The organism is Streptomyces sp. LaBMicrA B280 (genome assembly GCF_049222185.1).
Taxonomy (GTDB): domain Bacteria; phylum Actinomycetota; class Actinomycetes; order Streptomycetales; family Streptomycetaceae; genus Streptomyces; species Streptomyces murinus.
On record NZ_JBMJCT010000019.1, the window covers coordinates 1 to 56,794 of the forward strand.

At 74.0% G+C, this 56,794-nt stretch carries 41 protein-coding genes and 5 pseudogenes (1 of these 46 cut by a window edge); 22 read left to right on the forward strand and 24 right to left on the reverse strand.

The genetic code is table 11. The features are described from left to right. Positions 1-409 precede the first annotated feature (409 nt). Positions 410-859: a PTS sugar transporter subunit IIA gene (locus tag ACLF5H_RS17970; RefSeq protein WP_421677023.1), complete on the forward strand. Its 450-nt coding sequence runs from the start codon at positions 410-412 to the stop codon at positions 857-859. An 80-nt stretch (positions 860-939) separates the two neighbouring features. Then, the gene (ptsP, locus tag ACLF5H_RS17975) at positions 940-2,610 is read left to right on the forward strand and encodes a phosphoenolpyruvate--protein phosphotransferase (RefSeq protein WP_421677024.1); all 1,671 of its coding nucleotides are present in this window, start codon (positions 940-942) and stop codon (positions 2,608-2,610) included. Between the two features lie 131 nt (positions 2,611-2,741). Here the strand turns inward: ptsP and ACLF5H_RS17980 are convergent, their stop codons facing one another. After that, positions 2,742-3,635 (reverse strand): hypothetical protein, encoded by an 894-nt coding sequence (locus ACLF5H_RS17980; protein ID WP_421677025.1) that lies wholly within the window; start codon positions 3,633-3,635, stop codon positions 2,742-2,744. Positions 3,636-3,802: 167 nt separating this feature from the next. Then, positions 3,803-5,770, reverse strand: a complete 1,968-nt coding sequence (locus tag ACLF5H_RS17985) for an acetoacetate--CoA ligase (protein WP_421677026.1) — start codon at positions 5,768-5,770, stop codon at positions 3,803-3,805. A gap of 240 nt (positions 5,771-6,010) precedes the next feature. On the opposite strand from ACLF5H_RS17985, the gene ACLF5H_RS17990 reads away from it, so the two are divergent. Next, complete coding sequence (locus tag ACLF5H_RS17990) at positions 6,011-8,365, forward strand: glycoside hydrolase family 31 protein (RefSeq protein ID WP_421677027.1); 2,355 nt, start codon at positions 6,011-6,013, stop codon at positions 8,363-8,365. 326 nt (positions 8,366-8,691) lie between these two features. On the opposite strand, the gene ACLF5H_RS17995 is transcribed toward ACLF5H_RS17990, so the two are convergent. Beyond that, on the reverse strand, positions 8,692-9,228 hold the full coding sequence (locus tag ACLF5H_RS17995; protein ID WP_421677028.1) for an NUDIX domain-containing protein: 537 nt from the start codon (positions 9,226-9,228) through the stop codon (positions 8,692-8,694). Positions 9,229-9,393: 165 nt separating this feature from the next. On the opposite strand from ACLF5H_RS17995, the gene ACLF5H_RS18000 reads away from it, so the two are divergent. From ACLF5H_RS18000 to ACLF5H_RS18010, 3 genes are all read left to right on the forward strand, one after another. Next, entirely contained in the window at positions 9,394-9,819 is a 426-nt protein-coding gene (locus ACLF5H_RS18000; protein ID WP_421677102.1) for a Zn-ribbon domain-containing OB-fold protein, read from the forward strand. Next, positions 9,816-11,006 carry a lipid-transfer protein gene (locus ACLF5H_RS18005; protein WP_421677029.1) on the forward strand — a complete coding sequence of 397 codons (1,191 nt, stop codon included), beginning with the start codon at positions 9,816-9,818 and terminating at the stop codon, positions 11,004-11,006. Before ACLF5H_RS18000 ends, ACLF5H_RS18005 begins: the two co-directional genes overlap by 4 nt. 106 nt (positions 11,007-11,112) lie before the next feature. Further along, on the forward strand, positions 11,113-12,759 hold the full coding sequence (locus ACLF5H_RS18010; RefSeq protein WP_421677030.1) for an EAL domain-containing protein: 1,647 nt from the start codon (positions 11,113-11,115) through the stop codon (positions 12,757-12,759). A gap of 38 nt (positions 12,760-12,797) precedes the next feature. Here the strand turns inward: ACLF5H_RS18010 and ACLF5H_RS18015 are convergent, their stop codons facing one another. From ACLF5H_RS18015 to ACLF5H_RS18035, 5 genes and pseudogenes are all read right to left on the reverse strand, one after another. Further along, positions 12,798-13,403, reverse strand: coding sequence for a GTP-binding protein (locus tag ACLF5H_RS18015; RefSeq protein WP_421677031.1), 606 nt, complete (start codon positions 13,401-13,403; stop codon positions 12,798-12,800). Further along, on the reverse strand, positions 13,384-17,076 hold the full coding sequence (locus ACLF5H_RS18020) for a hydantoinase B/oxoprolinase family protein (protein WP_421677032.1): 3,693 nt from the start codon (positions 17,074-17,076) through the stop codon (positions 13,384-13,386). The genes ACLF5H_RS18015 and ACLF5H_RS18020 overlap by 20 nt, the downstream gene beginning before the upstream one ends. Before the next feature lie 24 nt (positions 17,077-17,100). After that, positions 17,101-17,496 carry a DUF742 domain-containing protein gene (locus tag ACLF5H_RS18025; protein ID WP_085562622.1) on the reverse strand — a complete coding sequence of 132 codons (396 nt, stop codon included), beginning with the start codon at positions 17,494-17,496 and terminating at the stop codon, positions 17,101-17,103. Between the two features lie 9 nt (positions 17,497-17,505). Further along, a complete protein-coding gene (locus ACLF5H_RS18030; protein WP_421677103.1) occupies positions 17,506-17,940 on the reverse strand; it encodes a roadblock/LC7 domain-containing protein in 435 nt (144 codons plus the stop codon). Positions 17,941-18,949: 1,009 nt separating this feature from the next. Then, positions 18,950-20,857: pseudogene (locus ACLF5H_RS18035) on the reverse strand (nitrate- and nitrite sensing domain-containing protein); the annotation flags it as partial. A gap of 148 nt (positions 20,858-21,005) precedes the next feature. Between ACLF5H_RS18035 and ACLF5H_RS18040 the strand changes: the two are divergent. Together ACLF5H_RS18040 and ACLF5H_RS18045 are read left to right on the forward strand one after the other, a co-directional pair. Then, a complete protein-coding gene (locus tag ACLF5H_RS18040; protein ID WP_421677104.1) occupies positions 21,006-21,602 on the forward strand; it encodes a hypothetical protein in 597 nt (198 codons plus the stop codon). A gap of 166 nt (positions 21,603-21,768) precedes the next feature. Further along, positions 21,769-22,548, forward strand: a complete 780-nt coding sequence (locus ACLF5H_RS18045; protein WP_421677033.1) for an IclR family transcriptional regulator — start codon at positions 21,769-21,771, stop codon at positions 22,546-22,548. A gap of 34 nt (positions 22,549-22,582) precedes the next feature. On the opposite strand, the pseudogene ACLF5H_RS18050 reads toward ACLF5H_RS18045, so the two are convergent. The 4 genes and pseudogenes from ACLF5H_RS18050 to ACLF5H_RS18065 all read right to left on the reverse strand — a co-directional run bounded on the left by ACLF5H_RS18050 (position 22,583) and on the right by ACLF5H_RS18065 (position 30,513). Further along, a pseudogene (locus tag ACLF5H_RS18050) lies at positions 22,583-27,135 on the reverse strand (hypothetical protein). Between the two features lie 101 nt (positions 27,136-27,236). After that, complete coding sequence (locus ACLF5H_RS18055) at positions 27,237-28,115, reverse strand: hypothetical protein (RefSeq protein ID WP_421677034.1); 879 nt, start codon at positions 28,113-28,115, stop codon at positions 27,237-27,239. A gap of 106 nt (positions 28,116-28,221) precedes the next feature. Further along, positions 28,222-29,763, reverse strand: coding sequence for a hypothetical protein (locus ACLF5H_RS18060; RefSeq protein WP_421677035.1), 1,542 nt, complete (start codon positions 29,761-29,763; stop codon positions 28,222-28,224). Between the two features lie 48 nt (positions 29,764-29,811). After that, positions 29,812-30,513 (reverse strand): GntR family transcriptional regulator, encoded by a 702-nt coding sequence (locus ACLF5H_RS18065; RefSeq protein WP_421677036.1) that lies wholly within the window; start codon positions 30,511-30,513, stop codon positions 29,812-29,814. A 126-nt stretch (positions 30,514-30,639) separates the two neighbouring features. Between ACLF5H_RS18065 and ACLF5H_RS18070 the strand changes: the two genes are divergently transcribed. The 5 genes and pseudogenes from ACLF5H_RS18070 to ACLF5H_RS18090 all read left to right on the forward strand — a co-directional run bounded on the left by ACLF5H_RS18070 (position 30,640) and on the right by ACLF5H_RS18090 (position 35,132). Beyond that, on the forward strand, positions 30,640-31,944 hold the full coding sequence (locus ACLF5H_RS18070) for an MFS transporter (protein WP_421677037.1): 1,305 nt from the start codon (positions 30,640-30,642) through the stop codon (positions 31,942-31,944). Continuing rightward, the gene (locus ACLF5H_RS18075) at positions 31,941-32,780 is read left to right on the forward strand and encodes a putative hydro-lyase (RefSeq protein WP_421677038.1); all 840 of its coding nucleotides are present in this window, start codon (positions 31,941-31,943) and stop codon (positions 32,778-32,780) included. The genes ACLF5H_RS18070 and ACLF5H_RS18075 overlap by 4 nt, the downstream gene beginning before the upstream one ends. 55 nt (positions 32,781-32,835) lie before the next feature. Continuing rightward, entirely contained in the window at positions 32,836-33,594 is a 759-nt protein-coding gene (locus tag ACLF5H_RS18080) for a LamB/YcsF family protein (RefSeq protein ID WP_421677039.1), read from the forward strand. Next, complete coding sequence (locus tag ACLF5H_RS18085; RefSeq protein ID WP_421677040.1) at positions 33,591-34,208, forward strand: 5-oxoprolinase subunit B family protein; 618 nt, start codon at positions 33,591-33,593, stop codon at positions 34,206-34,208. The genes ACLF5H_RS18080 and ACLF5H_RS18085 overlap by 4 nt, the downstream gene beginning before the upstream one ends. Then, positions 34,205-35,132, forward strand: a pseudogene (locus ACLF5H_RS18090) (biotin-dependent carboxyltransferase family protein). The gene ACLF5H_RS18085 and the pseudogene ACLF5H_RS18090 overlap by 4 nt, the downstream one beginning before the upstream one ends. 40 nt (positions 35,133-35,172) lie before the next feature. Here ACLF5H_RS18090 and ACLF5H_RS18095 read toward each other — a convergent pair. After that, complete coding sequence (locus ACLF5H_RS18095) at positions 35,173-36,672, reverse strand: FAD-dependent monooxygenase (protein WP_421677105.1); 1,500 nt, start codon at positions 36,670-36,672, stop codon at positions 35,173-35,175. 92 nt (positions 36,673-36,764) lie between these two features. On the opposite strand from ACLF5H_RS18095, the gene ACLF5H_RS18100 reads away from it, so the two are divergent. Beyond that, positions 36,765-37,442 carry a TetR/AcrR family transcriptional regulator C-terminal domain-containing protein gene (locus ACLF5H_RS18100; protein WP_421677041.1) on the forward strand — a complete coding sequence of 226 codons (678 nt, stop codon included), beginning with the start codon at positions 36,765-36,767 and terminating at the stop codon, positions 37,440-37,442. Here ACLF5H_RS18100 and ACLF5H_RS18105 read toward each other — a convergent pair. From ACLF5H_RS18105 to ACLF5H_RS18125, 5 genes are all read right to left on the reverse strand, one after another. Next, the gene (locus tag ACLF5H_RS18105; RefSeq protein ID WP_421677042.1) at positions 37,435-38,400 is read right to left on the reverse strand and encodes an SGNH/GDSL hydrolase family protein; all 966 of its coding nucleotides are present in this window, start codon (positions 38,398-38,400) and stop codon (positions 37,435-37,437) included. The genes ACLF5H_RS18100 and ACLF5H_RS18105 overlap by 8 nt on opposite strands. Next, the gene (locus tag ACLF5H_RS18110; protein WP_421677043.1) at positions 38,397-39,632 is read right to left on the reverse strand and encodes a glycosyltransferase; all 1,236 of its coding nucleotides are present in this window, start codon (positions 39,630-39,632) and stop codon (positions 38,397-38,399) included. Before ACLF5H_RS18110 ends, ACLF5H_RS18105 begins: the two co-directional genes overlap by 4 nt. Next, positions 39,629-40,756 carry a glycosyltransferase family 4 protein gene (locus ACLF5H_RS18115; RefSeq protein WP_421677044.1) on the reverse strand — a complete coding sequence of 376 codons (1,128 nt, stop codon included), beginning with the start codon at positions 40,754-40,756 and terminating at the stop codon, positions 39,629-39,631. The genes ACLF5H_RS18110 and ACLF5H_RS18115 overlap by 4 nt, the downstream gene beginning before the upstream one ends. Before the next feature lie 412 nt (positions 40,757-41,168). Beyond that, the gene (locus tag ACLF5H_RS18120) at positions 41,169-42,587 is read right to left on the reverse strand and encodes a HEAT repeat domain-containing protein (RefSeq protein WP_421677045.1); all 1,419 of its coding nucleotides are present in this window, start codon (positions 42,585-42,587) and stop codon (positions 41,169-41,171) included. 300 nt (positions 42,588-42,887) lie between these two features. Then, on the reverse strand, positions 42,888-43,280 hold the full coding sequence (locus tag ACLF5H_RS18125; protein ID WP_421677046.1) for an ankyrin repeat domain-containing protein: 393 nt from the start codon (positions 43,278-43,280) through the stop codon (positions 42,888-42,890). A gap of 263 nt (positions 43,281-43,543) precedes the next feature. On the opposite strand from ACLF5H_RS18125, the gene ACLF5H_RS18130 reads away from it, so the two are divergent. Together ACLF5H_RS18130 and ACLF5H_RS18135 are read left to right on the forward strand one after the other, a co-directional pair. Beyond that, positions 43,544-43,738, forward strand: a complete 195-nt coding sequence (locus tag ACLF5H_RS18130) for a hypothetical protein (protein ID WP_037650905.1) — start codon at positions 43,544-43,546, stop codon at positions 43,736-43,738. A 49-nt stretch (positions 43,739-43,787) separates the two neighbouring features. Continuing rightward, the gene (locus tag ACLF5H_RS18135; RefSeq protein WP_421677047.1) at positions 43,788-45,407 is read left to right on the forward strand and encodes a hypothetical protein; all 1,620 of its coding nucleotides are present in this window, start codon (positions 43,788-43,790) and stop codon (positions 45,405-45,407) included. A gap of 144 nt (positions 45,408-45,551) precedes the next feature. On the opposite strand, the gene ACLF5H_RS18140 is transcribed toward ACLF5H_RS18135, so the two are convergent. Continuing rightward, the gene (locus tag ACLF5H_RS18140; RefSeq protein ID WP_421677048.1) at positions 45,552-47,063 is read right to left on the reverse strand and encodes a PLP-dependent aminotransferase family protein; all 1,512 of its coding nucleotides are present in this window, start codon (positions 47,061-47,063) and stop codon (positions 45,552-45,554) included. Between the two features lie 63 nt (positions 47,064-47,126). On the opposite strand from ACLF5H_RS18140, the pseudogene ACLF5H_RS18145 reads away from it, so the two are divergent. The 4 genes and pseudogenes from ACLF5H_RS18145 (at position 47,127) to ACLF5H_RS18160 (ending at position 50,655) form a co-directional block, all read left to right on the forward strand. Beyond that, positions 47,127-47,818, forward strand: a pseudogene (locus ACLF5H_RS18145) (YczE/YyaS/YitT family protein). Beyond that, positions 47,815-48,582, forward strand: a complete 768-nt coding sequence (locus tag ACLF5H_RS18150) for a glycerophosphodiester phosphodiesterase (protein WP_421677049.1) — start codon at positions 47,815-47,817, stop codon at positions 48,580-48,582. Before ACLF5H_RS18145 ends, ACLF5H_RS18150 begins: the two are co-directional and overlap by 4 nt. 55 nt (positions 48,583-48,637) lie before the next feature. After that, positions 48,638-50,002 carry an MFS transporter gene (locus ACLF5H_RS18155; RefSeq protein WP_421677050.1) on the forward strand — a complete coding sequence of 455 codons (1,365 nt, stop codon included), beginning with the start codon at positions 48,638-48,640 and terminating at the stop codon, positions 50,000-50,002. A gap of 278 nt (positions 50,003-50,280) precedes the next feature. Further along, entirely contained in the window at positions 50,281-50,655 is a 375-nt protein-coding gene (locus tag ACLF5H_RS18160) for an RNA polymerase-binding protein RbpA (RefSeq protein WP_003977404.1), read from the forward strand. An 89-nt stretch (positions 50,656-50,744) separates the two neighbouring features. On the opposite strand, the gene fxsA is transcribed toward ACLF5H_RS18160, so the two are convergent. From fxsA to ACLF5H_RS18180, 4 genes and pseudogenes are all read right to left on the reverse strand, one after another. Then, positions 50,745-51,305, reverse strand: a complete 561-nt coding sequence (gene fxsA / locus ACLF5H_RS18165; protein ID WP_421677051.1) for an FxsA family membrane protein — start codon at positions 51,303-51,305, stop codon at positions 50,745-50,747. A gap of 42 nt (positions 51,306-51,347) precedes the next feature. Continuing rightward, positions 51,348-52,145 carry a polyprenol monophosphomannose synthase gene (locus ACLF5H_RS18170; RefSeq protein ID WP_421677052.1) on the reverse strand — a complete coding sequence of 266 codons (798 nt, stop codon included), beginning with the start codon at positions 52,143-52,145 and terminating at the stop codon, positions 51,348-51,350. Positions 52,146-52,753: 608 nt separating this feature from the next. Continuing rightward, a pseudogene (locus tag ACLF5H_RS18175) lies at positions 52,754-54,366 on the reverse strand (amidohydrolase). A gap of 91 nt (positions 54,367-54,457) precedes the next feature. Continuing rightward, positions 54,458-54,898, reverse strand: coding sequence for an Lrp/AsnC family transcriptional regulator (locus ACLF5H_RS18180; RefSeq protein WP_085562598.1), 441 nt, complete (start codon positions 54,896-54,898; stop codon positions 54,458-54,460). A gap of 215 nt (positions 54,899-55,113) precedes the next feature. Between ACLF5H_RS18180 and ACLF5H_RS18185 the strand changes: the two genes are divergently transcribed. Together ACLF5H_RS18185 and ACLF5H_RS18190 are read left to right on the forward strand one after the other, a co-directional pair. Then, positions 55,114-55,548 carry a hypothetical protein gene (locus ACLF5H_RS18185; RefSeq protein WP_421677053.1) on the forward strand — a complete coding sequence of 145 codons (435 nt, stop codon included), beginning with the start codon at positions 55,114-55,116 and terminating at the stop codon, positions 55,546-55,548. Positions 55,549-55,651: 103 nt separating this feature from the next. Continuing rightward, positions 55,652-55,909, forward strand: coding sequence for a hypothetical protein (locus ACLF5H_RS18190; RefSeq protein ID WP_421677054.1), 258 nt, complete (start codon positions 55,652-55,654; stop codon positions 55,907-55,909). On the opposite strand, the gene ACLF5H_RS18195 is transcribed toward ACLF5H_RS18190, so the two are convergent. Continuing rightward, a protein-coding gene (locus tag ACLF5H_RS18195) for an acyl-CoA dehydrogenase family protein (protein WP_421677055.1) crosses the window boundary here: on the reverse strand, positions 55,872-56,794 show its 3' portion. 250 nt of this gene lie beyond the right edge of the window; only the last 923 of its 1,173 coding nucleotides appear in the window; its start codon lies off the right edge, out of view — the gene reads right to left on this strand; its stop codon occupies positions 55,872-55,874. The genes ACLF5H_RS18190 and ACLF5H_RS18195 overlap by 38 nt on opposite strands.

Sequence of the window (56,794 nt, forward strand, 5' to 3'; positions counted from 1 at the left end):
CCGGAGACGGGGTATCAACATATCTGGCGTTGACTTTTGGCACGCTGTTGAGTTCTCAAGGAACGGTCGCTTCCTTTGTACTCACCCTCTCGGGCTTTCCTCCGGGCTTCCCTTCGGTGTTTCAAACTCTATCAGGCTTTTTCTGTCTCTCTGACCACCGTTCTGCGAGCATGCAGAAGGAGATCCAGAGTCAGGATCTGACGAGTTTATTTTCTGTTCGAGCGAGGACACTTTCGCGTCGCTCCGTCCCGAGCAGGAGTACGACTGTACAGGGGGCCTGGAACGGCATGCAAATCCGCCGGGTTGGTGGTCTAGACCACTAGCTGCTAGCTTTCATCCGGAACCGCCACTTCACATGACATACCCTGCTGCTCAGGCCCGCGAGCAGCTCCACTTCTGGGAGGCTCCCATGACCACCGTGACGTCCCCTCTCGCCGGACGTGCCATCGGACTGGCCGCCGTGCCGGACCCCGTCTTCTCCGGGGCGATGGTCGGCCCCGGCACCGCGATCGATCCGGTGCGTGAGCCCTCCGAGGCCGTGTCGCCCGTGGACGGCGTGATCATCTCCCTGCACCCGCACGCCTTCGTCGTGGTCGACGACAGCGGGCACGGCGTGCTGACCCACCTCGGCATCGACACCGTGCAGCTCAACGGCGAGGGCTTCGAGGTGCTCGTCAATAAGGGCGACACTGTGACCCGCGGTCAGGCCGTCGTGCGCTGGGACCCCGCGGCGGTCGAGGCGGCCGGCAAGTCCCCGGTGTGCCCCGTCGTCGCGCTGGAGGCCACGGCCGACGCCCTCTCCGCCGTCCGCGAGAGCGGTGACGTGGCGACCGGCGCCGACCTCTTCTCCTGGAACTGACACACATGCCGTCATGAGGACGGTGTTAAGGACGACCACCGCGGCGGCGGGGCCCGCCGCACTATCCGGAGACGGGTGAGATGGAGACAACGCTGCGAGGCGTCGGCGTGAGCCATGGCGTGGCGATCGGCGAGGTCCGGCACATGGGCACGGCGGTGCTGGAGCCGCCGGCCAAGCAGATCCCGGCGCAGGAGGCGGGGCGCGAGCAGGGCCGGGCCCGCCAGGCGGTCGACGCCGTGGCCGCCGATCTGACCGCGCGCGGCAATCTGGCCGGCGGCGAGGCCCAGGCGGTGCTCGAGGCGCAGGCGATGATGGCGCAGGACCCCGAGCTGATGGCGGACGTGGACCGGCGGATCGCCGTCGGCAGCACCGCCGAGCGCGCGGTGTACGACGCGTTCGCGGCGTACCGGGAGCTGCTGGCCGCGGCCGGTGAGTACCTCGCCGGCCGGGTGGCCGACCTCGACGACGTGCGGAACCGTATCGTCGCCCGGCTGCTGGGCGTGCCCATGCCAGGTGTGCCGGACAGCGATCACCCCTATGTACTGGTGGCGCGCGACCTGGCGCCCGCCGACACGGCGCTGCTCGACCCCTCGCTGGTGCTCGGCTTCGTGACCGAGGAGGGTGGCCCCACCAGTCACAGCGCGATCCTGGCGCGGGCCCTCGGGGTGCCGGCCGTGGTGGCGCTGCCGGGCGCGGGCGAGCTGGGCGAGGGCACGGTGGTCGCGGTGGACGGCAGCACCGGCGAGGTGTTCGTGCACCCGAGCGAGGAGCGCAAGGCGGAGCTGGCGGCGGCGGCCGCCGAGCGCCGGGCCGCGCTGGCCGCCTCGACCGGTCCCGGGGCGACGGCGGACGGTCATACGGTGCCGCTGCTGGCCAATGTGGGCGGTCCCGCGGACGTGCCGGCGGCGGTCGCGGCCGGGGCCGAGGGCGTCGGTCTGTTCCGTACCGAGTTCCTGTTCCTGGACGACAGTGAGCGCGCTCCTTCCGAGGAGAAGCAGATCGCTGCCTACCGGCAGGTGCTGGCGGCGTTCCCCGAGGGCCGGGTGGTCGTACGGGTGCTGGACGCGGGCGCGGACAAGCCGCTGGCCTTCCTGACCCCGGCGGACGAGCCGAACCCGGCGCTGGGCGTGCGGGGGCTGCGGACGCTGCTGGACCATCCGGACGTCCTGCGCACCCAGCTGACCGCGCTGGCGAAGGCCGCCGAGGGGCTGCCCGTGCACCTTGAGGTGATGGCGCCCATGGTGGCGGACCGCGCGGACGCGAAGGCGTTCGCGGACGCCTGTCGTGCGGCGGGGCTGCGGGCGAAGTTCGGGGCCATGGTGGAGATCCCGTCGGCGGCGCTGCGGGCGCGGTCGATCCTCCGGGAGGTCGAGTTCCTGTCGCTGGGCACCAATGACCTCGCGCAGTACACGTTCGCGGCGGACCGGCAGGTCGGCGCGGTGTCGCGGTTGCAGGATCCGTGGCAGCCTGCGCTGCTCGACCTGGTCGCGCTGTCCGCGGAGGCGGCCCGTGCCGAGGGCAAGAGCTGCGGGGTGTGCGGTGAGGCGGCGTCCGATCCGCTGCTGGCCTGTGTGCTGACCGGTCTGGGTGTCACCTCCCTGTCCATGGGTGCGGCGTCGCTGCCCTATGTCCGGGCGACGCTGGCGAAGTTCACGCTGGCGCAGTGCGAGCGGGCCGCGGCGGCGGCGCGGGCGGCGGACAGCGCCGAGGAGGCGCGGAGCGCGGCTCAGGGCGTGCTGTCCGGCGAGTAGCCGACGGGCGGCCGGTGGCCGTGTCGTACAGGGGCGTCCCGCCTTCGGGTGGGGCGCCCCTGGCGCGTCCTGACGGGTCCTTCGGCGCGTCCTCGGCGGCGATCCGTGGGCGTGCTGTCCGGTGGGTGCGGTCAGTGGTGGTGGTCCGGTGCGGTGCTCCCCTCCCCCAGGTCCGGTGGTGCGCAGTAGTCGACGCCGGGTTCCGGGGCGATGAGGTCGCCGGACTCGGCGTCGGTGCAGTAGGCGTCGAACACCTCGGCGGCGGTGAGCGGTTCGAGGGTGCCGGCGCGCAGCCGCCAGCCGTGGACGCGGTCCGCGGTGCCGGGGGCGCTGGTGCGCAGGACGAGTCCGCCGGGGCTGCGGGTGGCGAGGCCCAGGGCGAGGACGCTGGTGAACTCCAGGGCCTCGGCCTCGTCCAGGCGGGTCGCGCCGTGGGCGTCCTCGTCCCCGTGCAGGACGGAGACGAGGGTCTCGGGTGCTCCCATGACGGTGCACACGAGATGCCGGTCGCCGGGCGGCGCGGTGTCGAGGATGCGGACCACGAGGTCGGAGGCGCGGGTGAAGGCGGCGCGGCCGATGTCCTCGCCGCAGGTGGGGCAGGGGCCGAGGCGGGTCAGCAGGGTGGTGGCGTACTCCCAGGTGGCGCGGCGGACGGCCGCGTCGACGAGGGTGGGCAGGAGCGCGGCGAGCGGGCCGCCGTCGTAGGGGACGGTGGGGCCGGTGGTGGCGAGTTCGGCGGTGAAGCGGGTGCGGGTGGCGGGCAGGTCGGGGTCCAGGCCGGTCTCGGCGCAGTAGGCGGCGTAGTCCTCGGGGTCGAAGAGAGCGAGGGTGGTGTGGCCGCCGTACGCGGCGCGGTTCCGCAGGACGTCCTCGACCTGCCGGAGGTAGGTCGGGTGGTCGTCGAAGGTGAAGCTGCGGTAGCGCCGCATGGCGCGGAAGTCGTGTTCGTCGGCGAGCAGGCCGATGGTGCCGGCGATCTCGCGGCGCAGGACGCTGCGCATGGTCCGGTGGTCGGTGTGCGCCATGTTTCCCCCATGTGTGCGCGGTCGATCAATGCTCACTCACCGTAGTCGTCGGCACTGACAATGCCGGGTGTGGGGGCTCTGACCTGTGGCTTTGTGAACATGGGTGGGCCCCGGGTGCCCGCCGTCGTACTCGGTGGGTCCGGGGCCGTCCGCGCGTGGGAGGGGCGTCAGCCGCGTTTGCGGGCCAGTTCCTCGTAGAAGGCGAGCAGGGTGAGGTCGTCGATGGAGCCGGGGTTGACCGCCTTCTCCAGCGGGGTGCCCTGGAGGAGGCGCTTGACCGGGACCTCGATGCGCTTGCCGGTGAGGGTGTGCGGGACGCCGGGTACCTCGATGATCTCGTCGGGGATGTGGCGCGGCGAGAGCTGTTCGCGGATGGCCCGCTTGACCTTGTCGAGGAGCGCGTCGTCCAGGTCGGCGCCCGGGGCGAGGTGCACGAACAGTGGCATCCAGTAGCCGCCGTCGGCCTGTTCGATGCCGATGACCAGGGATTCCTTGATCTCGGGCAGGCGCTCGACCACCTCGTAGATGTCGGCGGAGCCCATCCGGACGCCCTGCCGGTTGAGGGTGGAGTCGGAGCGGCCGTGGATGATCACGGTGCCGCGCCCGGTGCGAGTGATCCAGTCGCCGTGCCGCCAGACGCCGGGGTAGGTGTCGAAGTAGCTGTCGTGGTACCGGCTGCCGTCGGGGTCGTTCCAGAAGCGGATCGGCATGGACGGCATGGGCTGGGTGACGACGAGTTCGCCCACCTCGTCCACGAGGGGCTCGCCCGCGGGGTCCCAGGCCTGGAGGTCGGTGCCGAGGGCGGGGGCCTGGAGTTCGCCGGTGTACACGGGCAGGGTGGGCACGCCGCCCGCGAAGCAGGAGCAGACGTCGGTGCCGCCGCTGACGGAGGCGATCCACAGGTCCTCGCCGACCTCGTCGTGCAGCCAGCGGAAGCCGTCGGGCGGCAGCGGGGAGCCGGTGGTGGCGACGCACTTGACGGCGGAGATGTCGTAGTCGCGGGACGGGTGGACGCCGGCCTTGCGGCAGGCCATGACGTAGGCGGCGGAGGTGCCGTAGAGGGTGGCTCCGGTGCGTTCGGCGACCTTCCACTGGGCGCCGGTGTCGGGGTATCCGGGGCTGCCGTCGTACAGGACGATCGTCGTACCCGTGAGCAGGCCGGAGACGAGGAAGTTCCACATCATCCAGCCGGTCGAGGTGTACCAGAAGAAGCGGTCCTCGGGGCCGAGGTCGCAGTGCAGGCCCAGTTGCTTGAGGTGTTCGACCAGGATGCCGCCCTGGGACTGGACGATGGCCTTGGGCAGGCCGGTCGTACCGGAGGAGTAGAGCACCCACAGCGGGTGGTCGAAGGGCACCTGTTCGAAGACGGGCGCGGTGTCGCCGGAGGTCACGGCGGACCATTCGAGGGCGCCCTCGGGGGCCTCGGTGCCGAGGAGCGGGATGTGGACGACGGCCCGCAGGGTGGGCAGTTCGCGGCGCAGTTCGGCGACGGTCTCGCGGCGGTCGTGCTCCTTGCCGCCGTAGCGGTAGCCGTCGACGGTGAACAGGACGACGGGTTCGACCTGCTGGAAGCGGTCGAGGACGGAGCGGGCGCCGAAGTCGGGGGCGCAGGAGGTCCATACGGCGCCGACGGAGGCGGTGGCGAGGAGGGCGACGACGGCCTGCGGGATGTTGGGCAGATAGCCGCTGACGCGGTCGCCGGGGCGTACGCCGAGGGCGCGCAGTTCGGCGGCGAGCGAGCCGACCTGGCCGCGCAGTTCGGCCCAGGTGACGGGGCGCGGCTCGTGGGTCTCGTCCACGTACAGCAGCGCGGGCTCATCGGGGCGGTCCGCGGCCGCGCGCAGGGCGTGCTCGGCGTAGTTGAGGGTGGCGCCGGGGAACCACTGGGCGCCGGGCATCGAGCGGTCGGCGAGGACCTGGGTGTACGGGGTGGAGAAGCGGACGTCGAACCACTCGGTGACGGCCTTCCAGAAGGCGTCCAGGTGGTCGACGGACCAGCGGTGCAGTGCGGCGTAGCCGCCGTCGGCCGGGGCCCCGTGGTGGGCGGCGGTCCACGCCTGGAACGCGGTGATGCGTGCCCGGGCGATCCGCTCGGGATCGGGCTGCCAGAGCGGCTGGGGGTTCGCGGTCGACATGGGGCGGCTCCCGGACTGTACGCGTCGTGTGCGTCGGTCCGCGCACGGCTGGGTGTGCGCGTGACGCGGCTGACAGGGACGATGCCATGTGATCGACTTCCGCACCAGGGTGAGCTTCATATCATCCGCCTGATGAAACTCATCGAAACTCGTCCGTCCGGTGAAACGGCGGGTCGGGCAGAGGTGAACGGAAATTGAACGGCACGCGCGCGCGGGGCGCTCGGTGGCAGGGTGAGCAGTATGAACGGTCGTGACCTGGTGCGTTCGGTGCGTGTGATCGGTTCGGGACGGGCTGCGAGGGGGGTGCGGGCGGCGTGGCGCAGACGGCGGATCGACGCCGCCGGGCTGCCCCGGCGGGGGGCGGAGCGGGCGCGGGTGCCCGGGCAGGTGGAGAGCGCCGAGCCGGGGCCCGGCGGTGGGGTGATCCGGTTCAGCCGGTCGGAGCTGCGGATCATGGTCGCGGTGAACGGCGCGGTGTTCTGGGGCTGGGACGGGGCGGCGCCGGGGCCGTCGTACGCGCTGGCGGGCAGCGGCCCCGAGCCGGATCCGCGGGCGGTCCTGGAGCCGGACAAGGACGGCGGCTGGCGGGTGGTGGCCGAGCGGGTGACGGTCGTGGTCTCGCGGCACGGCGCGGTGGAGGTGTGCACGCCGGGCGGTGTGGTGCTGCGCCGGGAGCTGCCGCCGCGCTGGTGGGAGCCGGTCGAGGGGGGCGTCGGACGGTGGATGCAGCGTTCGGAGGTGGCGGCGGACGCCCGGTTCTTCGGGCTCGGCGGGCGCGCGTCCGGGCCGCGGCTGCGCGACGGGTCGTACCGGCTGTGGAACACCGATCCCGGCGGTTCGTTCGCACCGGGTGACGATCCGCTGTATCTGACCATGCCGGTGCAGCTGGTGGTGGCGGACGCGGGGACGCACCTGATCTTCTACGACACCACGTGGGACGGCACGGTGGTGCTGCGCGAGGGCGAGGAGGGCGCGGGGTCGGGGCACGACCGGGCGGGTCGCTGCGAGCTGCGGATGGACGGCGGGCCGCTGCGCTGCTGGGTGATGGTGGGCCCGCCCGCGCGGGTGCTGCTCACCTGGGCCTCGCTGACCGGCGCGCCCGCGCTGCCGCCGGCCTGGGCGCTCGGTCATCAGCACGCGCGGTGGGGGTTCGGGAGCGAGCAGGAGGTGCGCCGGATCGTCGCGGGCTATCAGGAGCGCGGGCTGCCGTTGGACGCCGTGCATCTGGACATCGACCACTACGACGACCACCGGGTCTTCACCGTGGACCGGGAGCGGTTCCCGAAGCTGCCGGTGCTCGCGGAGGAGCTGCGGCGGGACGGGATCCGGCTGGTCTCGATCGTGGATCCGGCGGTGCGGGCGGCGCCGGGTGAGGCGGTGTACGACGGCGGTACGGCGGTGGACGCGTTCGTGCGGGACGCCTCGGGGCGGCCGGTGCGGGGGGTGGTGTGGGCCGGTGAGTCGGTGTACCCGGACTTCACGCATCCGCGGGCGCGTCAGTGGTGGGGCGGGCTGTACGAGGAGCGTCTTGAGCAGGGGTTCGCCGGGTTCTGGCACGACATGAACGAGCCGGTGTCCTTCAACGCCTTCGGTGAGCCGACGCTGCCGCGCTCGGCCCGGCACGCGCTGGAGGGGCGCGGCGGGGACCATCGCGAGGCGCACAACGTGTACGGGCTGTGCATGGCGCGCGCGGGATACGAGGGGCTGCGCGAACTGGCGCCCCAGGAGCGGCCGTTCCTGCTTACGCGGTCGGGCTGGGCGGGGGTGCAGCGGTACGGCGGCACGTGGTCGGGCGATGTGGCGACGGGCTGGCCGGGGTTGCGGGCGTCGCTGTCGCTGGTGCTGGGGCTCGGGCTGTGCGGGGTGCCGTACTCGGGCCCGGATGTCGGCGGCTTCGACGGCAGCCCGTCACCGGAGTTGTATCTGCGGTGGTTCCAACTCGGCGCGTATCTCCCGCTGTTCCGCACGCATGCGAGTCTCCGGGCCGGGCGGCGTGAGCCGTGGGAGTTCGGGTCGGAGGTGCTGGAGCACGCGCGGGCGGCGCTGCTCGAACGCCGGCGGCTGCTGCCGTACTTCGTGACGCTCTCCCATCTGGCCCGGCGCACCGGGGCGCCCTATGTGCGGCCGGTGTGGTGGAGCGCACCGGAGGACCGGGCGCTGCGCGACTGCGAGGACGCGTTTCTGCTGGGGGACGGTCTGCTGGTGGCACCGGTGCTGGACCCGGGCGCGGACCGGCGTGTGGTGCGGCTGCCGCGGGGGCGCTGGTACGACACGGCGACGGAGCGGGCCTACGAGGGGCCCGGCCAGGTCGTGGTGGACGCGCCGCTGTCCCGGATACCGGTGTTCGCACGGGCGGGCGCGGTGCTGCCGGTGCGCGGCGACGACGGCCTCGAACTGGAGACCTGGGCCCCGGCACCCGGCCGGACCGGTGGCGGCCTGGTGGTACGGGACGCGGGCGACGGCTGGGACGTACCGGAGCTGGAACGCTATGTGGCCCGCAACCACGGCGGGAAGGTGACGGTCACCCGCGAGGACGGGACCGGAGCGAGCGAGCCGGAGTGGCCGGTGCGGGTGCGGGTGCGGGGGCTGAGCTGAACTGGGCTGGGCTGGGCTGGGCTGGGCTGGGACAGGGTGGGGCGTCAGGTTGAGGGGGCTCGGGTGAGGCGGCTCGGGTGAAGCGGGCTCGCCCGGGGGCCGAGTGAGCTGGGCACGCGCGGCAGGGGGCGGGTGTCCGGGTGAGCCGGACTCGGATCCCGGTGAGACGGCCGCCAGAGACAGCGGAATGAGCCGAGAGCCCCGGAGGTCCGGGCCCCTGTCCGAAGGCCGGGCGGGGCGGGCATCTACGGCACCCGGGACGGCGCGTGCGGGTCGCCGGGTGAGCCGGGCTGGTGGAGGTGCCCGGCTCGGGGGCGGCGCGGGGGTCAGATGTAGCGGCCCTCGAAGAAGGCGCGGACCGCGGCGCCGTGGAGGGGGAAGGCGAGGTCCTCGGGACGGCGCAGGAGGTGCCAGCCCTCGGTTTCAGGGGTGGGGGCGGGCGGGGGCAGGAGGTCGGCCGGGCGTTCGGGGAGGAGGCCGAAGAGGAGCAGATGCCCGTCGGGGGAGCTCATGGCGTCGACGAGGCGGACGTCGCGGGCGGCGGCGTCGATGCCGGTCTCCTCCTTGAGTTCGCGGACGACGGCCTGCTTCCAGTCCTCGCGGTCGTCCACGTAGCCGCCGGGCAGGGCGGTGCCGCCGCGGGCGGGGGCGATGGTTCGGGTGATGACGACCAGGGCGGTGCCCTCGGTGTCGTACACGGGCTGGAGCGCGATCGCCACGGGCAGCGGGTTGCGGTAGGCGACCGTGCCGCAGGACGGGCAGGTGCGCGGCCAGCCGGTGACGCCCGCTCCATAGGGCACCCCGCAGGCGGAACAGTGCGATCCCGGTGCGGAGTTGGCGATGGGTTGCTGATTCTCGGACACGCGCGGACTGTATCCGATCACGGGAACGGCGTCTTCCGTGCGTGGTGTTGTCCGGTACGGACACGGTCTGCCCAATTCCCGTCGGACGTGGGACACTCCTGACGCTCCGTCAGATCAGTCCGATCCGCTGTGCCGGGAGGGGCTTTGCCGCACACCAGGACACCCGTGATCACCGGCTGGTTCACCGGCGAGGGGGACGGCTTCCGCCTCCTCGGCACCCGCTGCTCGTCCTGCGCCTCGGTCTTCTTCCCGCGCGAGGACGTCCACTGCCGCAATCCGCACTGCGCGGGCGGCACCCTGGAGGAGACCCCGCTGTCCCGGACGGGGCGCGTCTGGTCGTACACCGACACCCGGTACCGCCCGCCGTCCCCCTATGTGAGCGATACGGAACTCCCCTGGGAGCCCTACGCGTTGGTCGCCGTCGAGCTGGCGGCCGAGCGGATCGTGGTGCTGGGCCAGGCGGCCCCCGGGATCACCGTCGCCGATCTCGCGGTGGGGATGGCGGTGGAGGTCGTACCCGGAGTGCTCCATGCGGACGCGGAGACGGCCTGGACGACGTGGAACTGGCGGCCGGTGGGGGCGAGGTCATGACGGGAGACGTCGCCGTGCTCGGCGCGGGCATGCACCCCTGGGGCAAGTGGGGGCGCGGCTTCGTGGAGTACGGCACCGCGGCGGCCCGCGCGGCGCTCGCGGACGCCGGTGTCGACTGGCGGGACGTGGGCTCCGTCGTCGGCGCGGACACGGTGCGCGGCGGCTACCCGGGGTATGTGGCGGGGGCGTCGTACGCCAGGGCGCTGGGCTGGCAGGGCGCCCGGGTCACCAGTGTGTACGCGGCCTGCGCGTCGGGGGCGCAGGCGATCGCCGCGGCGCGGGCGCAGATCCTCGCCCGCCTCGCCGATGTGGTGCTCGTGGTGGGCGCGGACGCGGCGCCCAAGGGTTTCTTCCGGCCCGCGGGCGGGGACCGGCCCGACGACCCCGACTGGCTCCGCTTCCGGCTGCTGGGCGCCACCAACCCGGCGTACTTCGGGCTGTACGCGCGCCGGCGGATGGCGGTGCACGGCGACACACCGGAGGACTTCGCGCTGGTCAAGGTGAAGAACGCCGCCATGGGGGCGCTGAATCCGTACGCCCGTTACCGCAAGCGGGTCACCGCCGAGGAGGTCGCCGCCTCCGCGGTGGTCGCCGATCCGCTGCGGCTGCTGGACATCTGCGCCACCTCCGACGGCGGCGCCGCCCTGGTGCTGTCCTCCATGGAGTTCGCGCGTCGGCACGGCGCCGCGCGGCCGGTGCGGATCCGCGCGGTCTCCACGGTGACGCCCCGCTTCCCGAACCCGGTGCTCGACCTGCCGGACATCGCCACCGACCCGGCGGTCGCGGTGCGGCCCCCGGAGGAGACCTTCCGCGCCTCCCTCGCCCGCGCCGCCTACGAGGAGGCGGGCCTCGGCCCCGGGGACCTGGATCTGGCGGAGGTGTACGACCTGTCCACCGCGCTGGAGTTGCAGTGGTACGAGGATCTGGGGCTGTGCGGCGCGGGCGAGGGGGCGAAGCTGCTGCGGGAGGGCGGGACGGCACCGGGCGGGCGGACGCCCGTCAACGCCAGCGGCGGGCTCGCCTCCTTCGGTGAGGCCGTCCCGGCGCAGGCCATCGCCCAGGTCTGCGAGCTGACCTGGCAGCTGCGGGGCGCGGCGGGCGAGCGGCAGATCGAGGGCGCGCGGGTGGGCATCACCGCCAACCAGGGGCTCTTCGGGCACGGTTCGTCCGTGGTGGTGGTGCGGTGAGGGAACGACCCACGGGGTTCCGCACGCTGTGTGAGCGGCCCGGAATCCTGTGTGAACGTCTCATGAACTGGCCCTGGGCGCCCGCTCCCGGCGCCATCATGCTGCCGTGCGCTCCTGGACGGACTCTCTCCGCTTCGCCTTCCAGCCGCTGGTGAACCTGAGGACGGGCGCGGTCGCCGCGCTGGAGGCATTCGCCCGCCCGGAGACCGGCGACATCCTGGCCGAGGCCCGCCGCGACCCCGAACGGGACGGCGCGCTGGCCGCGTTGGCGCTGCGCTCGGCCATGCGCGCGGAGCGGCTGCTGCCGCTGCACGTGAACGTGTTCGCGGCCACGCTCGCCGACCTCGGCGGCCTCACCCCGCTGCACGACGCGGTGCGGGCGGAAGGGCGGGGGCCCTGGGAGGTGACGCTGGACGTCGTACCGCCGTACACGCAGGTGCCGCACCGGGCGTTGCTCGAAGCGGTGGCCGCGCTGCGGGAGCAGGGGTTCCGGATCAGCGCGGACGGGGTCGGGGACGGCGATGTGCCGCTGCGGCTGCTCACCGACCTCTCCCCCGATCTGGTCAAGCTGGACGCCTCGTTGCTGGCCAGACCGGCCGCCGTACGGGCGATGCGGACCCTGTGCGAGGAACTGGACGCCCTGGTCGCCGTGGAGGGGGTGGAGACCGAGGGGCAGTACGCGGCGGCGGTGTCGGCGGGGGCGCAGCTGGCGCAGGGCGAGCTGTTCGCGCCGCCCGCCCGGATCCCCGCGGCGGACGTCCATGTGCCGTCCTTCTCCCCCGCCGCGCCGATCACGCCCAGGAGCGGGCCGTCGGTGCGGGAGTTCGTGCGCCCGGCCGCCGTGCTGCCGGTGACGGCGTCGGCGGGGCAGGTGCGGGCCCTGCTGACCGGCTCGCCTGACGTCTCCGGGGTGCTGCTGGTGGACCAGGCGGGCCGGCCCGTGCGGTCGGTGCACCGCTCGCGCTTCCTGCTGTCGATGTCCGGCCGCTACGGCCACGCCCTGTACGCCGACCGTCCCGCCGCGCGGCTCGGGGACGCCCCGCGCACGGTCGGGGTGGACGCCACCGCCTGGGAGGTGCTGGACGTGGTGGCGATCGGCGGCCGGGACCGGATCAGCGACGATGTGGCGGCGCTGGACGCGCACGGGCGGTGCGTGGGTGTCGTACGGCTCGCGGACCTGGTGCGGGCGCTGGCCGAGAGCCGGGTGGAGGAGGCGGCCGGGCTCAATCCGCTGACCCGGCTGCCCGGTTCGGACGCGATCACCGGTGAGGTGGACCGGCGGATCGCGGACGGGCGGCCGTTCGCGCTGAGCTGGCTGGACATCGACCACTTCAAGAAGGTGAACGACGGCGCCGGTTTCGCCGCGGGCGACGAGCTGATCCGCTCGGTGGGGCGGGCGCTGACGCAGGCGATCGCCGGGCAGGCGCGGGTCGGGCACATCGGCGGGGACGACTTCCTGGTGCTGGCCGACGAGGAGACGCTCGGCCCGCTGGCCGCGGCGGTGCTGGACGCCCCCTGGTCGGCGGGCGGGCGGCCGGTCACGCTGTCGCTGGCGACCGTGGTGTGCGGGCCGGGCAGCGTGCACGACCACCGCCAGGCCGCCGCCCAGCTGGCTCCGCTGAAGCAGGCGGCCAAGGCGCTCGGCGGGGCCGGCTGGGTGCTCGGCCGCGCGGGGCTGACCGGACACGAGGTACGGCGGGCGGGCGGGGCGGTGGCTCCGGCGCGGGCGGCGGCCGCCGAGCCTCAGTGGTGAACGTCCCCTGGGCGTGGATGACTTGAGATCTGTTCTGGTCAGCTGCCGACCGGCTGGCGGTGGTCCGCCGTGTAGCGCATGGCGTGTTCGATGAGGTCGATGAGGACGTCCTTGGCCGACTCCCGGTCGCGGGCGTCGCACAGCACCACGGGCACCCCGGCGTCCAGGTCGAGCGCCCGGCGGACCGAGTCGGAGGGGTAACGGTCGGCGCCGTCGAAGCAGTTGACGGCGACCAGGAAGGGGATGGAGCGCCGCTCGAAGTAGTCGACGGCGGCGAAGCAGTCCTCCAGACGGCGGGTGTCGGCGAGCACGACGGCGCCGAGCGCGCCCTCGGTCAGCTCGTCCCACATGAACCAGAACCGCTCCTGTCCGGGCGTGCCGAACAGGTACAGGACCAGGTCCTCGCGCAGGGTGATCCGGCCGAAGTCCATGGCCACGGTGGTGGTGTTCTTGGCCTCCACCCCGCTGGTGTCGTCGACCGGGCGCCCGGCCTCGGTGAGCTGCTCCTCGGTGCGCAGCGGCCGGATCTCGCTGATCGCGCCGACCAGGGTGGTCTTGCCCACGCCGAAGCCGCCCGCCACCAGGATCTTGAGCGTGACGGGCTCGACCGGGAAATTGCCGTGCTCAGAACGCCCGAGGACCATCGTTCACTTCTCCTGCTTGCTGGGGTTCGGGCGACGGCCGGCCGTAGCCGCCGCCACCGGGGGTTTTGATGACCAGTACGTCGCCGGGGCCGACCTCGGTGGAACCGCTGCCGCCGAGATCGGTGACGCCGCCGTCGGCCCGCTCGACACGGTTGGTGCCGAGCACGCCGGGGGCGCCGCCCGCCATGCCGTACGGGGGCACACGGCGGTGCTGGGAGAGGGTGGAGACGGTCATGGGCTCCAGGAACCGGATGCGGCGCACCGCGCCGTCGCCGCCGCGCCAGGCACCCGCGCCGCCGCTTCCGTGCCGTACGGCGAACTCCTCCAGGCGGACGGGCAGTCGCCACTCCAGGATCTCGGGGTCGGTGAGCCGGGAGTTGGTCATATGGGTCTGCACGACGTCGGCGCCCGGGAAGCCGTCGCCCGCGCCGGACCCGGAGGCGACGGTCTCGTAGTACTGGTGGCGTTCGTTGCCGAAGGTGACGTTGTTCATCGTGCCGGAGCCCTCGGCCTGGACGCCGAGCGCGGCGTACAGGGCGCCGGTGATGGCCTGCGAGGTCTCCACGTTGCCCGCGACGACGGCGGCCGGGGGCCTCGGGGCGAGCAGCGAGCCGGGCGGTACGACGATGTCCAGGGGGCGCAGGCAGCCGTCGTTGAGCGGGATGTCGTCGGCGACCAGGGTGCGGAAGACGTACAGGACGGCCGCGTTGACGACGGCGAAGGGGGCGTTGAAGTTGGTGGGGAGCTGCGCGGAGGTGCCGGTGAAGTCGATGGTGGCCCGGCGCTCGGCCCGGTCGACGCGGACCCGGACGCGGATGACGGCGCCCGCGTCGGTCTCGTAGGCGTACGCGCCGTCGTCCAGGGCGTCGATGACGCGGCGCACCGCTTCCTCCGCGTTGTCCTGGACGTGCCGCATGTACGCCTGTACGACATCGAGGCCGAACTCGCCGATCATGCGGCGCACCTCGTCGACGCCCTTCTGATTGGCGGCGATCTGGGCGCGCAGGTCGGCGAGGTTCATGCGGGGGTTGCGGGAGGGGTAGGGGGCCTCGGTGAGCAGGCGCCGGGTCTCCTCCTCGCGGAAGCGGCCGCCCTCGGCGAGCGGCCAGTTGTCGAACAGGACGCCCTCCTCCTCGATGGTGCGGCTGTGGGCGGGCATGGAGCCCGGGGCGATGCCGCCGATCTCGGCGTGGTGGCCGCGGGAGGCGACGTGGAAGAGGATCCGGGGCCGGTTCTCCGGGGACGCCGGAGACCCGGTGCCGGGGGTCTCCGTGTCGAACACCGGGGTGATCACGGTGACGTCGGGCAGATGGGTGCCGCCGTGGTACGGGTCGTTGACGGCGTAGGTGTCACCCGGGCGCATCGCGTCGCCCCGGCGGCGGATGACCTCCTTGACGCTTGTGCCCATGGAGCCCAGGTGGACGGGGATGTGGGGGGCGTTGGCCACCAGGTTGCCGTCCGGGTCGAACAGGGCGCAGGAGAAGTCGAGGCGTTCCTTGATGTTGACGGACTGCGCGGTGGACTCCAGCCGGGCGCCCATCTGTTCGGCGATCGACATGAAGAGGTTGTTGAAGACCTCAAGGAGAACCGGATCGGCCTCCGTGCTCGGGCGGGAACCCCGTGCGACCGCGACGCGTTCCATGAGCAGATGTCCGTCGTCGGTGGCCGCGGCCCGCCAGCCGTCGTCCACGACGGTCGTCGCGCTGGCCTCGGTGATGATCGCCGGGCCGGTGACGGTCTCGCCGGGAGGAAGGGCCTCGCGGCGGTGCAGGGGTACGTCGCGCCAGGAGCCGCCGGTGTGCAGGCGGACGGTCTCGGGTGCGGCGGGCCGCCCCTCGTACGGAGCGAGGGCGGTCAGATCGGGGGGTGCGGTGATGCCGGTGGCCTCGACGGAGAGGGCTTCCACGACGATCGGACGGTCGAGGGTGAAGGAGTAGGTGGCGCGGTGGCGCTCCTCGAACGCGCCGCGCATGATGCCGGGTTCGGACAGTTCGACGGTGAGGGCGGTGTCGGTGCCGTCGTAGCGGAGCTGGGCGCGGTGGGTGACCCGGACGCGGTCGTCGGGGACGTCCTCGGCCATGAGTTCGGCGCGGGCGGCGGCCTCCAGGTCGGCGGCGGCCTCGCGGATGCCGGGCATGGCGGCCTGCTCCAGGGGGGCCTCGACGGACCGCTCGCGCATGGCGGTGGTGTCGGCGAGACCGATGCCGAGCGCGGAGAGGACCCCGGCCATGGGGGGTACGAGCACGGTGCGGATCCCGAGCGACTCGGCGACCCGGCACGCGTGCTGACCGCCCGCGCCGCCGAAGGTGGTCAGCGCGTAGCGGGTGATGTCGTGGCCCTGCTGGACGGAGATCCGCTTGATCGCGTTGGCGATGTTCGCGACGGCGATGTCCAGATAGCCCTCGGCGACCTGTTCGGGGGTGCGGTCGTCGCCGGTGGCCCGGTGGATGTCGCGGGCGAGCCCGGTGAACCGGTCGCGGACCAGGTCGGCGTCCAGCCGCTGGTCGCCGTCGGGCCCGAACACGGCCGGGAAGTGGGCGGGTTGGATCCGGCCGAGCATCACATTGGCGTCGGTGACGGTGAGCGGACCGCCGGCCCGGTAGCAGGCGGGGCCGGGGATGGCGCCGGCCGAGTCGGGGCCGACGCGGTAGCGGGAGCCGTCGAAGTGGAGCACGGAGCCGCCGCCCGCGGCCACGGTGTGGATGTCGAGCATCGGGGCGCGCAGCCGTACGCCCGCGACCTGGGTGTCGAAGACCCGCTCATAGGCGCCGGCGAAGTGCGAGACATCGGTGGAGGTACCGCCCATGTCGAAGCCGATGACCCGGTCGAAGCCCGCGCGCTGGGACATCCGGGCCATGCCGACGATGCCCCCGGCAGGTCCGGACAGGACGGCGTCCTTGCCGCGGAACTGCCCCGCCTCGGTGAGCCCGCCGTTGGACTGCATGAACATCAGCCGCACCCCGCGCAGTTCGTCGGCCACCTGGCGGACGTGCCGGTGCAGCACCGGTGAGAGGTAGGCGTCGGCCACGGCGGTGTCGCCGCGCGGGACCAGCTTCATCAGCGGGCTGACCTCGCTGGACAGGGAGATCTGCGGGAAGCCGGTGCGGGCCGCGAGTTCACCGATGGCGCGTTCGTGGGCGGGGTGCAGATGGCTGTGCAGGCAGACCACGGCGACGGCGCGGATCCCGTCGTCGTACGCCTCCCGGAGCGCGGGCGCGAGCGCGTCCAGGTCGGGGGCGCGCAGCACCGTGCCGTCGGCGGCGATGCGTTCGTCGGCCTCGATCACCCGGGTGCAGAGCGGTTCGGGCAGGTCGATGCGGCGGGCGAAGATGCGCGGCCGGTTCTGGTAGGCGATGCGCAGGGCGTCGCGGAAGCCGCGGGTGATGATCAGGAGGGTGGGTTCGCCGGTGCGCTCCAGGAGCGCGTTGGTGGCGACGGTGGTGCCCATGCGGACGGACTCGACGGGCTCCGGGGAGTCGCCGAGAAGGGCGCGGATGCCGAGGACCGCGGCGTCGGGGGTGGGCGTGGGCTCGGGGTGCGGGCCGGGCCCGGAGTGGGGGCGGGCGGGGTTGTCGGAGAGCACCTTGTGCGTGAGCAGGCGGCCGTCCGGGCGACGCGCGACGATATCGGTGAAGGTGCCGCCTCGGTCGACCCAGAACTGCCAGCCTGTCACGTCAGTACTCCGCTTCCGCGCCGGTCACAGCGCCCGCAGGCCGTTGATCACGTCGCGCAGAATACTCTCGTCCGGCAGCTCGGCCGGGGGCACCGGCCGGGTGACATGGACGAGTTCCGCGTGCACGAGGTCGCCGACGAGGACCCGGACGACACCGATGGGCAGGTCGAGTTCCGCGGCCAGCTCGGCGACCGACTGCGGGGTGCTGCGGCACAGGCCCACGATGTCCACGTGCTCGGGGGAGAGCGTCGGGTCCGTCTCCGGGTCCCCGGCGGCCGGCTCCGTGACCACCACCGCGATCAGATCGAGGCGGTGCTGGGCCGTACTGGTGGTACGGCCGCGCGTCATGGCGTACGGACGGACGACCGGTCCGGCGTCGTCGTCGAACCAGTGGCTGCTCACCTGACCGTCTTCGCTCATGTCATCCCACTACCCGCCCGCGGGCAGGCCCGTGCGCGGGGCGGTGCCCAGGTGCACACCCACCTTCTTGACCAGGAGCGTCATCTCGTAGGCGACCTGGCCGACATCGGAGTCGGCGTCGGACAGGACGGCCAGGCAGCTGCCGTCGCCCGCGGCGGAGACGAACAGGAAGGCGTCGTCCAGCTCGACGACCGTCTGGCGGACGCCGCCCGCGTCGAAGTGGCGTCCCACGCCCTTGGCGAGGCTGTGGAAGCCGGACGCCACGGCGGCCAGATGCTCGCCGTCCTCCCTGGTCAGGTCCTTGGACACGCCGGTGGCCAGGCCGTCGCCGGAGAGGATGACGGCCTTGCGGATGCTGGCGACGCGGTCGACCAGGTCGTCCAGGAGCCAGTTCAGCCCCCCGTTGCCCGTCGCCGTGTGGTCGGTCGCCTTCGGTGCGGTCATCGACCGTCCCCCTTAGTGGTTCCTTGTGCTGTGCCGGTGCGGGCAGTCTCGCCCGTGGCATTCTCCTCCCGGCCGCGCTGCCAGCCGCGCTGGAGCGAGGCCATGCGGCTGCGGACCTCGTCGGCGTCCCGGTCGGTGGGCGCGTCGGTGCGCCCGGGACGCCGTTCGGGGTCCTGCCTGAGCTGAGGGGCGAGACTGGCCTGCCGCACTCGGCGGGGCAGGGCGCTGTCGCCGGGTTCGGCGGTGCCGTCGCCGTCGCGGGGCGCGCGGGCGGGGCCGCCGGGGGTGTCCGGGCCACCGGGGGCGAGATCGGAAGAGCACACGTCGGGGCGGCGGTCGCCCGGCGCGGCAGGGCCACCGGCCCGTCCCGGTGCGGCTCGCGGTCGGTGCCGTAGGCGTCCGGGCCCGCGCCGTACGCGTCCTCAGCGGTGCCGTACGTGCCCGCGTCGGAGGCGTACGCCTCCCCGGTCGGGCGCTCGTCCGGGGCCGGGTCCGCCGGGTTACGGCGGCCGGGCTCGGGGCGGTGGGCGCGCTGGTCGGTGACCGGCTTGCCGTGCGAGCTGACCAGCTTGGGCGGCTGGCGGCGCGGCAGCGGTACGAGTCCGGGCTCGGCGGTCCCCCCGCCCGCCGGGCGATCCACCGAACGGTCCTCGCCCGGCTCCGCCGCGGGGCCGTCGTCCCCGCCCCGGGCCAGGGCGCGGCGGTGGCGGAAGAGGCCGCCGCGCTCGCTGTCCTCGTCCGGCAGGGCGCCGGGGAAGTCGTCCAGGGCGTCGAGGTCGACGGGCGCCTCCAGCTCCACCGGGCCGTCCAGGACGGTGGTGGGCAGGCCGGACAGCGGCAGCGGGGCGCGGGCGCCACCGGCGGCGCGCCCGGAGTTCTTCGCGGTGCGCTCCCGGTCGAGCCGGAAGCCGATGCCGTTGGTGTCCGGGACCTCGTCGCTGAGCAGCGCGTCCGGGATGAACACGATCGCGGTGGTGCCGCCGTAGGGCGAGGGCTGGAGAGAGACGCGCACGTTCTGGCGCTGGGCGAGTCGGCTGACCACGAACAGGCCGAGCCGGTCGGTGTCGGAGAGTTCGAACTCGGGGGTCTCGGCGAGGCGCAGGTTGTTGTCCAGCAGCGCCTCGGGCGTCATGCCGAGTCCCCGGTCGTGTATCTCCAGGGTGAAGCCGTTGGCGACCCGCTCGCCGATGACCTGGACGGCGGTGTGCGGGGGCGAGAACACCGTGGCGTTCTCCAGGAGTTCGGCCACGAGATGGGTGAGGTCGGCGACGGCCGGGCCGGTCACGGCGACCCGCGGCAGGCGTCGTACCTCGACCCGCTCGTAGTCCTCGACCTCGGCGACGGCCGCGCGGACCACGTCCATCAGCTGCACGGGGCGGCGCCACTGCCGGGAGGGCGCCGCGCCGGAGAGGATCACCAGGCCCTCGGCGTGCCGCCGCATCCGGGTGGTGAGGTGGTCCAGGCGGAAGAGGTCGGCGAGTTCGTCGGTGTCCTCGGTGCGGCGTTCCATGGTGTCGAGAAGGGTGAGCTGCTTGTGCAGCAGCACCTGGCTGCGGCGGGCGAGGTTGACGAAGACCTCGGAGACTCCGGCGCGCAGCTCGGACTGCTTGACGGCAGCCTCGACGGCGGCCCGTTGAAGGGTGTTGAGGGCCTGCCCGACCTCGCCGATCTCGTTCTGGTCGTACTCCAGGCGCGGCACCTCGGTCTCCACGTCGACCTGTTCGCCGACCGACAGCCGGCGCATCAGGCCGGGCAGCCGGACGCCGGACGCCTCGTGCGCCTCCAGGCGCAGCCGGCGCAGGTCGCGGATCAGGCCGCGGCCGATCCGGACGGACAGGACGAGGGAGAAGAGCAGGGCGAGCAGTCCGAGCAGGCCCGCGACGGCGCCCTGGGCGATGACCCGCATGGCGACGGGGTGCATACGGTCCTGGAAGCGGTCGCCCGCCCCGTCGTCCAGGGTGGCGAGGTCGGCCAGGGCGCTGCCCGCGGCCTGGTCCCAGCTCTTGGCGGTGACTCCGTCGGGGGTGCCGGAGCCGTGCTCGATGACGGACTGCTCGGCCGAACGCAGCGGGGCGGTACCGGCGTTGTCCCAGAACCGTTCGTAGCGCTCGCGTTCGGACGCGGGCAGCAGCGGCAGGCTGATGTCGTACAGCAGGGTGCGCTGGGCGACGAGGTCGGAGATCTCGCGGATCTCCTCGCGGGTGAGCCGCCCCACCACGAGGGAGGAGCCGAGCAGGGCGTCCTCCCGGGAGAGCAGTTCACGGGCGCGGGTGAGGTTGACCAGGGCGTGCGACTGCTTGTCCATCTCGACGTCGTCGATGCCGTCGAGCCCGGCGAGCAGCGAGTAACAGGGGTCGATCAGGCGGTTGTAGAGGTCGAGGGCCTGGGCGCGGCTGATGGTGCCGCCCTCGACGCTGTGGCGCAGCGAGTCCAGTCCGCTGAAGGCGTCCAGGACGGCGGTGAGGTGTTCGCCGCCCTGGGCGCCGAGGGCGTGGCGCAGATGGCGCTTCCGCGCGTTCTCGCGGACCTTCGCGATCGCACGGTCGCTGGCGGTGCGGGTGCGCTGGAGCGCCGACAGGGAGTCGGAGGCGCGTGGGTCGGCGAGGTAGACGAGGGTCTGGCGGCGCTCCTGTTCGAGCACGCGAACGGTGTCCTCGGTGGGATAGCCGATGTTCTGCATGACATCGGAGACCCGGAAGAGCTGGGCCACGTCACGGCCTGTGACCACCGTGGCGAAACCCCAGATGGCGGTCAGGGACAGCAGCGGCACGAGAAGCAGCGCCACGATCTTCCGGCGGATCGACTTCCCGCGAAAGCGCATGGCCTCCCCCAGCTCGACCCCCGCGGGCCGGGGGTGCGCATGTGCGTCAACAAACGGCGCGAGCCTACTACCGCCATACAGGTAACTCGAAGGCATGTCCGGAAGGTGAACTTCCGTAGCGGCGGCGGTACCGGGCGAGTTGTCCGGGCATTGCGGGAGATTGCCACCGCGATCCGGCGGGTACCCCGGAGCCGGACACCATGGCAGGGAATGGCGGTTGGCTGGAATTTTTCCCAAGGCGGGAATCTTCACGGGGTCTTGTTCGTCCTTCTCTACGGGAGTTGGGGGCGGATTGGGCCGTGGAGGCCCCGTCCCGCATCCCGGCCGCGTAAATCCGCGCAAGCCGGGCAGCTACTGGGGAGTCGGGGCTTCGGGGCGAGGGGTCCCCGGGCGGTGGGGAGTGAGGGACACGGTGAAGGGCACTGCGGAGCGGTACGGGATACAGCCGGAGCACCGGCCGTTGTGGGTCGAGGAGCCCGCGCGGCGGCATCCGCTGCCGGATCCGGTGCGGACGGCGGCGGTGCGCGCGCTGATCATCATCTCGGTCACGCTGATAGAGGCGATGGTGGCGTTCCTGTGCACCATGGCGGAGTCCTGGCCCGCGTTCCCCCTGGTGATCAGCAGCGTGGCGAGCACCGTGGTGGCCACCTGGGCCGTGGTCGACGTCTGGGTGACCCGCCAGGTGTGGAACCAGCGGTACGGCGTGGTCTCCGAGCCCAGCAGCACGGCCCGCGCGCTGCGCCGGGAGCGGCGGGCGCGCCGGCGTGCGGAGCGGCGGGCGCTGCGGGAGCAGGAGCGGATACGGCGGCGGGGCGGCGCGGGGCAGCTGTCGCACCCCTGAGCCGATGAGCCGAACCGCGGTTCGCACCGCGAGTCGGACCGTCCGGGGGGAGCCCTTCGGCCACCGGCTGGAATCGGCCACTTCGCTACGATGATGTTCCGTACGGCGCCGACATGAGCGCCGTGCGCGACTGATTCCGGACCGGCCGACAGGTGGGAGCCCAGCCATGGCCCACGCGCAGAAGCAACAGCCGGCCGGGGCCGTGCAGTCGGTGGACCGCGCCGTGAGCGTGCTGGAGATCCTCGCCCGGGACGGCGAGGCGGGCGTCACCGAGATCGCCACCGAGCTGGAGGTGCACAAGTCCACGGCGTTCCGGCTGCTCGGCGTGCTGGAGCACCGGGGTCTGGTGGCGCAGGCGAAGGATCGCGGCAAGTACTACCTGGGCGCCGGTGTGCTGCGGCTGGCCGGGGCGGCGGCGGTGCGGCTGGACATCTCCCAGGAGGGCGTCCCGATCTGCCGCGAGGTCGCCGACGAGCTGGGCGAGACGGTGAACCTCGCGGTGCTGGACGAGGACGCCGCCGTCAACATCATGCAGGCCCGGGGCACCGCCTCGGTGGCCGCGCAGAACTGGCTGGGCCGACGCACCCCGCTGCACGCCACCTCCAGCGGCAAAGTGCTGCTCGCGCACCGGCCGCCCGCCGCGCGCGAGAGCCTGCTCGCGCGGCCCCTGCACCGGTTCACCGAACACACCGTCGTCGACGCCGAGGCGCTGCGGACCGAGCTGGCCGGTGTGGCGGAGCGGGGCTACGGCGTCACGGTCGAGGAGCTGGAGCCGGGCCTCGCCGCGGTGGCCGCGCCGGTGCGGGCGCACGACGGCGAGGTGATCGCGGCGCTCAGCGTCTCCGGCCCGGTGTACCGGCTGACCCCGGACCGGCTGACGGAGGTGGCCCGGCGCACGGCCGCGGCGGCCACCGAGCTATCCCGCCGTATGGGCTACGGCTTCTGAGCCGCGGCCCGTCAGCCGCGGCCCCGCGCGCCCCTCACGGGGTGACCGCCGACTTCTTGAACATCCTGGTCGCGGTGATCTCGCTGTGCACCGTCTCCCCCGCCTGCGGCTGCTGGGGCAGGCCGGGGCGCAGGTGTTCCTCGACGCTGATGTACTTCAGTCCCGCCCTGAGGTCCGCGTCGTTGCGCAGCCGGATGACCAGCGGGAACTCGGCCAGGGCCGTGGTGTCGAACAGGCCCGTGGTGTACAGGAGCTGGACACCGAGGGCGTCGGAGACGGCTCGCTGGAGTTCCAGGAGGTAGGTCGCGTTGGCACGGCCGATCGGGTTGTCCAGGAACAGCGTGCCCGCGTGCCGGTGCTTGTCGCGGCCCCGGTCGTTCGAGCGCAGCGCGGCCATCGTGCAGTACAGGGCGATGGCCGCGGTGAGCAGCTGGCCGCCGGAGAAGACGTCGCCCATCTGCCCGACGGGGACCCGCTCGGCGCGCAGCACCGCGTCGGGCTTGAGGATCTCGACGGCCACGCCCTTGGGCTCCAGGGCCGCCGCGACACCGCGCAGCAGCAGGGACATGCCGTCGCGCCGCATGTCGGAGTTCTTCTTGACGGCGGCGCGGGTGGCCTCGTCGATGACCTCGCCGAGCCGTTCGGTGAGCGTGGCCTGGTCGGGTTCCTCGAAGCGGATGCGCAGGAACTCCTGGCCGGACCACTCGCCGAGCCCCTCGGGGAGCCGGGACAGCCGCTGGGCGGAGCGCAGGGTGGCCAGGGCCGACTCCACGAGGCCGCGCAGCCGGTCCACGATCGAGTCGCGGTTGCGCTCCAGCTGGGCCAGTTCGTCGGTGAGGACCCGCAGCCGGGGCGCGAAGGCGTCCGCCCACTTCTGCGCGTGCTCGGGCAGCGCGGCGGCGGGCAGCTCGCGGATCTGCTGCCTGGCCGGGGTGCGGACCTGCTCGTAGCGCGTGGAGTTGGCGTGCCGGACCAGTACGTCGCTCGCCTCGCGCACACCGGCCTCGGCGGCGGACAGGTCGGCGGCGCAGCCGCGCAGCGAGCGGCGGGCCTCGGCGGCGGACTGCCGCGCCTCCTCCAGGCTGCCCGGGTACGGCTCCGGCTCCTCCTGCTCCTCCTCGGGCAGGTGTTCGCGCAGGAGGTCGCGGAGCATCGCGGCGATCTCGTCGAAGCCGCCGGCCGCGTCCTCGGCGGCGCGATGGGCGGCCAGCAGTTCGCCGTGCGCGTCGCGGGCCCGCGCCAACGCCTCGGTGCGGGTGGCCAGTTCGGTGGTCGCGGTGCGCAGCAGGACCTGGGCGTGCTCGGCGTCGCGCGGTACCTGGTCCGCGGGCAGTTCGGTGTGCGCCTCGCCGTCCTCGGGGGCGTGCCGCTCGGCCTCGCCGCGCAGCCGGCCGAGTTGCTCGCTCGCGGTGGACATGCGGGTCTCCAGGAGCTGCACCAGCTCCTCGGCGCGGGCGGCGGCCGCCTGCCGGGAGGGCCCGTCGGAGCCGTCGGGCGCCTGGAGGAGCTGCTCGGCGCGGGTGCGGACCTTGTTGCTGAGCCGGTCCAGTTCGGCGCGGGCGGCGCTCTCGTCGCTCTCGGCGCGGGCCTGCTCGGCGCGCAGATCGGCGCCGACGCCGACCTTCTCGTACACCTGGGACGCGGCCCGGTACGCCTCGCGCAGGGCGGGCAGCGACACCTTGGGCGTGCCGGTCTCCTCGACCGGTACGTCGTCGGGGGCACCGGCGATCTCCGCGCGCTCGGCACGCAGCGCGCGGGCGGTGCGGCGGGCGTCGTCTGCGGCGCGCTGGGCGGCACGGCGGTCCTCGTCGTCGGCGCGGGCGCGCTCCAGACAGGTCCCGGCGCGGGCCTCGGACTCGGCGGCCTCGTCGGCGAGTTCGCGCAGCCGGGCCTGCCAGCCGGCGCGTTCGCGCAGCCGGAAGGCGAGTCCGGCGAGGGCGTCGGCGGCGCGCCGGGCCTTCTGCGCGGCCTCCTGGCGCTCGTCGCGGAGGCGTACGGCCTCGGCGGCGCTCTCCTCGGCCTCCGCGCGCAGGGTGCGGGCCTCGGCGAGTTCGGCCTCGGACTCCTCGGCGAAGGCGCGGGCCTCCTCGGCGGCGCGGGCCAGTTCGGCCATGCGGCCCGCGGGGCAGCCGGTGCGCCAGGAGGTGAGCCGGGCGGCGAGTTCGCGGTCCTTGCCGAGCCGGGCGGCCAGGGTCCGGATCTCCTCGTCGCGCTCGGTGGCGCGGGCACGCAGGGCCTGGCGTTCCTCGTCGGCGGCGTGCTCGTCGTGCATGGCCGGGTTCGGCGGCACCAGGAACACGCCGTCCGGGGCGGTGTCCTCGGCGGGCGTCGGGGCGAGCAGGGCGGCGGCGGTGCCGACGGCCACGGCGGAGCGCGGCAGCAGGGCGGCGTCGGCCAGTGCCTCGCGGGCCCGGGCGTGGGTGTCGGGGTCGGTGATGATGACGCCGTCGACCAGTTCGGGCCGGGCGGCGAGCACCCGGGCGTGGTCGGCGGGGTCGACGGCCTGGGCGAGATAGCGCCAGCCGGGCAGCGCGGGGATGCCGTGCTCGCCGAGGAACTCGACGGTGGCGAGGACGTCCGGGCCGGGCGGCAGCAGTCCGCCGTCGCCGAGCGCGCCGAGGATGCGGGAGTCGTCGGCGGCGGCCGTGCGCAGGTCGAACAGCTGGCGTTCGGCGGTGCCGACCGCGTCGTCGAGGAGTTCGCGCAGTTCGTCGGCGCAGCGGTCGAGTTCGGCGGCGGTGAGGGGACCGGCGGGCAGGCCGTCCTGGTCGGCGCGCGGGGCGCCGTCGGTGTCGTCGGTGCGCTGGGCGGGCAGGCCCGCGCGGGGTGCCGTGCCGGGCAGGCCGAGGAGTTCGGCGAGGCGTTCCTCGGCGGCCAGCGCGTCCGCGAGGCGGCCGAAGGCACCCGGAACCCGGTGGTCAGCGAGATCACCGCGGTGTCCCAGGCGGCGACGGTGGTCTTCTCGGCGTCCGAGGCGGCGAGCGCGGCGCGGGCCGGGTCGGCGTCCGGGGCGCTGTCGTCCAGCCAGCCGGCGCGGACGGCCTCGGCGGTCTCCTGCTCGACCTCGGCGAGCCGCTGGCGCAGATGGCCGGCCTCGCTGCGGGCGCGCTGGGCCTCGGTGGCGGCGGCGGTGGAGTCGCGGTAGGCGGCGTCACCGGCCTCCTGGAGGGCGGCGGAGCGCTCCTCCCCCTCGTTGGCCAGGTCCTCGGCGCTCCCGGCGGCCGCGTGCAGGGCCCGTACGAGTTCCACGGCGGCTTGGGCGCGGGCGGCGAGGGCGGGGGCCGCGTCCCGTTCGGCCTCCTGGATGGCGGCGGAGACACGGGCGACGCGGTCGGCGGCGGCACGGTGGCGCAGCACGGCCTCGGCGGCCTGCCACGCGGAGTGCAGGGTGCGGGCGTCGGCCAGCTCGCGCTTCTGCGCGGCGGTGGCCTTCTCGGCGGCGGCGAGGGCCAGCGAGGCGTGCCGGTAGGCGAGTTCGGCGGCGACCAGGGAGCTGCGCTCGCGGGCGCCCTCGGAGTGGGTGACGGCGTACGCGGCGGCGGTGACCCGCTGGGCGAGGTTGGCGGCCCGGACGCGTTCCTGTACGGCGCGTGCGGACAGCCGCCGGGCGAGGGTGCGGGTGCGGCGCTCGGCACCGGCGTGGATGTCCCGGGCACGGGCGCGGGTGTCGGCGGCCTCCACGATCCGGCCGAGCAGATCCACCGAGCCGGCCGTGAAGTCGCGTTCGGCGATCAGCTCGGCGCGCCGGCCGAGCTTGTTGCCGAAGCCGCTGACCAGGTCGGCGAGGCCGTCGGTGTCCCGGGTGTCGGTGACCGCGCGCAGCAGCAGGTCGGTGAAGTCGGAGTCCTTCTTGACCGCGAAGAGGCCGGCCGCCTCGCCCTCGTCGGCGTTCATCTCCCGCTGGTAGCGGAAGAGTTCGGGGTCGAGGCCGAGGTCGCCGAGGTGCTCGGTCCAGCGCTCGTGGGTCTCCTCCCAGTGCACCTCCAGGTGCGGGTACGCCTTGCCGCCCTCGGTGAGGGCGTCGCGGAAGCCCTTCATGGTGCGGCGGCGGCCCTGGGCGCCGGACGCGCCCTCGGCGGCCGGGCGTACGGCGGTGGACTCGGCGACCGGGAGGTTGTCCAGGCTGAGTCCGGGGCCGGGCCGGAAGGAGTACCAGGCCTCGGCGAACTTGCGCGGGTCGTTGGAGACCTGGCGGCCACGCCACTCGCTGACCTTGCCGACGACCACGCACTCGCCGGTCTGCACATGCTGCCATTCCAGGGCCACATGGCCGCAGTCGTCGGCGAGCAGGAACTTGCGCAGCACGCCGGAGCTGGCGCCGCCGAGGGTGTTGCGGTGGCCGGGGAGCATCACCGAGAAGATCAGCTTGAGCAGGACGGACTTGCCGCCGCCGTTCTCCAGGAACAGCACGCCCGCGGGCGCGGGGCGGCGCGGCGGGCCGGACGGCTCCTCCGCGAAGAACTCCGCCTGGGTGGGTGCCGGATCGGGCACGGGTTCGCCCACGCCCCGCAGGTCAAGCACGGTGTCGGCGTAGCGCGCACCGGCGGGCCCGATGGAGTAGAGGCGGACCCGGGACAGCTCGTACATGGCGGACTCTCGTAAGTCTGGTGAAAGGTGCGGTCGTTCGGGGGCGCGGGGCGCGTCGGCCCTTCAATGCTTCAGTGCTTCAGGATCGGCCCTTTGGCGCTTCAGGAGTGGAAGGGGAGGCCCGCGTCGGCCACCAGTTCCAGGTCGTCGGTGTCCTCGGCGGGCAGCAGGCTCGCGGTGCCGTCGGTCACCGGGACCACGCCCAACTCGATCAGTTCGGCCATGGCGGCGGTGCCGGCCATGTCGCGGACCTGGAGCTGGTAGCGGGCGGTGGTGCGGTAGGTGCCGCCGCCTTCGTCGCCGGTGCGCTGGAGGAAGCCGGAGTCGGTGAGGAAGGCGAGGGCCTTGGCGACGATGCCGGTGGTGGAGGAGGCGGGCCTGCGGGCGTCCTTGGTGGCGCCGGTGGCGCTGCGTCTGGCCCAGATCCGCCAGGCGGCCTCCAGGCCGGGCGCGTCGGTGGCCGGGTCGGTGTTCTCGCCCTGCTCCTCGGCGCGCTCCTCCAGGCGGCGGCAGGCCTGGCGGACGAACGCGTCGACGCCGTTGACCGTGACCCGGCCGATGTAGCCGTCGTCGGCCAGGTCCTCGGGGCGCGGGAACGCGAGGGCGGCGACGGCGAGATGGGCCAGTCCGTGCAGGAAGCGGTCGCCGGAGTCGGCGGTGGTGCGACGCGCGTAGTCGCCCATGCGGACGGCGAACACCGAGTCCTCGGCGGCGGTCACGGCCATACCGGCGCGCGGGGACACCTCCAGGACGACGAGCCCGAGGCCGGTGGCGACGGCGTCCGCGAGCCGCGCGAACGCCGGGTCCTCGCGGTAGCGGCGCAGCAGTTCGGTGTAGTCCTGGTCGCGGGCGGGCTGGAGCTTGGGCTGGAGCCCGTAGGCGACGAGCCGCGCCGCGTCGGCGGCGTCGGCGGGGGTGACGGCGGCGGTGGCCGACGGGGCCGGGGCCTCGGTGTCACTCCACTCGACGTGCTCGCTCACGGCTTTGACTCCTTGTCGCTCTCTGACTTGCTCATGCTGCTTTTGGACCACTCGCGCGGGGCCCGCCCATCACGTGGACGGCCCGCTGGTGTCGCACCGGGCCCGCTCATGCCGCCCGGTCCGCCGCCATGCCGGCCGCGTCCAGCAGCGCCATGCCGACGATCAGATCGGCGCCGCCGAATTCGTGGTCGTCCAGCTCGGTGCCGTCGTCCACGGCGAACAGCAGCTTCTCCTCGCCCTGCCGGTAGGCGGTGCCGACGGCGGGGCTGGCCGCGTGCACCGCGAGGAGGGCGACGAGGTAGGCGAGCTCGGGGTCGCCGGTGCGCCGGGCCTCGGCGAGCAGCCCGGAGAGCCTGCGCGGGGCGTCGGCGGGCAGGTCGAGCAGCTCCATGGCGGTGGCCAGCTGCTCCTCGCTGAACCGGCTGTCGTCCGGCGTCGCGATCAGGTCCGGCTCGGGCATCTCCGCGCCCAGGTGCTCGCGCTCCACGGGCGGGGTCAGCAGGATGTCCACGAGGTCGGCGACCCGCACCGCGACAGGGGTGCGGAGGCCGGTGCCGCGGGCGAAGAAGGCGTCCGTGACCCGGGTGGCGTGCTCGGCGGGGAGGGTGAGCACCGGGGCGACCAGATGGCCGTACAGGTCTATGCCCGCGGTGCTCGCGGGCGTGGCGAAAGCCTGCCGGTCCTGTTCCGCGCGGAACAGCGGGCCCGCCTCCAGCAGCCGGGACTGGAGCTGGGTGTGCCGGCGGATGCAGTCCTTGACGATGTCGACCAGCTCGGCGGCGCGCCGCTTGTGCTCGGGCTCCTCGGTCTCGTCACGGGCCTTGCGGATGTTGGTGAGGATCGCGTTCTCGTGGCGGTAGCGGTCGGCCACGTGTTCCAGGGCCTCGGCGATCATGTCGGGCACGGCGTTGAGCCAGTCGACCGCGCGGACGTTGCGCCGGGTGGCGTCCAGGGCGCGGCGCAGGGTCTCGGAGTACTGCACCGTGCGGTAGCGGGCCTGTTCGGCGGCGAGCTGGGCGTCGGCGAGGCGGCCCCGGTTGATCAGCACCTCCAGCTTGACCTCGGCGGCGATCTGGGCGCTGGTGACGTCGGTGTCGAGGGCGCCCACCAGGACGTTGACCGCCTCGTCGGTGGTGCGCAGGTACACCGTGCCGCCGGGGCCCGGGACCTCTTCGATCAGCTTGAAGTCGTAGTCGCGGCGGACGTAGGTGCCGTCCGCCGCGAAGGTGCCGTAGACGGCGCGGAAACCGCGGTCCACGCTGCCGACGTTGATCAGGTTCTCCAGGACCCAGCGGGCCACGCGCTCGTGCTCGGCGGTGGGGCGGTGCGGGGCCTGGGCGGCGATGCGGGGGATCAGACGCGCGACGATCTGCTCATGGTCGGCGCCGGTGTCGAAGTCCATGTTCAGGGTGACCAGGTCGATGGCGGCGAGGGCCACCTCGGCCATTCCGTACACCGAGTATTCGCCCGCGAGGCTGCCCTTGCGGGCGTCCAGGTCGTGCAGCGGCGCGGTGCACGCGAGCGCGCGCAGCCGACGGGCGAGGCCCTCGTCGGCCGCGGGTCCCGGAGCGGGACGCTGCGCGGTGCTGAGCTGCGGCTTAGCGGTCTCGGAAGTCACGGTGCACAGAGTAGGTCCTCGGTCTGACATCTACCCAAACGGCAGGCTCCGCCGGTCCGGCCGGCGGTGGGGCGGGGCTCACGGGGCGGTGTGCTCGCCCACCCGGCGGCGGTACGCCTCCACCACCCGCTCCAGCGAGTCCACCAGGTACCTCTCCAGCAGCCGCTCCGCCCCGCCCCGCTCCCCCGCCTCCAGCGCGCCCAGGATCTCCCTGTTGCGCGTCAGGTACGGCTCGTGCAGCCGACGCGGGTCGTCCACCAGGTGGAAGGCGAGGCGGAGTTCGGCGAAGACGCTGCGCATCAGTTCGTCGGTGCGGGCGCTGCGGGCGAGGGTGACGAGTTCCTGGTGGAAGTGGATATTGGCCGTACCCACCGCTTTCCAGTCATCCTCGGCGGCCGCCGTCTCGCCCGCGGCGACCGCGTCGGAGAGCCCCCGCAGGGGGTACGGCGCCTCGCCGAGGCCGCGCACGACGGCGCACTCGACCAGCGCGCGGGTGCGGTAGATGTCCTCGACGTCCTCGACGGTCAGGACCCGTACGAACACGCCCCGGTTGAGCTCGTGGACCAGGAGTCGTTCATGGGTGAGCAGCCGGAACGCCTCGCGCAGGGTGTTGCGGGAGACGCCGAGCGCGCCGCCGATGCTGTCCTCGGACAGCCGGGTGCCGGGCGGGAAGTACCCGTCCGCGACACGGCTCCTGAGGATGTCCGAAACCCGCTCCGCGGTGCTCGTACGACCCAGGAGGGCGCGGTCGTCGGCCAGTCCCGCCAGCTGCTCTGCCATGCCCGGAATTCAATCGCAGACCTCGGGACGAGACAACACGGGTATTGAAGGATCGTTGAACGATCCTCTACGGTGCTCGGCACGGCTCACTTCACCGCACCCTCCGTCCCCTTCTGCGAGGTGCCCATGAGCACGACCCCTCCTCCCCCGGCCACCGCCCCCGCGCTCGAACACACCGCCCAGGACGGCGCGTTCGGCTGGCTGCGCGATCTCGGCCCGCACGGGCGGCGCGCGTTCGCCGGGGCTTTCGGCGGATATGCCCTGGATTCCTACGACTACTTCACGCTGCCGCTGAGCATGGTGGCGCTCTCCGCGTACTTCGGCCTGGACAGCGGCCAGACCGGCCTTTTCACCACCGTCACGCTGGTGGTCTCGGCGGTCGGCGGCGCCCTGGCGGGTGTGTTCGCCGACCGGGTGGGCCGGGTCCGGGCGCTGGTGATCACGGTGCTCACCTACGCGGTGTTCACCGTGGCCTGCGGCTTCGCGCCGGACTTCGAGACGCTGCTGGTCTTCCGCGCGCTCCAGGGCCTCGGCTTCGGCGGGGAGTGGGCGGTCGGCGCGATCCTGGTCGCCGAGTACGCCTCCGCCCGCCACCGGGGCCGTACCCTCGGCGCGGTCCAGAGCTCCTGGGCGGTCGGCTGGGCGCTGGCCGCCGTCGTCTACACGCTGGTCTTCTCCTTCGCGGGCGACGACCTGGCCTGGCGGGTGATGTTCTGGACCGGCGCGCTGCCCGCGCTGCTGGTGCTGTGGCTGCGCCGCCGGGTGCACGACGCGCCGGTGGCCCTCGCGGCCCGTGAACAGGACCCGCGCCGCGGCTCGTTCACCGCGATCTTCCGGCCGGGCCGCGCCGGTGCCCCGGGCCTGCTGCGCACCACGCTGCTGGCGAGCCTGCTGTCCACGGGCGTGCAGGGCGGCTACTACACGCTGGCCACCTGGGTGCCCACGTATCTGAAGTCCGAGCGCGGTCTGTCGGTCGTCGGCACCGGCGGCTACCTCGCCTTCCTCATCTCCGGCGCGTTCCTCGGCTATCTGACCGGCGGCCACCTGACCGACCGGCTCGGCCGACGCGCCACCATCTGGCTGTTCGCGCTGCTGTCGGCGGTGTGCGTGCTGGCGTACGCGCACATCCCGCAGGGCGCCGACACCGTGCTCCTCGTACTGGGTTTCCCGCTCGGGTTCTGCATGTCAGCCATCTTCAGCGGCTTCGGCTCCTACCTCAGCGAGCTGTATCCGACGGCGGTGCGCGGTACGGGACAGGGCTTCACCTACAACACCGGCCGCGCGGTGGGCGCGGTCTTCCCCACCCTGGTCGGCTTCCTGGCCGACAGCTGGGGCGTCGGCGGCGCGCTGGTCTTCGGCGCGGTCGGCTACGGGATCGCGGCACTGGCGCTGCTCGGGCTGCCCGAGACGCGCGGGAAGGAACTGGCATGACACGGGTGCAGCGCACGGCGGACCGTCCCGTCACCACCCTCGACGAGCGGGCGCCCGGCTGGAGTCCGGGGGCCGCGCGGGCCCGGTTCCGCGCGGGTCTCGCGGGCCCCACGGCCGGGGTCGCGGCCGGGCACACCCAGGCCAATCTGATCGCGGTGCCCGCCGACTGGGCCTACGACATGCTGCTGTTCTGCCAGCGCAACCCCCGGCCCTGCCCGGTGCTCGACGTCACCGACGCCGGTCGCCCGACGACGGTGCTCGCCGAGGGCGCCGATCTGCGCACCGATCTGCCGCGCTACCGGGTGTGGCAGGACGGCGAGCTGGTCGCGGAGCCGACCGACGCGCGGCCCCACTGGCGCGGGGACCTGGTGGCGTTCCTGCTCGGATGCAGTTTCACCTTCGAATGGGCGCTGAGCCGGGCGGGCGTGCCGATCCGCCATGTCGAACAGGGCCGCAATGTGCCGATGTACGTCACCGGGCGCCCGTGCCGCCCGGCGGGCCGGCTGAGCGGGCCGATGGTGGTGTCCATGCGGCCGGTGCCGCCCGAGCGGCTCGGCGCCGCGATCCGGGAGAGCAGCCTGCTCCCGGCGGTGCACGGCGGCCCGGTGCACTGCGGGGACCCGGCGGGGCTCGGCATCGCGGACCTCGACCGGCCGGATTTCGGCGATCCGGTGGCCCGCCAGGAGGGCGACATCCCGGTGTTCTGGGCGTGCGGGGTGACCCCGCAGGCGGCGGTGATGGCCTCCCGACCGCCGTTCGCCATCACCCACGCCCCGGGCCAGATGTTCCTGACCGACGCCCGCGACGAGCAGTACCGGCTGGTCGGCGTCGACTGAACACCGGCGCATCGACAAGACCACTCATCAACGAACCGGAGACACGGGAACGCCCATGACCTCGATCGATCTGAACGCCGACCTCGGTGAGGGCTTCGGCCGCTGGCGGCTCACCGAGGACGAGCAGCTGTTGTCCGTCGTCACCAGCGCCAACGTGGCCTGCGGCTTCCACGCCGGGGACGCGGTCACCATGCGCCGGGTGTGCGAGCTGGCCGCCGCACGCGGGGTGACGATCGGCGCCCAGGTCTCCTACCGGGACCTCGCCGGGTTCGGGCGGCGCGCGATGGACGTGCCGACCGCCGAGCTGACGGCCGAAGTGGCCTACCAGATCGGCGCGTTGGAGGTGTTCGCGCGCGCCGCCGGGGCCCGGGTGGCGTACGTCAAACCGCACGGCGCGCTCTACCACCGGGTCGTGCGCGACGAGGAGCAGGCGGGCGCGGTGATCGACGGCGTGCTGCTCGCCGACCCCGCGCTGCCGGTCCTCGGCCTGCCCGGCTCCCGGCTGCTGGCGCTGGCCGAGAAGGCGGGCCTGCCGGCCGTTCCGGAGGCGTTCGCGGACCGCGCGTACACCGACGAGGGCATGCTGCTGCCGCGCGGCCGGGACGGCGCGGTGGTGAGCGACCCGGAGGCGGTCGTACGGCGCTCGGTCGGACTCGTGCGCTCCGGCACGGTCATCGCGCACTCCGGCGAGCGGGTCCGGGTGCGCGCCCGCTCGCTGTGTCTGCACGGCGACACGCCCGGCGCGGTGGAGCTGGCCCGGCAGGTGCGGGCGCGGCTGGTCGCGGCGGGTGTGCGGGTGGAGGCCTTCGCATGAGGGCGCTGCCGGTCGGCCGGGAGGCGCTGCTCATCGAGGTGGGCTCGGCCGAGGAGGCGGGGGCCCTGCACGCGGCGCTGCTGCGGCGCCGCGCGGAGGGCACGCTGACCGTCCGCGAGATCGTGCCGGCCGCGCGCACGGTCCTGCTGGACGGACTGCCCGAACCGGCCCGCTGGATCTCCGAACTGACCGCGCTCAAGGGAGAGTCGCCCGCGCCCTCGACGCGCCCCCTGGTCGAACTGCCGGTGCGCTACGACGGCCCCGACCTCGCCGCCGTCGCCGCGCACTGGGCGGTGTCCGAGCGGGAGGTGGCCCGTATCCACGCGGGCACCGAGTTCACGGTGGCCTTCTGCGGTTTCGCGCCCGGCTTCGGCTATCTCACCGGGCTCCCGGCCCGCTACGACGTCCCGCGCCGGGCCACTCCGCGCACGGCGGTCCCGCCCGGCGCGGTGGCGCTCGCCGGGCCGTACACCGGCGTGTACCCGCGTACCTCGCCGGGCGGCTGGCAGCTGATCGGCGCCACCGACGCGGTGCTCTGGGACCACACCCGCGATCCGGCCGCGCTGCTGGCGCCGGGCACCCGGGTGCGATTCGTGCCGGTGGAGGGGCCATGAGCGACCGTGCGCTCGTCGTCGTACGGCCCGGGATGCTGACCACCGTGCAGGACCTCGGGCGGCCCGGGTACGCGCATCTCGGGGTGCCCCGCTCGGGGGCGCTGGACCCGCCCGCGGCGGCGCTCGTCAACCGGCTGGCCGGGAACGGGCCGGACGCCGCGGTGCTGGAGACGACGCTCGACGGGTGTGCGCTGCGCCCCCGTTCGACGGTGACCGTGGTGGTCGGCGGCGCACCCTGCCCGGTGGCGGTCGGCGGCCGCCCGGCGGCGTGGGGCGCGCCCGTGGTGGTGCCCGCCGGTGAACTCCTTGAGGTGGGCGCGGTGTCGGCGGGAGTGCGCGGCTATGTCGCCGTGCGCGGTGGCATCGCCGTCGAGCCGGTGCTCGGCAGCCGCGCCACCGACCTGCTGTCCGGCCTCGGTCCGGCCCCGCTCGCCGAGGGCACGGTGCTGCCGCTGGGCCGCCCGGCGGGACCGCCCGCGCGCGTGGACACCGCCCCGCGGCCGGGACCGCCGGCCGAACTCGTCCGCGCGAGTGGACACCGCCCCGCGGCCGGGACCGCCGGCCGAACTCGTGCTCCGGGTGACGCCGGGCCCGCGCGCGGACTGGTTCACCGCGCGCGGACGGCATGACCTGACCGCGTGCGCCTACCGGGTTTCCCCGGCGAGCAACCGCATCGGCCTGCGCACCGAGGGCCCCGCGCTGGAACGCGCCCGCGAGGGCGAACTGCCCAGCGAGGGGATGGTGCTGGGCGCCGTACAGGTGCCGCCGGACGGCCGCCCGGTGGTCTTCCTGGCCGACCATCCGACCACCGGGGGCTATCCGGTGATCGCCGTCGTCGACACCTGCGACCTCCCGGCCGCCGCGCAGGCCCCGCCGGGCACACCGGTCCGCTTCGTGCCGGTGGGACGGCACGGACCCGCATGACCGGCGGCGCCGACCCGGACCGGCGCATCCCGGCCCCGTGTCACCGGCCGGCGGCCGCCCCCTCACCCACCAGCGCGGCGAGCGCCCCGGACACGGACCGGGTGAGCGTCTGCGGGTCGGTCTCCTCGGCGGCCCAGGCCACATGGCCGTCGGGGCGTATCAGCGCCGCGGTCACCCGCCGCCAGGCCTCCCGGTCGTGCGGGGCGAGCGGTGCGGGCTGCACGACGGTGTCCGGTGTCGGTCCGGGCCCTCCTGCCGCCGCCTTGCCGGTCAGGTCCAGCAGGACCGGGCCGCCGCCGCGCAGCAGCTCGAACAGCCGCCGCCCGTCGGCGAACCGGAGGTCGGGCGCCCGGCGGCCGGTCAGCGGATGGGCCGCGGCACCCTCGGCCGGGGGGTAGACCACGGAGAGACCCGACATCCGCTCGGCGAGGGTCCGGCTGAACTCCGGGACCGTGGCGATGAATTCGCCCAGCAGTCCGCGCAGCGCCTGCCCCTCCGGGGCGTAGGTGGTCATCAGGGCGGTCTGCGCGCGGGTGTTGAGCAGCAGCTCGGCGCCGACCGGATGGCGCTCGCCGTGATAGCTGTCCAGGAGGCCGTCCGCGGCGGTGCCCCGCAGGACGGCGGCCAGCTTCCAGCCGAGGTTGGTGGCGTCCTGCACCCCCACGTTCAGCCCGGGGCCGCCCGCCGGGAAGTGCATATGGGCGGCGTCCCCGGCCAGCAGCACCCGGCCGCGCCGGTAGGTCTCCGCCTGCCGGGTGGCGTTGCCGAAGCGGGAGAGCCAGCGGGGGTCGCGCATGCCGAAGTCGGTGCCCGCTATGGCCGTCACCCGCTTCCGCAACTCCTCGAAGGTCAGCTCGCCCGGCCGCGTCTGACGCAGGGTGTCCGGATCATTGCCCACGACCCGGTGCACCCCGCCCGGCAGCGGGAAGACCATCAGCTGCCCGCGCGGCCCGCTGACCGCCGGGGCGGCCGGCGGCGCGTCCAGCACCACATCGCCCATCCAGGCCCACAGCGTCGCCGGAGTGCCGGGGAAGGCGACGCCCACCGACTCCCGGACCGCGCTGCGGGTGCCGTCGCAGCCCACCACGTAGGCGGCACGAGTCCGGTAGGGGCCGTCCGGGCCCTCGACGGTCAGCTCCACCGCGTCCGCGCCCGCCTCGACCCCGGTGACCCGGTGGCCGCGCAGGATCCGCGCGCCGCGGCGCACCGCGTGCTCCTCCAGCAGCTCCTCGGTGCGGGCCTGGGGCAGCGAGAGGGTGAAGGGGAACGGGGTGTCCAGCGGCCGGAAGTCCATCCGCTCGGGCAGCGCGGCGAAGTGGCCGCTGGGTATGCGCAGCCCCTCCGCGAGGAAGGGGCCGACCACTCCCCGGCAGTCCAGCACCTCCAGGGTGCGCGGATGCACGGTGAGCGCGCGGGAGTGCGGGCTGCGCCGCGGCCGGGCCTCCAGCACGGTCACCGGCACCTCACGCAGCCGCAGTTCCGCCGCGAGCCACAGTCCGACCGGCCCGCCGCCGACGACGACCACCTGTTCCGTCTCCATCGATTCCATCACCTTCACGAATCCCTCCTCGGGCACAGCCCGTCCCCACTTCTTGGTCGGTGACCAAGGCGCACCTTCAGTAGACTAGGTCGGTGACCAAGAAGCAAGCTGCGGATGAGACAGTCACCCGTTCGAGGCTCGATCTGGAGTCGGTCGTACAGGCCGCCCTCGGCGTGCTCGACGAACGCGGCGCCGAGGCGGTGTCGGTGCGCGGCACGGCCGACCGGCTCGGCGTGCGGATGAACACCGTGCTGTGGCACGCCAAGACCAAGTCACGGCTGCTGGAGCTGGTGGCGGACGCGATCGCCGCCGAGGTGCCGCTGGACGGCCTGCCCGGGGACTGGCGCGCGCGGGTGCGCGAACTGGCCCACCGCTACCGCCACGCGCTGCTCGCGCACCGGGACGGCGCCGCCCTGGTGACGGGCACCTACGCGGCCGAGCCGGGCACCCTGCGCTACGCGGACAAAATGCTGGAGGCGCTGCTCGACGGCGGTCTGTCCGAGCGCGACGCGGCCTGGGCCTTCTGGACGGTGCTCTATCTGACGCTCGGCCTCACCCAGGAGCAGCAGGCCCTGGGCGACGCGGGCGAGCACACGCTGAGCACCGCCCTCGCGGCGGGCGACCACCCGTCGCTGAGCCGGGTGGCCGCGCACCTGGAGGACATCGACTTCGACGAACGCTTCGACTACGGCCTGTCCCTGATCCTGCGTTCCCTGACCCCGGCCGAGCCGGACGGCGCCCGCCCGGCGGCCGGAGCCGAGGTCAGCTGATACCGACCTCCAGGTCGAGCGGGCCGGATCCGGGCAGCACGGCGCGCGCCGGAGGACCGGTCAGGGCGCGTGCCCCGGCCGGTGTCCGGGCCGGGCGCCGCTCCGGGAGCGCGGCCAGGGCCGATCTCGGGCGCCGCTCCGGGAGCGCGGCCAGGGTGGTGGTGACCGCGGCCGACGCGGCCAGGTCGAGATCGGCGCCGGTGCCCCGGGCGCCGTGGCGCAGTTCGTCCAGGGCGAGCCGCAGCAGCTGGGGCAGCAGGTCGTGGCAGCGCCGGGCCACCCAGGCGGTGCCCGCGGTGGCCAGCCACAGCAGGCTCGCCGCGCGGGTCGGGGCGGGGAACTCCGGTTCCAGGGACGGGGGCCGGCCGGTGGCGTGGCCCGCGGTGGTGAGCAGGGCGTGGAAGCGGGCGGCAAGTCGGCGGTGGCCGCGTTCGCCGGGGTGCAGCCGGTCCGCGCTCCACAGGGCCCGGTCGGCGATCCAGCCGCCGTCGGACGCGTCAAGATGCACGGCGCCGTACCGGTCGGACAGGGCGTGCACGACCGCGTTGACCGCCCGCTGCCGCCGGGCCAGCGGGGCGGCCAGGGCGCTCGGCAGGCCGAGCATCGCGCCGGGGTCGGGCAGACAGGCGGTGAGCAGGGTGGCGCCCGCACCGGCGCAGGCCGCGTAGACCTGGTCGAGGCGGGCGGCCACCGCGTGGATGTCGAAGGTGTGGCGCAGGGTGTCGTTGACGCCGACGACCACCGCGACCAGATCGGGGCGCAGCGCGAGGGCGGCCGGGGTCTGCCGTTCCAGCACGTCCCGGGTCTGCGCGCCGCTGACCGCGAGGTTGGTGAACTGCGTGTCCGCGCCGAGCGCGGGCGCGAGCAGCGCGGCCCAGCCCCGCGGCCCGTCCTCGGTGAAGTCGCCCACGCCCTCGGTCAGCGAGTCCCCGAGGGCGACGAAGCGTACGGGTCTCATGCCACGCCCTCCGGGACGCCCCGGCGGGTGCCGTCACGGCCGTCGGTGCGGCCGTCGGTACGGTCCTCGGTACGGCCGTCGATACGGTCCTCGGCGCGGACCAGCACCTCCGTGTCATGGGCGGCGAGGAACGCCTCGACCGCCGCGCCCCAGCCGAAGCACTCGGCCCGCGCGCGTGCCGCCTCCCGGCGCTCGGACCCGGGCCGGTCCAGGAGCAGTTCGACGGCGTCGGCGAACGCCTCCCCGTGGTCGGCCGCGGTCGCCCCGGCCGACCCGATGACCTCGGGCAGCGCGGAGGAGGCGCTGGCCACCACGGGCGTGCCGCAGGCCATCGCCTCCAGGGCGGCGAGCCCGAAGGTCTCGGCGGGCCCGGGGGCGAGCGCGAGATCGGCGGTGGCCTGGAGCGCGCCGAGCGCGGCCCGGTCGGAGAGGTGCCCGAGGAAGGTCACCGGCAGCCCCCGCTCCCGGGCGCGCTGTTCGAGGCGGGCCCGCAGCGGCCCGTCCCCCGCCACCACCAGCACCGCCGGCCGTCCGCGTCGTATCAGCGCCTCCAGGGTGTCGAGCGCGGTGCCGGGGCGCTTCTCCACGGACAGCCGGGAGCACATCATCAGCAGCGTCTCTCCCCCGCGCGCGTGTCGTGTGCGCACGCCGGGGTCGCGCAGCGCGGGGTGGCGGGCCGTCAGGTCGACGCCCAGGGGGGCGCGTACGACATTGCGCGCGCCGATCCGGACGAACTCGCGCTCGGCGTACTCCGTGGTGCACACCACGCGTGAATACACGTGCGCGGTACGGGTGTTGAGGGCGTCCGCGGCCCGCTTGGACAGGTGTTCGGGCAGGCCCCAGGTGCGCAGCACGCCGTCGGCGGTCTCGTGGGAGACCATCGCGGCGGGTACCCGTGCCCGGCGGGCCCAGCGCCCGGTCCAGCGCAGGGTGGTCCGGTCGGAGACCTCCAGCCGGTCGGGGCCGAGGTCCTCCAGGAGGGCGGCGAGGCGGCGCCTGTCGGTCAGCACGCGGTAGCCGCCGGTGCCGGGCAGCAGCGGCCCGGGCAGGGTGATGACGCGGCCCTGCTCGGTGTCGGTGTCGGTGTGCCGGTCACCGGGCACGATCAGCACCGGTTCATGGCCCGCCGCCAGGAAGCCCTTGCCCAGCTCGCGCAGGGCGGTGCGCAGGCCACCGGAGGCGGGCGCGACGAAGTTGGCGAGCCGGACGATGCGCAGCGGCCGGGCGCTCATGCCGCCACCGCCGTACGGCGCCCGGCGAGCACGTCCTCGTAGTGTCCGATCAGCCGGTCGCCCACGGCGGCCCAGGTACGGTCCTCGACCAGGGTGCGGGCGGCGGCGCCGAACGCGGTCCGGCGCGCGGGGTCCCCGGCCAGGGAGCGCACGGCGTCCCGGACGGCCTCGGCGTCGCGCGGCGGCACCAGCAGTCCGGTACGGCCGTGGTCGACCAGGTCGAGCGGTCCGCCGACGGCGGGTGCGACGACGGGGACGCCGCTGGCCATGGCCTCCTGCACGGTCTGGCAGAAGGTCTCGAACGGGCCGGTGTGCGCGAACACGTCCAGCGAGGCGAAGATCCTCGCCAGCTCGTCGCCGGTACGGCGGCCCAGGAAGGCGGCGCCGGGCAGCGCCTCGGTCAGGTGGGCGTGGCTGGGTCCGTCGCCGACGACCACGAGCCTGACGCCGTCCAGGGCACAGACTCCGGCGAGCAGTTCGACGTGCTTCTCGGGGGCGAGCCGGCCCACGTAGCCGACGATCAGCTCACCGTTCGGGGCGAGTTCCCGGCGCAGCTCCTCGTCACGCCGGTCCGGCCGAAAACGTACGGTGTCCACGCCGCGCGGCCACAGCCGCACCCGGGGCACCCCGTGCGTCTGCAGGTCGCCCAGGGCGGCGCTGGAGGGGGCGAGGGTGCGGTCGGCTGCGGCGTGCACGGAGCGGATCCGGCGCCAGGCGGCGGCCTCCCCGGCGCCCATGTAGGTGCGGGCGTAACCGGCGAGGTCGGTCTGGTAGACGGCCACCGCGGGCAGGCCGAGCCGGGCGGCCGCCGCCATCCCGCGGGCGCCGAGGACGAAGGGACTGGCGAGGTGCACCACATCGGGCCGGTGCGTCACGAGGGCCGCGGCCAGACGCCGGCTGGGCAGGGCGACGCGGACCTGGGGGTAGCCGGGGAGCGGGAGGGAGGGGATCCGGACGACCGGACACGGGGCGTCCGTGTCGGGGCCGGTGCCGGGGGCTGGGGCGGGGGCGACGACGAGCGGGTGGTGACCGCGATCTACGAGGTGCCGGGCGGTCTGAAGCGCGCAGTGGGCCACGCCGTTCACATCGGGGGGAAAGGATTCGGTCACGATGACGACACGCATACGGGTGTTGTCGCCGCACCGGACGTGGCCGCGTCAACGTCGATCTTTCCGCCCGGGGAACGTCCCGTGAGCGTTGTACGCCGCGGTCGGGCGGGCCGGCCGACGGCCATGGGGCGCTGGTCCGAGGGTCACTCGGCGTTCATCCGGAGCACCCGGCGCCGGGGGCGGGGGCGGGCGCGCCGGTCGCGTGCGCCTGGCGCGCGTCACGCACACGGGCCCGTCACGGCGTATGCACGCGGACCCGTCCCGGCCCCTCGGGGCATCCTCCTCGGCTTACAGCGCAGGCTTATGGCGTACGAGGGCTTGTGGCGTCGTACGCCATCCCGTCCCGGCGTACGCGGGACCCGTCCCCCGGCCTACGCGGAGTCCGTCCCCCCGAAGCACGCGGGACCCGTCCCGGCCCCTCGGGGCCTCAGCCCGCGGACATGTCCGGCCCGAAGCGGCTGCGGACGGCCGTCTGGACCTCGTCCTCCTCGGCCGGGTCGGCGGCGAGGCGGCGGAGGCGTTCGACGACCCGGGTGTCGCCGGTCTCGGCGTGGCGGGCGGCGAGTTCGCGGGTGGTCTCCTCGCAGTCCCAGAGGCACTCGACGGCGAAGCCGGTGCCGAAGGAGGGATCGGTGGCGGCGAGGGCGCGGGCGGCGCGGCCGCGGAGGTGGGAGGAGGCGGTCTCGCGGTAGACATGGCGCAGCACCGGCGCCGCGCAGGCGATGCCGAGGCGTCCCGCGCCGTCGACCAGGGTCCACAGCGTGGGCGCGTCGGGGCCCTCGCCGCGCACGGCCTCGCGCAGGGCGCCGAGCACCAGCGAGCTGTCCTGGGCACCGCCGCGGCAGGCGAGGACCCGGCCCGCGGCGGCGCCGAGCACGTCGGGGCGCTGGGCCCAGCCGCGGGCGCGGTCCACGGCCCTGACACTGCGCATCCGTTCGAAGGCGTCGACGGCCGCCTCCACGACGACCGCGGTGCCGTCGCCGACCGCGGCCTCGATCAGATCGAGCGCCTCGGAATCATTGCCGTCGGCGAGATAGCGCAGGGCGGTGCAGCGGGCCCCGTCGGTGCCGGCGCGGGCGGCCAGCAGGATCTCCGGCCGGTCCTCGGGTCCGGCCACGGCGACCAGACAGCGGGCGGCGGGCACATGGAGGGCGGCGCCCCGGTCGAGGCCCTGCTGGGCCCACTCGAAGACGGCGCGCACGCTCCAGCCGGGGCGGGGCCCGGTCGGCCGCATCTGCCGTTGCCAGCGGTCGAAACATCCGGCTTCGTGGGCGGCCCGCACCCGGGCGCCGATGCCGTCGCGCGGATCCTCGGCCCACAGCCGCCAGGGCCGGGGTTCGAAGGCGTCGCGCACGACGGTGGCCAGTTCGGCCTCGCCCTCGGGGTCGGCGGGGAACCGGGCGAGCACGGGGGCGGCGAGGGCGCGCAGTCCCGCGTCGTCGTCACGCAGCGCCAGCTCGTCCAGCGCCCAGGCCCAGTTGGCGCCCTGGGCCGCGTACCGGCGCAGCAGGTCGAGGGCGTCCCGGCGGCCGTACGAGGCGAGATGGCCGAGCACCGCGAGGGCCAGGCCGGTGCGGGACTCGTCCGTCTCCAGGTGGTCCTCGGGGTCGAAGAGGTGTGCCTCGACGGCGTCCAGCTCGCCGTTCAGGTCGAGGAAGAGCCGGGCGTAGTACAGGGAGCGGTTCTCCACCTGCCAGTCGTGGCGGGGATCGCGCAGCACACAGTGGTTCAGGGCCGCGAGGGCTTCCGCGCGGGGGGCGGTGAGCGCGTGCAGCGTGCCGTCGCCGCGGCCCCGCTGAAGCAGGCCGAGCAGCGTACCGCTGGGCGCTATGACCGGATCGAACATGGGAAACAGCCTCACATCAAGCGTCGACGCAACCGGGGAACACGCACTACCTGGCCGCGTGACACAACGTCGGAGCGCCCGCCGTCTCTTGCTTGCTGTAGCCCATTTCTCTCTGCCTCTCGTCGGTGGCCCATGCGGACCGCATCACGGTCCGCGCGGTGCGGCAACACCTGCCCAGCCATCGCGTCCGTGAATCACGTCGTCATGATGACCCGCGGTGTGTGCTGCCGCGACCGTATTTCCGGCGGCCCTGTACCGCCTCCCCCGTTTTGTGTGTCTTAGCTGGTCAGAAGCCCGGCGTCAGCTGACGCCGAACAGTTCGAGCACATCGGCCCGACCGAACATCCGGGCGGTGTCGACGGCCGACGGCGTGCCCTCGGCGGGGTCGGCGCCGCCCTCCAGGAGAGCCTTGACGACCTCCGTCTCCCCCTTGAAGACCGCGCCCGCGAGCGGGGTCTGGCCCCGGTCGTTGACCCGGTTCGCCTCGGCGCCGCGGGCGAGCAGCGCGCGCACCGCGTCGGCGTGCCCGTGGTACGCGGCGAGCATCACGAGGGAGTCCCCGCGGTCGTTGGTGAGGTTGGCCGGAACGCCCGCGTCGACGTACGCCACGAGTGCCTCGGTCTGTCCCTGCCGGGCCAGATCGAAGATCTTGGTCGCCAGCTCCACGACCTCGGGGTCGGGGGCTTCGCTCATCGGCCGGACCGCCTCTCATTACAACCGTTCAGGTGAACCGCAAGGGTACTGGCTCGTGCCTCACATGACCCGTTGTGCCCGACGTAAAGATCGCTAAGGGCGGGGTCGGCCGCAAGTGCCCTGCTCAACGGTGCCGTATCGGCTCCACCATACGGGCGAATAGTCACGATATTCACCCAGTTGCGCTCTTTGTCGTATAGACACATGCTGTGATCCTGGAAGTACTGATGGTGACTGTCCCCCTCGACACCAGGAGGCCCCCAATGATCCTCTCCATGTCAGGCGTCGTCCTGCTCGGCACCGTCGTGTTCCTCTACTTCCGCAAGGACGGCCTCAAGGGCTCGCACGCCTGCGCCTCGACCCTGTTCGGGTTCTACCTGTCGAGCACGGCCATCGCGCCGAGCATCAAGGCCGGCGGGGAGAGCCTGGCCAGCCTCCTGGGCGGCATCAAGTTCTGACGCCGGTCCCGCACGACGCCCCGCCCGCACGCACCACCAGGAGACAGCAGTGGCCCGGCGCCCACTTCCCCGCATTCTGAGCAAGGACGGCGCGCAGCTCGCGCGGACACAGCTGGCCCGGAGCCGGGAGCTGGCCCGGACGGCGGCCGACAGCGCCACCGACGTCCTCCATCCGCTGATCACCCTCTCCCGCGGGCTGCGCCTGCTGGCCTCGGCGGGGCGGCACCGATGGGCCGCCACCCCCAAGGACCGGCGCGGGCCGCTGCTGTTCCTGGTGGCCTGCGTGGTCCTGGTCGTGGCGCTGGCACCGTACGGGCCGCTGCTCGCCGTCGTCACCGTGATGGCGGCGGCGGCCTGGCTGGGCCGCGACCGCGCGGAGCCCGAGCCCGAGGGCCCCGACGAGTCACAGACCGAGCGGCTCCGGGCCCTGTACGAGGCACTGGTGCCGTACTTCTCCGTCCCCGAGGACCCCGCCCCGCTGTACGCGCACGGCGGGGAGTGGGAGAAGGCCTTCACCGCGCACGAGTTCGACGACGCGGGACGGGTCGGGCAGCTGGTGCTCCGCTATCCCGCGTACTTCCCGGACGGCGAGTCCGAGGCCCGCGCGCGGATCGAGCAGGTGCTCACCGCGAAGGCGGGCCGCGGGCGCGAGTACCGCTTCGGCTGGGACGAGGAGGGCAACCAGCTCGCCGTGAGCGTCCTGCCGCCGCTGCCCGCCGACATCGTGGCCCAGCGGTTCGTGACCGCGCCCGGCGAGAGCGTGCTCGGCTTCACCGACCCGAGCGAGGTGCAGCGCACCCTTCCCCTCTCCTTCGGGGACTACGGGGACTCCTACGACGAGCAGCGCGATGTCCCGCCCGTCGTCTGGCGCACCGGCACCCGCTCCACCGAGCCGCATCTGCTGGCGGTCGGCCAGCCGGGCAGCGGCACGTCCACCCTGCTGCGCTCCCTCGCCCTGCAGGCCCTCCAGTACGGCGATGTCCTCATCGTGGACGGCGGGGGCACCGGCGAGTACGCGTGCCTGACCGGCCGGGAGGGGGTGCTGGCCGTGGAGTGCGCGCTGCCGGGGGCGCTGGCGAGCCTGGACTGGGTCGCGCGGGAGACGGAACGGCGGCTGGTCGCGATCAACCTGGCCCGGCAGGCGGGCGATCCGCCCCCCGGCGACACCCGGCGCCCGCTGTGGATCCTCCTCGACCGGCCGAGCGTCTTCGCGCACCTCGCCGAGGTGGACGACCGCGAGGACCCGCAGGACCTGCTCCAGGTGCCGCTGCGGCACGGGCGGGCGGCGAACGTGACCGTCGTCGTCGCCGAGCAGTACGACGGCCTCGACGCGCTCGGCGACGCGGTACGGCAGCACACCCGGGCCCGGGTCGCCCTCGGACCCGCGGCGGCGCGGCAGCTGGAGGCGGTGCTGGGGGCCCCGCCGCGGACGACTCCGCCGGCGCAGGTGCCGCCGGGGCGGGGGTACGCCCGCCTTGGGCACGGTCCGGTGCACCGGCTCCAGGTGCCGAGGACGCCGGATCCGTACGACGACGCGACGAGCGAGGGGGACCGGCGGGCGGTGCTGGATCTGCTGCCACCGAGGGCCGTGCCGACGGCTCAGCCGATCGACCTGACCAAGCCGGTTCCCGCGGAGGCGGTTCCCGCGGAGCCGGTGGCGGCGGAGTAGGTCCCGGCGCCCTACGCCACGAAGGTCCGCGGGGACTCCGCCGCCGCCCCCGTGCCCCCGGTCTCCACCAGCCGCACCGCCGCCCCCTGCGCCACCGCCCCCAGTTCCCGCCGAGCCAGTGGCCGCGGAGTAGGTCCCGGCGCCCTACGCCACGAAGGTCCGCGGGGACTCCGCCGCCGCCCCCGTGCCCCCGGTCTCCACCAGCCGCGCCGCCGCGGCCAGCCGTACCGCCGCCTCCTGCGCCACCGCTCCCCCCACGGTGAACGGCAGCCTGACGTACCCCTCGAACGCGCCGTCGACGCCGAAGCGCGGGCCGGAGGGGACGCGGACGCCCGTGCGTTCGCCCATTTCCGCGAGGCGGGAGCCGGACAGGCCGCCCGCGCGGACCCAGAGGGTCAGGCCGCCCCGGGGGACGGAGAACTCCCAGTCCGGCAGCTCCCGGCCGAGCGCGGCGACCAGGGCGTCCCGGTTCTCCCGGGCCTGCGCCCGCCGCAGCGCCACCGCCTGCTCCCAACCCCCCGTGCTGAACAGCCAGTTGACGGCCAGCTGCTCCAGCACCGGCGTCCCGAGGTCGGCGTACGCCCGCGCCGCGACCAGGCTGCGGACGATGTCCGGCGCCGCCCGCACCCAGCCGATCCGCATCCCGGCCCAGAACGCCTTGCTGGCCGAGCCGACCGTGATCACCGTGGAGCCCGCGGGGTCGAACGCGCAGACCCGGCGCGGCATCCCCGCGGCCCCCACCTCCTCCTCCAGCCACAGCTCGCTCATCGTCTCGTCGGCGACCAGCACCGTGCCGGCCGCGCGGGCCGCGTCCACCAGGCGGCGCCGCTGGTCCTCGTCCGCGAGCGCCCCCGTCGGGTTGTGGAAGTCGGCGACCACATAGGCGAGCCGGGGCGCGGCCTCGCGCAGGACCTGGCGCCAGCGGTCCATGTCCCACCCGGCGAGCCCCTCGGCCATCGCGACCGGCACCAGCCGCGCGCCCGCCTCCCGCATCAGCTGGAGGATGTTGGCGTAGGAGGGGGACTCCACGGCGATGCGCTCGCCGCGGCCCGCGAAGAGATGGCAGATCGCGTCGATGGCGCCCATCGCGCCGGTCGTCACCATGATCTGCTCGGGCATCGTGGGGATCCCGCGCGCGGTGTAGCGCTCGGCGATCATCGCGCGCAGGGCGGGCAGCCCGGCCGGATAGTCGCCGTGCGTGTGCGCGTACGGCGGCAGTTCCTCCAGCGCCCCCTGCACGGCGCGGGTGAGCCAGGGCTCGGGCGCGGGCAGGGAGGCGCAGCCCAGGTCGATCATCGAGCCGAGGGCCTCCGGGGGCAGCGGCTCCAGGCCCCGCGCGGGCACCGGGTTGCCGGCCGGTACCGCGGTCCAACTGCCCGCGCCGCGCCGGGACTCCAGGAAGCCCTCGCCGCGCAGCGCCTCGTAGGCGGCCGCGACGGTGGTGCGGCTCACCGAGAGGGAGAGGGCCAGTTCGCGTTCGGCGGGCAGCCGGGCGGCGACCGGGACGCGCCCCTCCAGCACCAGCAGCCGGACGCCGTCGGCCAGCGCCCGGTAGGCGGGCGGGCGGCGGCTGCCGGGCCCGGCCGGGCGTTCCTGCTGGGAGTTGAGCAGCCGGGCGAGCTGCGCGGCCCCCACCGCCGAGGTCCACTGCGCCATGAGATCAGTCCACCTTCCCCGGATTGGCCATGGATGGAGTTTCCTCCCAAGCCACAGAGTGACATGCGTCAGGCCACTACCACTACCCAGGGGGGTATGTTGTGTCCACTCCCGGGCATATAGGACGCCGATTGGTCCAGCTCTACGTCGGACTCACGCTCTACGGCGTGAGTTCCGCGCTGCTCGTCGCCTCGGGCCTCGGCCTGGAGCCCTGGGGGGTGCTGCACCAGGGGCTCGCGCGGCGGACCGGGCTGAGCATCGGCGAGGTGTCGATCGTGGTGGGGGCGGCGGTGCTGCTGCTGTGGATCCCGCTGCGCCTGCGCCCCGGGCTCGGCACCGTCTCCAATGTCTTCCTCATCGGCCTGGCCCTGGACGGGACGCTCGCGCTGCTGCCCCCGGCGCACTCGCTGCCCGCCCGCGTCCCGCTGATGCTCGCCGGGGTGCTGCTCAACGGCGCGGCCACCGGCCTGTACATCGCGGCGCGCTTCGGACCGGGCCCGCGCGACGGGCTGATGACGGGCCTGCACCAGCGCACCGGGCGCTCGATCCGGCTGATGCGCACGATCATCGAAGTGACGGTCGTGGCCACCGGGTTCGCGCTGGGCGGCACCATCGGCGTGGGCACCGTGCTGTACGCCCTGTCCATCGGTCCGCTGGCCCAGTTCTTCCTGCGGGTCTTCGCCCTGCCCCCGGCATCGAGCAGCAGCACGATCGTTGCCGAAAGGACACCCCGTGGCGCGATACTGCGTCGGTGACCACCGCGATACGCCACCCCTACCTCGACCACCCGGGCCCCCTCGCCTTCGCCCATCGCGGCGGAGCCGCCGACGGGGTGGAGAACACCGCGGCGCAGTTCCGCCGCGCCGTGGAACTGGGCTACCGCTACATCGAGACCGATGTGCACGCCACGGCCGACGGCCGGCTCGTGGCCTTCCACGACACGACCCTGGACCGGGTCACCGACGGCGCGGGCCGCATCGCCGACCTGCCCTGGGACGAGGTCCGGCGGGCGCGGGTCGGCGGGCGTGAACCGGTGCCGCTGTTCGAGGAGTTGCTGGAGACCTTCCCCGAGGTCCGCTGGAACATCGACATCAAGGCGGAGCCGGCGCTGCGGCCGCTGCTCGACCTGCTGGAGCGCAGGAACGCGTGGGACCGGGTCTGCGTGGGCTCGTTCTCCGAGGCGCGGGTGCTGCGCGCCCAGCGGCTGGCCGGGCCCCGCCTCGCCACCTCCTTCGGCACCCGCGGGGTGCTGAGCCTGCGGCTGCGCTCCTGGGGGCTGCCGGCCGCGGTGCGCCGCTCGGCGGTGGCGGCACAGGTGCCGGAGGCCCAGTCGGGCGTCCCGGTGGTCGACGCCCGCTTCGTCCGCGCCGCCCACGCGCGCGGGCTGCACGTCCATGTCTGGACGATCAACGAACCGGAACGCATGCACCGGCTGCTGGACCTGGGTGTGGATGGCATCATGACCGATCACATCGACACGTTGCGCAAGGTCATGGAGGAGCGCGGGGCCTGGGTCTGAACCGATCCGGCACCGGCCGCCCTTGCCTTCGCAGGGGAGCGGAAGCGAGGGCACGATGGGGATCGACACCGTGCGCGCGGGGGTGGCGGACGAGACCGCCGACCTCCGGCGCCAGCAAAGAGGCTGGTACTTCTACGACTGGGCGTACTCGGTCTATTCGGCGAGCGTCCTGACCGTTTTCATCGGTCCCTATCTCACCTCGATCGCCGAGCACGCGGCGGACTCCGGCGGCTATGTGCACCCGCTGGGCATACCGGTGCGGGCGGGGTCGTACTTCGCCTACTCGGTGTCCCTGTCGGTGATCCTTGCCGTGGTGGCGATGCCGCTGGTGGGCAGCGCGGCCGACCGCACGGGCCGTAAGAAGCCGCTGCTCGCGGCGGCCGCCTACACCGGCGCGGCGGCGACCGCGGGCATGTTCTTCCTGGACGGCGACCGGTATCTGCTGGGCGGGGTGCTGCTCGTGGTGGCCAATGCCGCGGCGGCCGTCGGCGGGATGCTCTACAACTCCTATCTGCCGCAGATCGCCCCGCCCGAGGAGCGCGACGCGGTCTCCTCCCGGGGCTGGGCCTTCGGCTACGGCGCGGGCGCAATGGTCCTCGTCGCCAATCTGGTCCTGTACTCGGCCCACGACTCCTTCGGCCTGAGCCAGGGCCAGGCGGTGCGCATCTGCCTGGCCTCGGCGGGCCTGTGGTGGGGCGCCTTCACCCTCGTACCGCTGCGGCTGCTGCGCGACCGGCGGGCGCGGGCGGCGGACGGGGCCGCGCCGGAGGGGGTCCCGTCGACGGGGCTGCGGCAGCTGGCGGCGACGGTGCGGGACATGCGCCGGCATCCGCTGACGCTGTCCTTCCTGCTGGCGTACCTGATCTACAACGACGGCATCCAGACCGTCATCTCCCAGGCCTCCGTCTACGGCTCCCAGGAGCTGGGACTCGGGCAGTCCACGCTGATCGTGGCGGTGCTGCTGGTGCAGGTGCTGGCGGTGGCGGGCGCGCTGGCGATGGGCCGTCTCGCGCGGACGTACGGCGCCCAGCGCACCATCCTCGGCTCGCTGGTGGCCTGGACGATCACGCTCGCCGCCGGATACTTCCTGCCCGCGAAGGCGCCGGTGTACTTCTTCCTGCTGGCCGCCGGCATCGGCATGGTCCTCGGCGGCAGCCAGGCGCTGTCCCGCTCGCTCTTCTCCCATCTGGTGCCGCCGGGCAAGGAGGCCGAGTACTTCTCGGCGTACGAGCTGAGCGACCGCGGGATGAGCTGGCTGGGCCCCATGCTGTTCGGTGTGACGTACCAGCTGACCGGTAGCTACCGCTCCGCGATCATCTCCCTGGTGGCCTTCTTCATCATCGGATTCGCCCTGCTCGCCCGGGTCCCGGTACGGCGGGCGATCGCCGCCGCGGGCAACCCGGTGCCCGAGAAGATCTAGCGCCGATTTAGCGCTCGGCACGAAAGGGCGGTAGTGTACGCGTTTGGCCTGCCAGGCGGACCGTTACTGCGCGTCAAAGATGCCGAAACGCTGGGTGACATCTGCTAGCAGATGTGACAAACCGGGCGCCTGTGGGTAGAACAAGGGGCGGCTACGACGGCGACGCATGACCCGGAACGGGACCCGGAACGGGAATCTTTACCGCCGACCGGACGTTGACCGGATGACGACGACAGCGACACCTGTCCTGTGGGCGACAAGCCCGGGAGGCACGATTCATGAGTGAGCGAGCTCTTCGCGGTACGCGCCTCGTGGTGACCAGCTACGAGACGGACCGCGGCATCGACCTGGCCCCGCGCCAGGCCGTGGAGTACGCATGTGAGAAGGGACATCGCTTCGAGATGCCCTTCTCGGTCGAGGCGGAGATCCCGCCGGAGTGGGAGTGCAAGGTCTGCGGGGCCCAGGCACTCCTGGTGGACGGCGACGGCCCGGAGGAGAAGAAGGCCAAGCCCGCGCGCACCCATTGGGACATGCTGATGGAGCGGCGCACCCGCGAGGAACTCGAAGAGGTCCTTGAGGAGCGCCTGGCGGTGCTGCGTTCGGGGGCGATGAACATCGCCGTGCATCCCCGGGACAGCCGCAAGTCGGCATAGCGGGCAAGCCGCACAGCGCACATACACGAGACCGCGGGCGCCGTACGTTCTTCAGGACGTACGGCGCCCGCGGTCTTCGCGCTGTCGGGCTAGCGGGTCAGGGGCGGCCGGTGCTCGTCCGGTCCCGGGCGCCCGGCGCGGTCCTCGCGGATGACCTCGCCCTGGACGACCTTGCCGTCGGGGCGGTGCATACGGGCCTGCTGGAAGGCGTCGCCCAGGCTGCCGGGGGCGGCGGCGCGCAGCCGCTTCTCGAAGGTGTTCTCGGCGAGTCGGCTCACGGCCTTCTGCACCGGGGGCAGCAGCAGGAGCAGGCCCAGGAGGTCGGAGATCATGCCCGGGATGATCAGCAGCAGGCCGCCGAGCATCGTCAGCCCGTTGCCCTCGCCGCGCTGGGGGGAGCCGCCCCGCTGGAGCGCTTCGTTCAGATTCTGGAAGGCCCGGCGGCCCGCCCGCTTGATCACCACGGAACCGGCCACCACACCGGCCACGAGCAGCAGGAACACGGTCATGCCGCCCGCCGCCCCGGCGACCAGGGTCAGCAGCCAGATCTCCAGCACCAGCCACCCGGCGAGGGCCGGCGGCAGATACCTGCGCAGCCGGGAGCGCCGGGGCCGGGCGGTGTGCGGGGTGGTCGGAGCGCCAGTCGTCATACCCCCAGTGTGCCTGGCTCCGGCTCAGCGCCGGATAAGGGGCTACGGGGTCTGCTTGTCCTTGCCGGTGAGCTTGGCGACGCGGTCCCCCGCGCCCCAGGCGGTGACCCGCCACAGCGCCTCGACCAGGATGTCCTTGCTCATCTTGGAGTCGCCCAGCTCGCGCTCCACGAAGGTGATCGGGACCTCGATCACGTGGTAGCCGGCCTTGACCGCGCGGCGGGCGAGGTCGACCTGGAAGCAGTAGCCCTGTGAGGCGACCTCGTCCAGGCCCAGGCCCTTGAGGGTCTCGGCGCGGAAGGCGCGGTAGCCGCCGGTGATGTCGCGCAGCGGCAGATCGAGGGCGAGCCGGGAGTAGAGGCTGCCGCCGCGGGAGATGAACTCGCGGGACTTGGGCCAGTTGACCACCCGGCCGCCGGGCACCCAGCGGGAGCCGAGCACCAGGTCGGCGCTCTTGAGCGCGGTGAGCAGCCGGGGCAGCTCCTCGGGCTGGTGGGAGCCGTCCGCGTCCATCTCGATCAGCACGCCGTAGTCGTGCTCCAGGCCCCAGCGGAAGCCCGCGAGATAGGCGGCGCCCAGCCCTTCCTTGCCCTTGCGGTGCATCACCTGGACGTTGTCGTCCTCGGCGGCCAGCTCGTCGGCGAGCTTGCCGGTGCCGTCGGGGCTGTTGTCGTCCGCGATCAGCACGTGGGCCTCGGGGACGGCCTTGCGCACCCGGCCGACGATGGTCTTGATGTTCTCCGCCTCGTTGTAGGTCGGGATGATCACCAAGGCCGTGCCGAGCGGGCCGAACTGCCTCCCCTGGGCCTTGGCCGCGAGGGTCCCGTCGCCGTCGTTCACTGCTGCCCCTTCTGGTCGTACGCAGGCGTCCACCATAGTGGCCGCCGCCTGGGTGGACGTGACAGCTGGTACGTATGGTGGTGTCGATTGCACAAGAGTGGGGTAAGAACGCGCTTTTCGGGATGTTCCCGACCTGCTCGCGGCACGTTCTTTTCCTCTTCCGACTGTTCGGATGATTCCGAACCCGGGTGGGTTGCCTCCCCCGGGCTGCGGATGGGGGCCCGGCACTCTTCGGGCCGACCTGGGACCCGCTGGCTGCGGATCGACCGAAAGCCGTTGTCTACTGAGGCCGGGCCCCACCCGGGGTCGCACCTGGCCGACCGGCTGGAACGCTTCCCCGCCGGCGCGGGCGCTGAGCCTGGCTGCCAGTGGCGGTGCCCCGGTGCGGGGCGCCGTCCCTGACCCAGCGGCGCGGCGGGGAGATGCGCGAACGCTTCCCGGTCGGGCGTCCGGTGGTGGACTCGGACGAACCTACCGGCCCTCCGCGCCCGACTGTCAACAGACCTCTGACCTGCGGATCCTCCGTGCCGCCCGGGCGCGGTGCGGAGGATGCGCAGGTCGCGCGAGGCGCCCGGGGCGAGGGGCGGCGGCCGCGCCACCCCCGGAGATCACTCGCCCGGCCGTACGAAGACCGTCCGGCCGCCCACCACGGTGCGCAGACAGCGCGGCAGCTCGCCGCCCGGGGTGAGGTCGGGCAGGCCGGGAGTGCCGGAGCGCGGGTCGGTCGACCAGCGGGCCACCCGGTCGTCGGGGGCCTGCACCACCAGCTCGCCGGTCCGCCAGACCGCGAAGTCGGCGGGCGCGCCGGGCACCAGGACGCCCGCGTCGTCCCGGCCGATCGCCCGCCAGCCGCCCCGGGTGTGCGCGGTGAAGGCGGCGCGCACGGAGACCCGGTGCTCGGGGGTGTGGTGGAAGGCGGCGGCGCGGACCGTGCCCCAGGGGTCGAGCGGGGTGACGGGGCTGTCGGAGCCGAAGGCCAGCGGGACGCCGGAGCGCAGCAGGGCGGCGTACGGGTTGAGGGTGCGGGCCCGCTCGGCGCCGAGGCGGCGGGCGTACATGCCGTCCTCGCCGCCCCACAGCGCGTCGAAGGCGGGCTGCACGGAGGCGATCAGGCCCAGCTCGGCGAAGCCGGCCACGGTCTCGGGGGTGAGCATCTCGGCGTGCTCCACGCGGTGCCGGGCGGCCCGGATCCGGGCGAGGCCGACCTTCTCGGCGGCGGCGCGCACCCCGTCCACCACCGAGGACACGGCGGCGTCGCCGATGGCGTGGAAGCCCGCCTGGAGGCCCGCCTCGGTGCAGGCGATCACATGGGCGGCGATGGTGTCGGTGTCCAGGTAGGCGGTGCCGGTGTGGTCCGCGTCGGCGTACGACTCGCGCAGGCACGCGGTGTGCGAGCCGAGGGCGCCGTCGGCGAAGAGGTCGCCCGCGGCGCCGGTCGCGCCCAGCTCGCGGGCCTTGTCGACGTCCCGTTCGGCCCAGTAGCCGAGGACCCGGGGTCCAGGCAGGGTGGCGGCCAGCTCCAGCAGGCCGGTGAAGTCGTCCTCGGAGGAGATCTGCGGGCCGCCGCACTCGTGCACCGAGCCGATGCCGAGGGAGGCGGCGTGCGTCAGCGCGGTGCGCTGGGCCTCCGCGCGCTGGGCGGGGGTGATGGCGGCGAAGGCGGCCTCGCGTACGGCGTGGTGGGCGTCCCGGGTCAGGGGCGCGTCGGCGCGGGGCAGGTCGCCGCCGACCATGTCCAGCAGGGCGGTGGTGACGACGGCCGAGTGCACGTCGATACGGGAGAGGTACAGCGGGCGCCCGCCGGTGGCCTCGTCCAGCTCCGCGCGCGTCGGCGGCCGGCCGCCGGGCCAGCGGGCGGCGTCCCAGCGGGCCAGCGGGCGGCGTCCCAGCCGTGGCCGAGCAGCACCCGGTCGGCGGGCCGGGCGGCGGCGAACTCCCGGACCAGGGCCAGCGCGGCCGCCAGGGAGGGCGCGGCGCTCAGGTCGAGACCGGTCAGCGCGAGGCCGGTGGCCGTGGTGTGCACATGGGCGTCCGTGAAGGCGGGGGTCACCAGGGCGCCGTCGAGATCGATCACCTCCCCCACCCCGTCGGCGAACGCGTCTGCGGCGCCCTCCGACCCGACCCAGGCGATATGGCCGGCCTCCACGACCATCGCGGTGGCGAAGGGGTCGGCGGGGCTGTGTACGTCGCCGTTGCGGAGAAGGAGGGTGCGCTCGCTCATAGGCGACAGTTTCTCTCGGACGGCGCGGGGTGGTGCATCTGGGGCGGTGGGTGCCGGTGCGTCCCCGGCACCCGTGGTGGACGGGGCGCCGTCAGATGAGCGGTGGACGGGCCTCGTACGGGGTCGACAGGACCACCGTCGTACGGGTCGACACGCCCGCCAGGCTCCGGAGCCGGGCCAGCAGCTCCTCCAGCTCGTGGGGGGTCGCCACGCGGACCTTGAGGATGTAGTTCTCGTCGCCGGCGACGCTGTGGCACGCCTCGATCTCGGGCACGCCGGCGAGGCGGTCGGCGATGTCGTCGGGGGCGCTGGGGTCGAACGGTTTCACCGAGATGAACGCGGTGAGAGGCAGCCCGACGGCCTCCGGGTCGACCACCGCGGCATAGCCGCGGATGACGCCGCGCTGCTCGAGTCGGCGCACCCGCTGGTGCACGGCCGACGTGGACAGGCCCGTGGCCTTGCCCAGGTCTGTGTAGCTCATCCGCCCGTCCTTGACGAGCAGCTGCACGATCTGACGGTCCAGCTCCTCCATGGCGCCAAAACCTACAGGGCGTTCGATCTTCTCGGACAGCCGACGGCCCTCCTTGAATGCCGGTACGGTCATCTGTGCACGCGATGTGACGAACGCCACACCGTTCGAACAGGCTTCGTGATGTTCTCGTGATTACCGCCGAGAGCGGACGGGAAGTGCTTGCTGTGGTCGTGGCCGCCGAGCCTTTCACGGCCCAGCCTTAGGGGGAGAATCCCATGCAGAGTGTCAAGCGCCCTGGTCGATCCGCGTCCAAGCGGCAGCAGCCGGTGGTCGAGCCCGAGCCGGAGGGCGTCGAACCCGACGCCTTCGAGGACGAGCTGGACGCCTACGACACCTTGGAGATGTACCGGGTGATCTGCCCGGACTGCGCGCAGCCGATCGCGCTGCTGGCGGACGAGGAGATCCTGCCGGAGCACGCGCTGTGCGCCTCGCCGTGGAACCCGTTCGGGCTCACCGTGTGCGCGGGCACCGGCCGTTCGGCCACCGACGCCCGCCCCGCGGACGCCTCCGTCACCCCGCAGGAGCAGGACACCGCCCTGCTGCTGACGCTCCCCCAGGGCCTGGACTGGCGGACGCAGCCCTTCTCGCACGTCGGCGGTCCCGGCTCGCGCCCGATGCGGGTGCCGGAGATGCGCCAGCCGGCCGCCTGAGCCCCGCGCACGCGCCGGGCCCGGTCCGCGCCGGACGTCCCTGGACTGACGCTCGATTCGGGCGGGCGGTGACCCGCCCGCCGGGTGCAGCGTTCTCACGGGTATGACATCCCTGCACCCGGCCCCCGGGCGTCGGCGCCGTATCTTCGTCCCGGGCCCCGCGGTGCCGGACCGGTCCGCCGCCCCGCAGGATCCGCCCATCTACCGCGATCTGCTGCGCGCCTGGGCCGATCGCGGCCGTACCCTGCCGGGCCGCCAGGACCCCGAGTGGGTGCGGCTGGCGGCGCCGACGGTGCGTACGGGTCAGTTCGGCGCGGACCGGTTCAGCGGGCTTCGGGTCCCGCCACGTGACGGGCGATGACCATCCGCTGGATCTGGTTGGTGCCCTCGACGATCTGGAGCACCTTGGCCTCGCGCATGTAGCGCTCGGCCGGGAAGTCGGCGGTGTAGCCGTATCCGCCGAGGATCTGTACCGCGTCCGTGGTGACCTTCATGGCGGTGTCGGTGCAGTGCAGCTTGGCCATGGCGGCCTGCTTGGCGAACGGCTTGCCCGCGTCGCGCAGCCGGGCCGCGGCGAGGTAGAGGGCGCGGCCCGCCTCGATCTGGGTGGCCATGTCGGCGATCATGAAGCGCAGGCCCTGGAAGTCGGCGATGGGGTGGCCGAACTGCCGTCGCCCGGTGGCGTAGGCGACCGCTTCGTCCAGTGCGGCCTGGGCGACGCCGATGGCGCAGGCGGCGATGCCGAGGCGGCCGGAGTCGAGGGCGGACAGGGCGATGCCGAAGCCCTGGCCCTCCTCGCCGATGCGGCGGTCGTCGCCGACGCGGACGCCGTCGAAGTGGACCTGGGCGGTGGGCGAGCCCTTCATCCCCATCTTCTTCTCGGGGGCGGCCGCGCTGAGGCCCCGGGCGTCGCCGGGCACGAGGAAGGCGGTGATGCCGCGGGGGCCGTCCTCGCCGGTGCGGGCCATCACGGTGTAGAAGTCGGCGATGCCGCCATGGGTGATCCAGGCCTTGGTGCCGGTGAGCACCCAGTCGTCGCCGTCCCGTACGGCCCTGGTGCGCAGGGAGGCGGCGTCGGAGCCGGAGGCGGGTTCGGACAGGCAGTAGGCGCCGAGGAGTCCGCCGCCGAGCATCGCGGGGAGGTGCTCGACCTGCTGCTGCTTGGTGCCGTAGGCGGCGAGCGCGTAGGAGGCGAGGGTGTGCACGCTGAGGCCGAGGCCGACGGTGAGCCGGACCGCGGCGAGCT

Bases quoted from the DNA above. Each gene is read 5' to 3' on its own strand.
- ACLF5H_RS17970 (WP_421677023.1), top strand. From the start codon at position 410: ATGACCACCGTGACGTCCCCTCTCGCCGGACGTGCCATCGGACTGGCC.
- ptsP (WP_421677024.1), top strand. From the start codon at position 940: ATGGAGACAACGCTGCGAGGCGTCGGCGTGAGCCATGGCGTGGCGATC.
- ACLF5H_RS17980 (WP_421677025.1), bottom strand. From the start codon at position 3,635: ATGGCGCACACCGACCACCGGACCATGCGCAGCGTCCTGCGCCGCGAG.
- ACLF5H_RS17985 (WP_421677026.1), bottom strand. From the start codon at position 5,770: ATGTCGACCGCGAACCCCCAGCCGCTCTGGCAGCCCGATCCCGAGCGG.
- ACLF5H_RS17990 (WP_421677027.1), top strand. From the start codon at position 6,011: ATGAACGGTCGTGACCTGGTGCGTTCGGTGCGTGTGATCGGTTCGGGA.
- ACLF5H_RS18005 (WP_421677029.1), top strand. From the start codon at position 9,816: ATGACGGGAGACGTCGCCGTGCTCGGCGCGGGCATGCACCCCTGGGGC.
- ACLF5H_RS18015 (WP_421677031.1), bottom strand. From the start codon at position 13,403: ATGGTCCTCGGGCGTTCTGAGCACGGCAATTTCCCGGTCGAGCCCGTC.
- ACLF5H_RS18025 (WP_085562622.1), bottom strand. From the start codon at position 17,496: ATGAGCGAAGACGGTCAGGTGAGCAGCCACTGGTTCGACGACGACGCC.
- ACLF5H_RS18030 (WP_421677103.1), bottom strand. From the start codon at position 17,940: ATGACCGCACCGAAGGCGACCGACCACACGGCGACGGGCAACGGGGGG.
- ACLF5H_RS18045 (WP_421677033.1), top strand. From the start codon at position 21,769: ATGGCCCACGCGCAGAAGCAACAGCCGGCCGGGGCCGTGCAGTCGGTG.
- ACLF5H_RS18060 (WP_421677035.1), bottom strand. From the start codon at position 29,763: ATGTCAGACCGAGGACCTACTCTGTGCACCGTGACTTCCGAGACCGCT.
- ACLF5H_RS18065 (WP_421677036.1), bottom strand. From the start codon at position 30,513: ATGGCAGAGCAGCTGGCGGGACTGGCCGACGACCGCGCCCTCCTGGGT.
- ACLF5H_RS18070 (WP_421677037.1), top strand. From the start codon at position 30,640: ATGAGCACGACCCCTCCTCCCCCGGCCACCGCCCCCGCGCTCGAACAC.
- ACLF5H_RS18075 (WP_421677038.1), top strand. From the start codon at position 31,941: ATGACACGGGTGCAGCGCACGGCGGACCGTCCCGTCACCACCCTCGAC.
- ACLF5H_RS18080 (WP_421677039.1), top strand. From the start codon at position 32,836: ATGACCTCGATCGATCTGAACGCCGACCTCGGTGAGGGCTTCGGCCGC.
- ACLF5H_RS18085 (WP_421677040.1), top strand. From the start codon at position 33,591: ATGAGGGCGCTGCCGGTCGGCCGGGAGGCGCTGCTCATCGAGGTGGGC.
- ACLF5H_RS18095 (WP_421677105.1), bottom strand. From the start codon at position 36,672: ATGGAGACGGAACAGGTGGTCGTCGTCGGCGGCGGGCCGGTCGGACTG.
- ACLF5H_RS18105 (WP_421677042.1), bottom strand. From the start codon at position 38,400: ATGAGACCCGTACGCTTCGTCGCCCTCGGGGACTCGCTGACCGAGGGC.
- ACLF5H_RS18110 (WP_421677043.1), bottom strand. From the start codon at position 39,632: ATGAGCGCCCGGCCGCTGCGCATCGTCCGGCTCGCCAACTTCGTCGCG.
- ACLF5H_RS18115 (WP_421677044.1), bottom strand. From the start codon at position 40,756: ATGCGTGTCGTCATCGTGACCGAATCCTTTCCCCCCGATGTGAACGGC.
- ACLF5H_RS18120 (WP_421677045.1), bottom strand. From the start codon at position 42,587: ATGTTCGATCCGGTCATAGCGCCCAGCGGTACGCTGCTCGGCCTGCTT.
- ACLF5H_RS18125 (WP_421677046.1), bottom strand. From the start codon at position 43,280: ATGAGCGAAGCCCCCGACCCCGAGGTCGTGGAGCTGGCGACCAAGATC.
- ACLF5H_RS18130 (WP_037650905.1), top strand. From the start codon at position 43,544: ATGATCCTCTCCATGTCAGGCGTCGTCCTGCTCGGCACCGTCGTGTTC.
- ACLF5H_RS18140 (WP_421677048.1), bottom strand. From the start codon at position 47,063: ATGGCGCAGTGGACCTCGGCGGTGGGGGCCGCGCAGCTCGCCCGGCTG.
- ACLF5H_RS18155 (WP_421677050.1), top strand. From the start codon at position 48,638: ATGGGGATCGACACCGTGCGCGCGGGGGTGGCGGACGAGACCGCCGAC.
- ACLF5H_RS18160 (WP_003977404.1), top strand. From the start codon at position 50,281: ATGAGTGAGCGAGCTCTTCGCGGTACGCGCCTCGTGGTGACCAGCTAC.
- fxsA (WP_421677051.1), bottom strand. From the start codon at position 51,305: ATGACGACTGGCGCTCCGACCACCCCGCACACCGCCCGGCCCCGGCGC.
- ACLF5H_RS18180 (WP_085562598.1), bottom strand. From the start codon at position 54,898: ATGGAGGAGCTGGACCGTCAGATCGTGCAGCTGCTCGTCAAGGACGGG.
- ACLF5H_RS18185 (WP_421677053.1), top strand. From the start codon at position 55,114: ATGCAGAGTGTCAAGCGCCCTGGTCGATCCGCGTCCAAGCGGCAGCAG.
- ACLF5H_RS18190 (WP_421677054.1), top strand. From the start codon at position 55,652: ATGACATCCCTGCACCCGGCCCCCGGGCGTCGGCGCCGTATCTTCGTC.